Origin of the sequence: Thauera sp. (genome assembly GCF_035444905.1) — a bacterium.
In the GTDB taxonomy this organism is placed as follows: Bacteria; Pseudomonadota; Gammaproteobacteria; order Burkholderiales; family Rhodocyclaceae; genus Thauera.
Window position 1 is genome coordinate 1 of the sequence record NZ_DAOMPS010000030.1, and the last position, 57671, is coordinate 57671.

Consider the following 57671-nt stretch of genomic DNA (forward strand, 5'->3'; position numbering starts at 1 on the left):
CCGCCGGGCTGTCGCCCAAGTACATGGAGCAGATCTTCCAGATCACCCGCGACGTACGCGACGCCGGCGTGTCCATCCTGCTGGTCGAGCAGCACGCCAAGCAGGCGCTGGCCTTCTGCGACCGCGGCTATGTGCTGGCGACCGGCGCCAACCGCCACGAGGGCACGGGCCAGGCCCTGCTTGCCGATCGCGAAGTGGCCGAGATGTTCCTCGGCGGCTGACAGGACGACTTCATGACCCTGCTCGACTTCCTCAACTTCTACCTGGTGCCGGGCATCGTCCTCGGCGCCATCTATGCGATCGGCGCGATCGGCATCACGCTGGTGTTCGGCATCCTGCGCTTCGCCCACTTCGCCCATGGCGACATGGCCACGCTCGGCGCCTTCATCGCCCTCGCTCTCGTCGCCGGCGGCATGGACCCATGGACGGCGCTGCCGCTGGCGATGGCGGCGACCGCGGTGGTGGCCATTGGCGTGGACAAGGCTTTCTACGACTACCTCAAGGCGCGGCCGAAGATCGTCACCGTGATGGCCTCGCTCGGCGTGGCGCTGATGCTGCGCTCGGTGGTGCAGGTGATGTGGGGCGTGGATCCCAAGACCTACGCCACCGGCATCGTACGGCCAGATTCCTACTTCGGCATCCTGCTTCGCCCGCGCGAGCTCTACACCCTGGCCTCGGTGGTGCTGATCGTGGTCGGGCTCGCGCTCTTCCTGCGCCACTCCAAGTGGGGCAAGGCGATGCGGGCGATGTCCGACAACCCCGACCTGGCCCGCCTGTCCGGGGTGGACAACCGCAAGGTGACGATGCTGACCTGGGCCATCGTCGGCGCGCTGTGCGCGGCCTCCGGCTTCATGCTCGGCATCAACACCGAGCTGCACTCGATGATGGGCTGGCAGCTGCTGCTGCCGATGTTCGCCGCCGCCATCGTCGGCGGGGTAGGGCGGGTCGAGGGAGCGGTGCTCGGCGGCCTGGTGGTGGGCATCGCCGAGGAGCTGTCGATCTTCATCCTGCCGGCGCAGTACAAGGCGGCAACCGCCTTCGCGCTGCTCTTGCTCATCCTGCTCGTCCGCCCGCGCGGCCTGCTCAACGGCAAGGTGCTTTGATGGATCTGCTCGGTCTCGCCAACTACGCGGTCTTCATGGCCATCCTGATCGGGATCTATGCCCTGCTCGCGCTCGGGCTCAACATTCAGTGGGGCTTCACCGGCCTGTTCAATGCCGGCATTGCCGGCTTCTTTGCGATCGGCGCCTACACCTCGGCCATCCTCACCAGCCTGCCGGCGGCGCATCGGCTGGGCGGCTTCGAGCTGCCGATGGTACTTGGCTGGGTGGCGGCGATGCTTGTGGCTGCGGCGATCGCCTGGCCGATCGGCAAGATCTGTCTGCGTTTCCGTTCCGACTACCTGGCGATCGCCACCATCGGCATCGCCGAGATCATCCGCCTGGTGATTCGCACCGAGGGTTGGCTCACCGGCGGCGTGCGCGGCATCACCGGAATCCCGCGCCCCTTCGGCGAGCTGCCCTACATGCAGTCGCAGCTCGCCTATCTGGCGATCGTGGTGGTGCTGGTGCTGATCGCCTACATGCTGGTGGAGCGTCAGGTGAATGCGCCCTGGGGCCGCATGATGCGGGCCATCCGTGACAACGAGAACGCCGCCGCGGCGATGGGCAAGCGGGTGGCCGAGCGCCGCCTGCAGGCCTTCGTCTTCGGTTCGGCGCTGATGGGCCTGGCGGGCGCACTGTTCGTGCATTTCAACCGCTCGATCACGCCCGAGGCGATCGACCCGATGATCGCCACCTTCCTGATCTGGATCATGCTGATCCTGGGCGGCTCGGGGAACAACCGCGGCGCCATCCTGGGTGCGGCGGTGATCTGGATCATCTGGTCGGTGTCCGAACTGCTCACCGACCGCCTGCCGACCGAGGTGGCGATCCAGGCCAAGTACGCCCGGGTCTTCATCATCGGCCTGACGCTGCAGCTGGTGCTGCGCTTCCGCCCCGAGGGCATCCTGCCCGAACGCCACGCCGGCGGTGCGCCGCCGTCGCGGTAAGGCGCTGGGTCGAGCGGCCTTGATGTTTTCAACCCAGGAGGTCCGCAGGACCTCCGATTCAGCCAACACGTGCCACGGCACATTCTGGAGGTGACCCTAGTGAACAAGAAGACCCTTGCAACCCTCGTCGGCGCGCTCCTCGGCGCGGCCGCGTTCGCCACCCCCGCCCACGCGCAGAACGTCAAGATCGGGCTGCTTGGTGGCATTTCGGGCCCGATCGCGGCGATGGCGCCGTCCATGCTCGATGCCTCGCGCCTGGCCATCGCTCAGGTCAATGAACAGGGCGGCATCCTCAATGGCGGCAAGCTCGAGTTTGTTGTTGGCGATGACGCCTGCAACCCGCAGAACGCCACCGACGCCGCCACCAAGGCGGTCAACATCGACCGCGTGATCGCCACCGTCGGTCCGCATTGCTCGGGCGCGGTGCTGGCGGCAGCCAACTCGGTCACGGTGCCGGCCGGCGTGCTGATGGTGACGCCGTCCGGAACCTCGCCCGAGATCACCCGGCTCAACGACAAGGACCTGGTGTTCCGCACCGTGCCGTCCGACGACTACCAGGGCCGCGCGCTCGCCCGCACGCTCAAGGCGCGCGGCATCGACAAGGTGGCGGTCGCCTACCTCAACAACGACTACGGCAAGGGCCTGGCCGAGTCCTTCAAGGCCGAGTTCGAAGCCAATGGCGGGACCATCGCCGGCTACTCCGGGCATGAGGACGGCAAAGCCTCCTACCGCTCCGACCTCGCCCAGCTCGCCCGCGGTGGCGCCGACACCCTGGTGATCTTCGACTATGGCGATGGCACCGGCCTCACCATCCTGCGCCAGGCCCTGGAGAACAACTTCTTCAAGACCTTCATCGGCGCCGACGGCATGAAGTCCGAGGCCGTGATCCGCTCGCTTGGCGAGCAGAACCTCGCGAGCTTCTTCGCCTCGGCGCCGGTCGGCGAAGCCTCGGCCTCGCTCGACGCCTTCCGCGCCGCGTTCTCGGCCGCGGGTGGCAACCCCGATGCGATCTTCACCACCACCTCGTACGACGCCGCCTTCCTGGTCGCGCTCGCGATCGAGAAGGCGGGCGGCGACAAGGCCAAGCTGGCCGAGTCGCTGCGCGCGGTGGCCTCGGCGCCGGGCGAGCCGGTCATGGCTGGCGAGTGGGCCAAGGCCAAGCAGCTGATCGCCGAAGGCAAGGACATCGACTACATGGGCGCCGCCGGCAACCATGAGTTCGATGCCGCCGGCGACGTGCCGGGCAACTACGCCTTCTTCAAGGTCAGCGGCAGCACCTACGAGGCGATCGCCGACATGAAGTGAGCATGAGCGGCGGCGACGCCGTGCAGCGCCGACGAGGGCCGGCCGGGGTGACCCGCCCGGCCCTCGCTGGTTTCTTGAGGCTCACGCGGTCCGGCATTTGCAAAGCCTCACGCTTGCTGGATTGCAAAGGCCGCCTGCATGGCGGATGCTTGAGGCGAAATCGATCGCCGGCCTCCGGTCCGGCCCCCCGTCTGGAGCACTGACTGATGAGACGCCTGCTTGCCTGGGTTTGCAGCTTGCTATCGGCCATTGGCATCACCGCCTGCGACTACATCAACGTGCGCGAGCTGCAGCCGGGGGTGTCGACGGCAGTCGAGGTGCGCGAGCGCTTCGGGCCGCCGCACATGGAGTGGCGCAACGAGGATGGCTCGACGACCTGGGAGTACAGCCGCCAGCCCGAGGGCATCGAGTGCTTCATGATCACCATCGGCACCGACAACATCCTGCGCAGCATCGACCAGGTGCTGAACGAAGCGAGCTTTGCGCGCGTCGAACGCGGCATGAACGGCGATCAGGTGCGGCGCCTGCTCGGCAAGCCGGCTTCCAGCCAGTTCTTCCAGCTCAAGCAGGAGACGGTGTGGGAGTGGAAGTTCGACCACGGCAATAGCACCGGCGGCGACCCGATGTTCTTCACCGTGTCCTTCAACACCGAGGGCCGGGTGACCGGTACGGGACGCTACACGCGCTATCGCCGCTGAAGGAGGAGGATGATGAACACGACCGGGCGACTTGTCTGCGCGGCGAGGCCAGGGCGACTGTCGCTGCTGGACGGGCGCTTGCGCAGTCTGCTGTGGCTGGCGCTCGCCATCCTGTCCCTGCAGCTTGCAGGCTGTGCCGTGTTTGAACCGCCGCGCCCCTACACCACTGAGGCCGAGGCGCTCGCCGAGCGCGGTGAGCCGATGCGGCGCTGGACCAACGACGACGGCACGACCGTGCTCGAGTACGCCACCCAGCCCTACGGCCACACCTGCCTGATGGTGGAGGTCGATCAGGGCGGCATCGTGCTGCGCCAGTGGGATGCGCTGGCGGCCGAGAACCTGGCGCGGGTCGAGCCGGGCATGGACGAGGAGCAGGTGGCGCGCCTGCTCGGCACCCACCGCTCGGTGCAGACCTTCCACCTGTCGGGCGAGGTGGTGTGGGACTGGAACATTCGCAACGACGGCCCGGGTATCGCCACGCTGTTCAATGTGCACTTCATCGATGGCAAGGTGGTGCGCACCAGCCAGACCTACGTGTTCCCGCGCGACGGCGGCATGTTCGGCTTCTGGGGCGGCTACTACCGCGGCCCCTGGGTGTGGGGTGGGCGCTGGGGCTACCCGCGCGGCTTCTATGGCTACCCCTATGCTCATCCCTTCGCCTATCCGTGGATCTGGTAAGCGCGTCGTGCGTCGACAGCCTGCGGCGACGGGCTTGGCAGGCGGCCAGGACAGCCGATAGAATCCGCGTCTTGCCGAGGAGCGCTGCGACCCACCGATCCTGTGCGGGCCAGGCTCGGCAACCGATCAACGGCGCTCACAAACCTTCAGCCGGTTTGTGGCGCCGTTCGCTTTTGTGCGTGGCGTTGCCCGGCGACCGTTGAATGACCGAGGACGACCCATGCAAGCCGATCGCAGCACCGAACTCCGCCAGCTTCTCGCCGAGCGCATCCTGATCCTGGATGGCGCGATGGGCACCATGATCCAGCAGGAAAAGCTGGGCGAGGCGGACTACCGCGGCGAGCGCTTCCTCGATCACCCCAAGGACCTCAAGGGCAACAACGACCTGCTGGTGCTCACGCGCCCGCAGGTCATCGTCGGCATCCATCGCGCCTATCTCGAGGCCGGCGCGGACATCATCGAGACCAACACCTTCAACGCCACCCGCGTGTCGCAGGCGGAGTACGGGCTGGAGGCGCTGGCCTACGAGCTCAACGTCGAGGGCGCGCGCCTGGTGCGCGAGCTGTGCGACGAATACACCGCGAAGAATCCTGCCAAGCCGCGCTACTGCGCCGGCGTGCTCGGGCCGACCTCGCGCACGCTATCGATCTCGCCGGACGTGAACGACCCCGGCTACCGCAACATCAGCTTCGATGCGCTCGCCGACGACTACTACGACTCGGCCAAGGCCCTGCTCGAAGGTGGCGCCGACATCCTGCTGATCGAGACCGTGTTCGACACGCTGAACGCCAAGGCCGCGGTGTTCGCGATCGAGAAGCTGTTTGACGACCTCGGCAAGCGCTGGCCGGTGATGATCTCCGGCACCATCACCGACGCCTCCGGCCGCACGCTGTCGGGCCAGACCGCGGAGGCGTTCTGGAACTCGCTCAGCCACGCGCAGCCGATCAGCTTCGGCCTCAACTGCGCGCTCGGTGCCGACCAGTTGCGCCAGTACGTCGACGAGCTGTCCACCGCCTGCGACACCCATGTGTCCGCCCACCCCAACGCCGGCCTGCCCAACCCGCTGTCGCCCACCGGCTACGACGAGACGCCCGAGCACCTCGCCGGCCAGATCCGCGAGTGGGCGCAGAGCGGCCTGGTGAACATCGTCGGCGGCTGCTGCGGCACCACGCCGGCGCACATCGCGGCGATCGCCGAGGCCGTCGCCGGCCTCGCCCCGCGCGTCGTGCCGACGATCGACAAGAAGCTGCGCCTCTCCGGCCTCGAGCCCTTCAACGTCGGCAGCGATGCGCTGTTCGTCAACGTCGGCGAGCGCACCAACGTCACCGGCTCCAAGGCCTTCGCACGCATGATCCTCGAGGGCCGCTTCGACGACGCGCTCGCGGTGGCGCGCCAGCAGGTCGAGAACGGCGCCCAGGTCATCGACATCAACATGGACGAGGCGATGCTGGACTCGGTCGCCGCCATGGAGCGCTTCTGCAAGCTCATCGCCACCGAGCCGGACATCTCGCGCGTGCCGATCATGCTCGACTCGTCGAAGTGGTCGGTGATCGAGACCGGCCTCAAGTGCATCCAGGGCAAGGGGGTGGTCAACTCGATCTCGATGAAGGAGGGCGAGGCCGAGTTCCTGCGCCAGGCGCGCCTCGCACGCCGCTACGGTGCGGCGGTGATCGTGATGGCCTTCGACGAGCAGGGCCAGGCCGACACCTTCCGCCGCAAGACCGAGATCTGCGAGCGCGCCTACACGCTGCTGGTGAAGCCGGTGGCCGAGGGCGGCGCCGGCTTCCCGCCCGAAGACATCATCTTCGACCCCAATATCTTCGCCATCGCCACCGGCATCGAGGAGCACGACAACTACGCGGTCGACTTCATCAATGCCGTGGCCTGGATCAAGGAGAACCTGCCTTGGGCCAAGACCTCGGGCGGGGTGTCGAACGTGAGCTTCAGCTTCCGCGGCAACGACCCGGTGCGCGAGGCGATCCACACCGTGTTCCTGTACCACGCGATCAAGGCCGGCCTGTCGATGGGCATCGTCAACGCCGGCCAGCTCGGCGTTTATGACGAACTCGACCCGGTACTGCGTGACAAGGTCGAGGACGTGGTGATGAACCGCAAGCCCGGAGCGGGCGAAGCGCTGGTCGAGCTGGCGCAGACGGTGAAGGGCCAGGCCAAGGAGTCCACGCAGGACCTCGCCTGGCGCGCCTGGTCGGTGGAAGAACGCCTGTCGCACGCGCTGGTGAAGGGCATCACCGAGTTCGTCGTCGCCGACACCGAGGAGGTCCGCGCCAGGCTCGAGGCCGAAGGCAAGCCGCCGCTGGCGGTCATCGAAGGCCCGCTGATGGCGGGCATGAGCGTGGTAGGCGACCTCTTCGGCGCGGGCAAGATGTTCCTGCCGCAGGTGGTGAAGTCGGCGCGCGTGATGAAGCAGGCGGTCGCCCACCTCATTCCCTACATCGAGGCCGAGAAGCTGCGCACCGGCGCCAGCAGCAAGGGCCGCATCATCATGGCCACGGTCAAGGGCGACGTGCACGACATCGGCAAGAACATCGTCGGCGTGGTGCTCGGCTGCAACGGCTACGAGGTGATCGACCTCGGCGTGATGGTGCCGGCGGCGAAGATCCTCGAGGCGGCGAAGGAGCACGGCGCGCAGGCGATCGGCCTGTCCGGCCTGATCACGCCCTCGCTGGAAGAGATGAGCCACGTCGCCGCCGAGATGAAGCGCCAGGGCTTTTCCGTGCCGCTCCTGATCGGCGGCGCCACCACCAGCCGCAACCACACCGCGATCAAGATCGCGCCGCACTACGACCAGCCGGTGGTGTACGTACCCGACGCCTCGCGCGCGGTGGGCGTGGTCACCGCCCTGCTGTCCGAGGGCCAGAGCGAGGCCTTCAAGGCCGAGGTCGCGGCCGACTACGAGAAGATCCGCGCCCTGCACGCCAACAAGAAGGGCGTGCAGCTGGTGAGCCTGCAGGCGGCGCGGGCGAATGCCTTCCGCGTCGCCGCCGACTATGAGCCGCCGCGCCCCAACATGCTCGGCGTGCAGGCGATCGACGTCGAGCTTGGCGAGCTGGTGAGCTACATCGACTGGGGCCCCTTCTTCCAGACCTGGGATCTCGCCGGCCGCTTCCCCGCCATCCTCGACGACGAAGTCGTGGGCGAAACCGCGCGTAACGTCTTCCATGACGGCAAGGCGATGCTGGACAGGATCGTCGCCGAGGAGTGGCTGCAGGCCAAGGCGGTGTTCGGCCTCTTCCCCGCCAACGCCGTCGGCGACGACATCGAGATCTACACCGGCGAGGACCGCAAGCACCTGGCCATGGTGTGGCACGGCCTGCGCCAGCAGCACGAGCGCCCGGCGGGCAAGCCGCACTGGTGCCTGGCCGATTTCGTCGCGCCCAAGGCCTCGGGCGTGCCCGACTGGGTCGGCGCCTTCGCGGTGACCGCCGGCCTGGGCATCGAGGCCAGGGTCGCCGGGTTCGAGGCCGCGCACGACGACTACCACGCGATCATGCTGAAGAGCCTGGCCGACCGTCTCGCCGAGGCCTGCGCCGAGTGGCTGCACGAGCGCGTACGCCGCGAGTGCTGGGGCTACGCCGCCGACGAGACGCTGGACAACGAGGCGCTGATCGCCGAACAGTACCGCGGCATCCGCCCGGCGCCGGGCTACCCGGCCTGCCCCGACCACACGGTCAAGGGCCCGCTGTTCGAGCTGCTCGGCGCGCGCGAGCGCATCGGCATGGAACTCACCGAGAGCTACGCGATGATGCCGGCCGCGGCGGTGAGCGGTTTCTACTTCGCCCACCCCGACAGCCACTACTTCGCCATCCCCAAGATCGGCCGCGACCAGCTCGAGGACTGGGCGCGTCGCACCGGCATGGAGGTCGAAGAGGCGGCGCGCTGGCTGGCGCCGCTGCTCTGATCGCAGGCCTGCAGGCCCGCTGCGTCGGGCGGGCCTGTACCCCCTTGTGCGGCCTGCGCGCGGCGCGTGCGCGACGAGATCACGCCGGGGCCCCACTTCCGGGCGTGTATCATCGGCAGTCGCTCATTCAAACAGGGGCTGACATGGCAACCGTCGAACTCACCGGCGACAACTTCAACGATACGGTTTCGCAGAACCCGATCGTCTTTCTCGATTTCTGGGCCGCCTGGTGCGGTCCCTGCCGCAACTTTGCGCCGACCTACGAGGCGGCCTCCGAGGCCAACCCCGACATCGTGTTCGGCAAGATCGACACCGAGGCCCAGCAGGACCTCGCCGCCGCCTTCCAGATCCGCTCCATCCCCACGATCGCGGTGATCCGCGAGGGCGTGATGGTGTTCCGCGAGTCCGGCGCGCTGCCGGCGAACGCGCTGAACCAGGTGATCGAGGGCGTGCGCGGTCTCGACATGGACCAGGTGCGCGCCGAGATCAGCGCTCAGCAGGCCGCACAGCAGCAAAGCTGAGCGATTCGCTGCTGCCGGCAGCCTGATGGTGGATGGCCTGCATGGCCGGATGCGACAGCCGGCGCTCGGTGGTGATCGCGTACACCTGGCTGCGGACCTCGGCGATCTCGCCCAGCGCCTCCACGTCGTACTGCCGGCAGACATGGTCGGCGATCGAGCTTGGTGCGACGAATGCGCCTGCACCGCTCTGGCCGAAGGCCTTCATCAGGGCGCTGTCATCGAATTCGGCGACGATGGAGGGGCGCACGCGCTGCGTGTCGAACCATTGCAGCAGCGCAGCGCGGTGCACGACGTCCTCACCCGGCAGCAGGAAGGGGGCGCCGTCGAGGCTGGCGGGAAAGCCGTCCCGCAGGCGCGCCGCCAGCGCAGCCGCGGCGAACACCGTCAGCGAACTCTCACTGAGCAGGGTGCTGTGGCCGCGCACGCTGACATTGGGCGGGATCGGTCGGTCGGCGATCACGAGATCGAGCCGATGCACCGCGAGCTCGGCGAGCAGTTCCGCGAGCGGTGCCTCGCGGCATACCAGGCGGCCCGGGCGCTCAACGTGCAGGGCCGGCTCGATCAGGCGATGGACGACCGACTTGGGCATCGAGTCGGGGAAACCGATGCGAAAGGGCAGGCTGCGCCGCAGGCTGTCGTCGCGCAGCACGTCCGCGATCTGGTCGCCAAGCGCAAAAATCTGCTCCGCATGGCCGAGGATGCGTTCGCCCGCCTCGGTCAGCGCCAGCCGGCGGCCGACCCGGCGAAAGAGGCTGACGCCGAGCGCCGCCTCGAAGGTGGCGAGCTGGGCGCTGATCGAATGGGGCGCCAGGTTCAACACCCGGCCCGCCTCGGCAATCGTGCCCACCCGCGCCACCGTCCAGAAGTAGCGCAAGTGCTTGTAGTTGAGTTCAGTCATCATCGCGCTGGCCTCGTTCCGTCGAAAAAAGCGATTCAATGACTAACACTAATCGACTTTTTATGAGAACTGTTCTCCTTTAGTCTGCAGCTGTCTGCAGCGCCGTCGGGGTCTCCCAACCCGGCTGACCCGGGCCTTGCAGCCATCCCGACACAAGAAGGAGACAGCATCATGCGCCACTACGACACCGACAGCACCCCTGCCGCCGCCCGCATCCTTGCCCTCACCGTGCTGGCCGACGGTGGCCTCGACCACACCGAGCTCGACACCCTGATGCACACCGACCTTGCCCGCCGGCTGGGTATCGGCAGCGTGGAGTTCGAGCGCATCCTGCGCGAGTACTGCGACGACCTGCTGCTCGGTGCCCACTACATGGACGGCATGCGCCTGAAGCTTGCCGACGAGGTGCTGGACCAGATCCTCGAGGATATCGCCGAGCCCGCGCTGCAGCAGGCGCTGCTGCGCGCCATGCAGGACATCGTAAGCGCCGACGGGGTGGAAACGGCCGCCGAGGTCGAGGTGCTGGCGCGTGCGCTGGAAAAGTGGAGCATGCGCGGCGCACCCGCCAGGCTGAACTGAATGGACGGGTCCGGGACGCCGCACGGCGCGGCGGCCCGGACCCTCCGGCAATGCCAGGGCCCGGGAGGCCGACATGGATAGGGCGAAGAGCACACATTCTGCGGATCACGACAATCATCTCGGCGAGCGCGTCGACGACCCCCTGATCGATCGCCTGCACTGGGTCATCCGCCAGGCGATCCGCGTGCTTGCCGTGCTGATGGTGGCGGTGATTCTGTGGACGGTCGCCGACGTCGTGCTGGTGCTGTACGAGAAGCTGTCGACCCCGCCCTTCCTGCTGCTCGACCTCAACGACATCTTCGTCGTGTTCGCCGCCTTTCTGGCGGTGCTGATCGCGATCGAGATCTTCGTCAACATCACCCTCTACCTGCGTGACGACGTCATCCACGTCAAGCTCGTCATCGCGACCGCGCTGATGGCGATCGCGCGCAAGGTGATCGTGCTCGACCTGAGTACGCTCGAGCCGATGTACCTCTTCGCGATCGGCGTCATCGTGCTGGCGCTGGGCGTGACCTACTGGATGGTATCGCTGCGCCCGGGCAACTGAAGAGCCGGGCGCGCGTCATCACTCGAACAGCGCGCCCACGCTCTGACCGCTGTGGATGCGCTCGATGGCGGCGGCAAACAGCGGCGCCACGTTGAGCACGGTCAGCTTGTCGAGGCGCCTTTCGGCCGGCACGCTCACCGTGTTGGTGACGACGATGGAGTCGATCGCCGCCGCACCCAGGCGTTCGATCGCCGGCCCGCACAGCACGCCGTGGGTCGCCGCTGCATGCACGCTCTTGGCGCCGGCCGCGCGCAGCGTGTCCACCGAGGACACGAGGGTGCCGCCGGTGGCGATCTCGTCCTCGAAGATGACCACGTCGCGCCCAGCGACCTCACCCACCACATGGCCCTGCTTGACCGCGGTGTCCGACACCCGGCGCTTGTCGATGATGGCCATCGGGATGCCGAGCTTCTCCGAGAAGCGCCCGGTGCGCTTGGCGCCGCCCGCGTCGGTGGCGACCGCGACCATGTTCGACAGGTCGTAGTGGTTGCGGAAGTGCTCGGCGATCAGCGACACGGCGGTCAGATGGTCGACCGGCACGCTGAAGAAGCCATGGACCTGGTCGGCGTGCAGGTCCATCGTCAGCACGCGGTCGGCGCCGGCGGTGCGCAGCAAGTCGGCGATCAGCCTGCCGGTGATCGAGATCCGTGGCGCGTCCTTCTTGTCCGAGCGGGCATAGGAGTAATAGGGAATCACCGCGGTGATGCGCTGCGCCGAGGCACTGCGCAGCGCATCGAGGGTGATCAGCAGCTCCATGATGTGCTCGCTCACCGGCTGGGTGAAGGACTGCAGCACGAAGACGTCGCGCTCGCGCACGTTCTCCTGCACCTGCACGCGCAGGTTGTCGTTGGAGAAGCGCGAGATGTCGAGCTGCCCCGGACGCATGCCCAGGCGCTGGCTGATGTCGCAGGCCAGCTCGCGGCTGGCGTTACAGGCGAAGATCTGGAGGCCGTGCTTGATCATCGATCGAATTCTCCGTCGTGGCGGGGCGCGCAGGCCTGCGCGGCGTGGGGTGGAAGGCGGACGCGGCGGTCGGCCCGACGCGCGGTCGCCGTAATGCTACGGGAAGATGGCACCCGAGGCGTGGCCGCGCTTGCGTCGGCCGCGCTTTTGCCACATCTTTGCGACACAACACGGCGGGGGAGACAGCACCCTCAGAATCGGCCAAACCCGCCCGGCCGAATGTCCAGCACGGGAGTGTCGATGGACGAGCGGCCCTATTCGCTTGCGCGCCTGCGGGGGGATTCTTTCGGCGGCCTGACCGCCGGCGTCGTCGCCCTGCCTCTGGCGCTCGCCTTCGGCGTGGCCTCCGGTGCGGGCGCGGCGGCCGGGCTGTACGGTGCCATCGTGCTCGGCCTGGCGGCGGCGCTGCTGGGCGGCACCCGGATGCAGATCTCGGGGCCGACCGGGCCGATGACCGTGGTGTTTGCCGCGGCGCTGATCGCCGTCGGCGGCGACCTCGGCCTGGCCATGGGGGCGGTCGTCATTGGCGGGCTGGTGCAGATCGGCCTCGGCCTGCTGCGCGCGGGCGGCCTGGTACGCTTCATTCCCTATCCGGTGGTGTCGGGCTTCATGAGTGGCATCGGCATCATCATCATCGCCCTGCAGTGCGCGCCGCTGCTGGGCGCGCCGCCGGCGTCCTCGCCGCTGGCGGCGATCATCGCGCTGCCCGCTGCGCTGCGCGCGATCAACGGCGAGGCGGTCCTGCTCGGCTTCCTGACCCTGGTGATCGTGTTCCGCACGCCGATGAGCATCAGCCGCGTCGTGCCGGCACCGCTCGTCGCCCTGCTGGCGATGACCGCGCTGTCGGCGCTGGCCGGCTTCGAAGTGCCGGTGATCGGCCAGATCCCGAGCGGACTGCCCGAGCTGACGCTGCCGAGCGTTTCGCTGGAGATGTGGACCACGCTGCTGGTGCTCGGCATCACCCTGGGCATGCTCGGCAGCATCGACAGCCTGCTGACCTCGCTGGTGGCCGACTCGGTGACGCGCACCCGCCACGACTCCAATCGCGAGCTGATCGGCCAGGGCATCGGCAACATGCTGTGCGCCTTCGTCGGCGGCCTGCCCGGGGCGGGCGCGACCATGCGCACCGTGGTCAACATCAAATCGGGCGGGCGGGGGCGGCCGTCGGGCGTGGTCCATGCGCTGTTCCTGCTCGCGCTGCTGCTCGGCGCCGGGCCGATGGCGAGTCAGATCCCGCTCGCGGTGCTGGCCGGCATCCTGATCAAGGTCGGCGTCGATATCCTCGACTACCGCCTGCTCAAGCTGGTCCGTGGCGCGCCGCGCGCCGACGTCGCGGTGATGGCGGCGGTGTTCCTGCTCACCGTGCTGGTCGACCTGATCGTCGCGGTCGGGGCGGGGGTGATGCTGTCGATGGGGCTGATCATCCATCGGCTCGTCGGCCAGGCACGCTTTCGCGTGTGGCCGCTGCCGCGTGCGGCGGCCGGCGAGGCAGGCGCGGCGGGCGGCGTGAGCCAGAGCGAGGCGGACATGGACAGCGGGGTACGCGTGATCGAGGTCGGCGGCCCCTTCTTCTTCGGCTCGACCAGCCAGCTGCTCGACCGCGTCGATCAGGTGATCGGCACGCGGGTGGCGGTGTTCGACTGCAGCCGCGTGCCTTTCATGGACCTGTCGGCGCAGTTCGCCCTCGAGGAGATGGTCGAGCGCCTGAAGGCGCAGTCGATCGCGGTCTTCATCGTCGTGCCGCCGGCGATCCAGGCCGAGCTGATGCGCCTGCGCGCCCCGCACCTGCCGGCGGCGCTGCTGCGCAGCGACCTCGATGCGGCGCTGGGCGAGGCGCGCGCCCTGGTGGCCTGAACGCCGCAGGCGGGGCTTGGCGCCCGGTGGCCGCGGGTGCATGCTGCATGCCGGGTGAGGGGCGTGTCGGAGGGCAGCGGTGTCAGGGATCTTCATCAGCCACAGCAGTCGCGACCGCCTGGCGGCAGAGGCGATGGCTGCGCGGCTGCGCGAGCAGGGCTACCAGTCACTGTTTCTCGATTTCGATCCCGCGGACGGCATTCCCGCCGGCCGCGACTGGGAGCGCGAGATCTATGCCCGGCTGCGCACCTGCAGCGGCGTGGTGGTGCTGTGCAGCACGCACTCGATGGCGTCGGACTGGTGCTTCGCCGAGATCACCCATGCGCGTGCGCTCGGCAAGCGGCTGTTCCCGGTGGTGATCGACGAGTGCAGCCTGCGCCCGCTGCTGCTCGACACCCAGGTGGTCGATCTGCGCGCCGACGCCGAGGAAGGCTACGCGCGCCTGTGGCGCGGCATGCGCAGCGCCGGCCTGGACCCGGCCGACAGCTTCGCGTGGGAGAGTGGGCGCGCGCCCTATCCCGGCCTCGCACCCTTCCAGGCGGCCGACGCCGCGGTGTATTTCGGCCGCGATCAGGAGCAGCGCCGCTGCCTCGACACCCTGGCGCAGATGCGCCGCTACGGCGGTGAGCGCCTGCTGGTGGTGGTGGGCGCTTCGGGCAGCGGCAAGTCCTCGCTGGTGCGCGCGGGCGTGTTGCCGCGCATCGCGCGCATGGCGGAGTGGCGCGTGCTCGGACCGATGCGACCGCTGCGCCGGCCCGATGAGGAGCTCGCCCGCCTGCTGCCGCAGGAGCGGCCCGCGCCCGCCAGTGCCCCGGCCGCGCTCGGGGAGGCGCTGGCGTCAGCCTTCGCCGCCGAGCCGGAGCGGCCGGCGGTGTTGCTGGTGCTCGACCAGCTCGAGGAGCTCCTCACCACCAGCGAGCCCGAGGCCGCGGCGCGCTTCGTGCAGGCCCTGCGCGTGGCGCTCGCGCCCGAGAGCGGCGAGCTCTACTGCCTCGCGACCCTGCGTGCGGACTACCTGGCTGCCTTGCAGGCCCTGCCGCTATGGGGGGCGCTGCCCTTCCGCCAGCAGCCGCTGGCGCCGATGGACGCCAGCCATTTCGCCGAGATCATCAGCGGTCCGGCGCGCGTTGCCGGGCTCGAACTGGAGGAGGGGCTGGTCGAGGCGCTGGCGCACGACACCGGCCGCCCCGACGCGCTACCGCTGCTCGCGTTCACGCTGAACCGGCTGTGGCGCGATTTCGGCGATGACCGCCGCATCACGCTCGACGAGTACCGTGAGCGCTTCGGCGGCCTGGAGGGCGCGATCCGCCACGAAGCCGAGGCGGTGCTCGGTGCCCTCGCGCCTGGCGACGAGGCGCTCGGTGCGCTGCGCCGTGCCTTTCGCCAGCTGGTGCGGGTCGAACCCGAGGGCGGCTACACGCGCCGCGCGGCGCGCTGGCAGGATCTGCCCGCCGCCGCGCACCCGCTGCTCGAGGCCCTCGTCGCCGCCCGCCTGCTGGTGGCTGGCCGGGACGAGGGTGGGGCACGCATGCTGGAGGTGGCCCACGAGGCCTTGTTCCGCGCCTGGGATCTGCTGCGCCGCTGGCTCGACGAGGACCGTGTGTTCCTGCTCTGGCGCCAGCACGCGCTGCCGGCAGCCGAGGCCTGGCAGCGTGCGGCCGACGACGCCGGCCTGCTGCTGCGTGGCGGACCGCTCGTCGAGGCGCAGCGCTGGCGGGCCGAGCGCGCCGACGAGCTGGGCGAGACCCTGCACCGTTACATCGACGCAAGTGCCGCCGCGGTGCGACGGCTACGCCGGCGCCAGGTGGGCGCGCGCGCCGGGCTGGCGGTGCTGCTGCTGGCCTCGGCCGCGCTCGGCGCCGGATTCTGGCAGCAGCAGCGCGAGGCCGCGCGTCAACGCATCGACAGCTACTGGAGCGGGGCGCTGTCGGCACGCGACGCCGGCGACGACGCCTTGCGTGCGGCCCACTACCTCGCGCGCGCGGCCGACCTCGGCGGCGCGGGGGTGGCGCGCGACAACGCCCTCATTGCAATCGGTCAGCTCGCCGGCGGCGTCGAGCTGACGGGCGAGATAGCCCTGCCGGCTGCGCCGGATGGCGTGCGAGTGGGGACAGCCGGCCGCGCTGGTGCGGGCGAGCGCGAGGGAGCCGACGCGCAAGGGGCAGCTTCCCGCGCGCGCGTGGTGTTGGCCTGGCGCGGCCGCGAGGCCTGGCTGCACGGGCTCGCCGACGGCCGCCTGCGGGCTCGCCACGACCACCCGGATGTGGTGGTGGAGAGCCTTGTGCTGGGCGGGGGCGAAGTGCTGACCCGCGACGCGGCGGGCGGTGTGTGGCTGTGGGGCGGCGAGGCGCCGGCGCGCGCGCTCGCCCAGGGCGGGGTGGCGCGCATGGCCGTCGACCGCGAGGGCGGGCAGCTTGCGGGCTGGGGCGGTGACGGCGTGCGCCTGTGGACCCTGCCCGCTGGCACGCCCGCGCGCCATGCGCTTGGGGGCCGCGCCATCGCTGGCGCCGCCTTTGTCGATGGCGGTGGTCTGCTGGCGTGGACGGCGGCCGGACAGTTCTGGCGCGTGGACGCCGCGGGGGTGGCGGCCGAGTGGCAGGGCGGGTGTGCGCCGCGCGGGGTGGAGCTCGCCGCCGACGGCCGCAGCGCGATCAGTTTCTGCGACACCAGCCTGCTGCGCCACGACCTCGCCGAGGGCAGGGTGAGTGCGCGCTGGAGCTCGCCCGAGCTGATCGACGGCGTGCGCTTCGATGCCGATGCGGGTCTGGTGGTGTCGTGGAGTGCCGGTCGCGGGCGTGTGCGCGTGTGGCAGGCGGTCGATGGCATGCCGCGCTTCGAGCATCCGCTCGATCGCGAGGGCAGCCTGTCGCGCGTGCTGCTGCTGCCGGGGGCGGGCAGGCTGCTGACCGCGGGCGCCGATGGCTGGCTCGAGGTGTGGGACCTGGCGCTGGGCGAGCTGGCCGCGCGCGGCCGCCATCATCGCGACGAGGCGCCGGTGCTGGCCGTGGCCAATGCCGATGGCACCCGGGTGCTGGCCTGGAGCCGGGTGGCGGGGGCACGGTTGTGGGACGCCGGCACGCTGACACCGCTGAGCCTGCCGCTGCAGCACGTCGGTCGCGTCATCGGCGCCGTGTTCGAGGATGCTTTCGATCGCACATTCGACGATGGACTCGATGATGGAAGCGGTGTTGCGCGCGGCGACAGCGGCGGCGCGATCCTGAGCTGGGCGGACGACGGCAGCGTGCGCCTGTGGCGGCGGCAGCCGGCGCTAGAAGCCACTGCGCCCGCGGCGCCGGGCGGGGCAGCAGCCCTGCCGCGGCCGCAGGCGCCCGATGCGGCGCTAAAGGCGCGGCTCGATGCGCTCGGCCTGCACGGCTACCAGTTACTGCACGCGCAGGGCGAGCAGTGGCTGCTTGCAGCGGGCCCGCTGGTGCGCCGCCTCGGCCCCGGTGACCGCCTGTCGCCGCCGCTCGCGCTCGACGAGGGCGCGCGCGGCGGTGCGCTCCTTGGCGACGGTCGCGTCGTGCTGTGGGGCAACAGCAGCGTGCGGCTGTGGGATGCGGATGGCGGCCGCCCGCTCAGCGCCGTGCTGCGCTCGGACGTGCTGTTTCCCGAGCATGGCGCGGTCGATGGTGGGCTGCTTGCCGCGGACGAATTGCAGGCGCGGCGCTGGCGCTGGCCGCTGGCCGACATCGGCAGCGCCGGCGTGGCGCAGTGGCTTGCGCTCGGGAATGCGACGACGATGGATGAACAGGGCGCGATTCGCACCCTGGCGGGTGCGGATTGGTGTGAACGCATGCGCAGGGCGCAACGCGCGGCAAGCGCCGCCTGCAGCCCATGACGGAGCGCTTGCGGCCATGCCCCTGCGGCGGCGCGGCCGTGGCGGGGGCCCGTCCAGCGCGCTTCACTGCACCAGCACGACCGACTCCGACCAGGCGCCGACCCAGTCGCCGCCCTCGTCCCACACCCGCACCTGCAACTGGTGGCGGCCCGCAGAGGGCTGCGCGCGCTCGTCACGGCCGTCCCAGCGCTGCGCCGGCAGGCTCTCGACGCGGCTGTCGCGCTGCACCGGGCCGATGCGCTCGCCCTTGACGTAGCGCTTGCGCACACCGTCCGGGCTTTGTGACACCTGCATGAACTCGACCGCGGCGTGGTCGAAATCGGAGCGCGAATGGAAGGCGTAGCGGGCGGTGTCGCCGCGTGCCGGGCGCATCAGGCCGGGGTCGAACTCGAGCCGGTCGACCGCCACCGAACCCACCGCGCGCGGGCCGATGCCCAGGCCATGGACGTTGAAGCCGTCGATCGTCTGCTGCCCGGTTTCGAGGTCGGCAGCGGTGAGCGCGATCACCGCCGGCCTGAGGCTGTCGCCGAGGAAGGGTGGCAGCTCGAAGCGCAGCACATGACGGCCGAGACCGAACTGGTCGAGGCGGTAGCTGACGGTCTCGGCGCCCGGGATCGCGATGCGCAGCAGCACCCGCCCGGGGCGCTGCTGGGCGTAATCGACCACCACCGGCCAGCCGCCGCGCACCAGCCCGCGCACACCGAAGGCGCTGGCGTTGAACTGGGGGGCGAGCTGCGGGCCGTCGCGCAGCAGCTCGCGCGTGCCGGCGGACTCGTCGCGCGTCTCGGTCTTTTCCTGCGCCAGGGTCTTGCCGATCGCAAACAGCGCTGCCGCACCGACGACGATCGCCGGGATCAGCCAGTTTCGGCTGCCGCCCGCCGGGCGACGGTCATCGCCGCCGTAGTCGCCGCCATCGCCGCCGCCGTAATTGCCGCCGCCCGCGTCGTCATAGGACTGGTTGGGTGGAGCATCGCGGGTCTGCGCGAGAAGCGTGGGGGCGGCTGTGATGGCCGGCGGGGTGCCGAGCCGCCCGGGCACCGGGTCGAGGTCTTGCGCCCTTGTCATGGGCGGCAGCGTGGCCAGCGCGAGGCCGAGGGCCAGGCACAGACTGCGGTACGCGCGGGCGGGCTTCATCTGGCGTCTCCCCGTGGGGCGGTCGAGGGTTCAGGCGGACTGGCCGCTGAAGTCGAAGGCGTCGCTGCCCGGCGTGCGGCAGGCGGTGCCCTCCATGACCTCGCGCCGGCCATCCACATAGACGACCTGGTCGAAGCGGCGGCACTCCTTGCCGGCGTCGGCGTAAAAGTCCGAGGTCGGCGTCACCGCGAAGTCTCGCCCGCTGTCCTCGTTGTGCCAGCTCACCGTCTGTCCGCGCGGCGCGGTCTGGATCGTCTCGGCGAGCCGCTTGCGGTCGGCATCGTCCATGTACTGGCCGATCATGCGCCCCACCGCGCCGCCGATCAGGGCGCCGATCACGGCGCCGCCGGTGCTGTCATTGCCGAGTTTGTAGCCGATGAGGCCGCCGAAGATGCCGCCGATCGCGGTTCCCACGTCGCGCTTCTGCATGTTCTCGCAGCCGCTTGCCGACAGCATTAACAAGGCGGCGAGGGCGGCGGCCAGGGGGCGTGCGGCAGGCAGGCGGCGCATGTCGATCTCCTCGGGCGGGAGGCGAAGGCGGGAAGTGGAACAGGGCGGGCAGCCAGCTGCTACGGGTCTCGAGACGGTCGCGACAGGGGCTGGCACATCCATTCTAGTTCACGCTGCGGCGTGCGCTTGCCTGCGCTCAGGCGCAGGCCGCGCCCGCCCCGCGGCGCCGCGCAGGCGCGCGCTTCAGCCCGGGTAGCGCAGGAAGGGGCGGCGGGCCTCGACCCAGGCCGCTTCGTCCGGACAGGCGAGCACGTCGAGGTCTGCCGGGCTCGCGGCCGGGTCGTCCACCCACTCGCGCAGCAGCGGCGAGCCGTTGATGAGGTCGATCGCGCGGCGCTCGAACTCGTACTCGTAGCCGAAGTCGCGCCACAGCGGGTAGTCGGGCTGCAGGCGGCGAAGGGCCTTGAAGGCGAGGGCCTGCAGGCGCCACGGGCGAAAGGCGGCGTGGTCGTAGTGGGTCGGGTCCTCGACGTGGATCTGCACGCCGCTGCACAGCCGGCCGGCATGCTTGTGGAAGGTTGGCTCGAACCAGCACTCGCGCAGCGCGCAGCCGCGCAGCCAGTCGGGGGCCAGCGCGTGCATCTCGGCGATCAGGGCGCGCGCGTCGAGCCCGGGGGCGCCGAACAGCTCCAGCGGGCGGGTGGTGCCGCGGCCTTCGGACAGGGTCGTGCCCTCGAGCATCACGGTGCCGGCATAGCAGCGCGCCATCGACAGGTTGGGCGCGTTGGGGCTGGGGTTGATCCAGCTGCGCACGCCCAGCGGCCAGCCGTGGCCCGGCGCGGCATCGGGCTGCCAGCCCTGCATGGTGACGACCTGGCAGTCGACGTCGAGCTTGAGGGTGGCGATGAACCAGGCGGCGAGCTCGCCCATCGTCAGGCCATGGCGCATCGGCAGCGGGCCGGCGCCGACGAAGCTCTCCCAGCCGGGGCGCAGCGTCGTGCCCTCGACCGGCCGGCCGGCCGGATTGGGGCGGTCGAGCACCCACACCGCCTTGCCGTGGCGGGCGGCTTCCTCGAGCACGTAGCGCAGCGTGGTGATGAAGGTGTAGATGCGACAGCCGAGGTCCTGCAGGTCGACCAGCAGCACATCGAATGTCTCCATCATCGCCGCAGTCGGCCGGCGCACCTCGCCGTACAGGCTGAACACCGGAATGCGGTGCAGCGGGTCGATGTAATCGGCCGACTCGACCATGTTGTCCTGCTTGTCGCCGCGCAGGCCGTGCTGCGGCCCGAAGGCGGCCGACAGGCGGAGGTCGGGCAGGGCGGCGAGGGCGTCGAGCGAGTGCGTCAGCGTACGCGTCACCGAGGCGGGGTGGGCGAGCAGGGCGCTGCGGCGCCCGACGAGCGGGCGGCGCAGCGTGGCGTCGGCGAGCAGGCGGTCGAGGCCGAACTGGATGGCGTCAGGCATGGCGGCAGAGGCAGGCTCAGGCGACTGCGCGGGGCGCAGTGGTGAGGGCGAGCACGAAGGTCTCGCGGGCGTGGAAATCGGGCTGGGCGGCGACATGGCGCAGCGCCCAGTATTCGTGCCGGCCATCCTTGCGCTCGATGACGGCGGCGAGGTTGACCTGCAGGTCGGTGCCCGGCGGCACCACCGGCAGCAGGGCCGCCGGCACGTAGGCCTCGAGCAGCAGCCCGTCCCGGGTCGGCTCGACGCGCAGCTCGGGCGAGGCCGCGGGCACGAAGTCCGCGACGCGCTCGCGCCAGGCGCGAAAGGCATACACCGCCCACTGCCCGCTGGGGGAGAAGTTGTACTCGCGGTACTGGGATTCGCCGGGCACGCCGAGGAAGACCTCGAAGCAGGTGTGCTTCCACAACTCATCGGCGGGTCCGGGCGTGCGCGCGGCGGGAATCGCCAGGCGGCCGGGGCGGCTGTCCTCGAGGCGGAACTCGAACACCGCGCCACCTTCCGGCGGGGCATACATCGTCGCCAGCAGGCGTCCGACCGGGCCACTGGCGGGCGCGCCGGCGTCCGGGCTGCTCGGGTGGGGGCGCAGGCCCACGGTGATGAGGGGGACGCGGGGACGTTCGGGCTGGCTGGGAGGCACGATGCAGGCTACTGGCGGGTGGTGAGGCAGGCGCAATCTTAGCCGCTGGCGCGGGGGGCGGATATGGCCGCGGGCAGTCATCGGCACACTTTTTGTTCCGCCAGGCAAAATTCGCAATCGCTCATGTTGCATTGCACAAAACCCGCGTGTATGATCTGTTCCGTCTCCTCCACTCTCCTCGTGATGTGGATTTAAGCCCGGTCTCGCAAGCGACCGGGCTTTTTTTCGGGCGCAGCCGCTCGCGCCCGCGGCGGGCGAGGGATGACCCTGCTTGAGCGCGGCGGCGCTTGCATCGCACACTGCATGCCCATGCGCGCCTCGCCCCTCGCCCACATCGTCCTCGCCCAGCTCTTCGGTACCTCGCTGTGGTTCTCCGCCAACAGCGCTGGCGCCGACCTGATGCTCGCCTGGGGCTTGAGCGCGGCCGACATCGGCCGCCTCACCAATGCCGTGCAGCTCGGCTTCATCCTCGGCACGCTCGGCTTCGCCCTCAGCGGGCTGGCGGACCGCTTCGCCGCGAGCCGCATCTTCGCCTGCTGCGCGCTGCTCGGCGCGCTGGCCAATGCCGGTTTCGCGCTATTCGCGCGCGATCTGGCCGATGGCCTGGCGTGGCGCTTCGTCGTCGGCCTGGCGCTCGCCGGCGTCTATCCGCTCGGCATGAAGCTGGTGGTGAGCTGGGTGCCGGAGCAGGCCGGCGCGGCGCTCGCCTGGCTGGTCGGCATGCTCACCCTCGGCACTGCCCTGCCGCACGGAGTGCGTGCGCTCGACGCGGGCCTTGGCTGGCAGGCCACGATCCTGGTGTCGTCCGCCCTTGCCTTGATTGCAGCCGGCATGATCCTGCGCCTCGGTGACGGGCCGCAGCTGAAGCGACGACCTGATGCACCGCGGCTCAGGCTCGGCGCGGTGCTGATGGCGCTGCGTGAGCCGCGCTTTCGCGCTGCCGCGGGCGGCTACTTCGGCCACATGTGGGAGCTGTATGCGATGTGGACGCTGGTGCCGCTGCTCGTGCTCGCGGCCGCGCCCGCCGGCGGCGTGTCGGGGCCGGCCTTCGCGGTGATCGCGGTCGGCGCCGCAGGCTGCGTGCTGGGTGGGGCGCTGAGCCGGCGCTTCGGCAGCGCGCGGGTGGCGGCCGTGGCGCTGGTGGTGTCGGCGCTGTGCTGCGCGCTCTATCCGCTTGCCGTCAGCTTGCCGCCGCTGTGGCTGGCGCTCCTGATGCTGGTGTGGGGCGCCAGCGTGGTGGCGGATTCGCCGCACTTTTCGGCGCTGTCGGCGCGCGCCTGCGCACCCGAGATCGTGGGCAGCGCACTTGCCTTCCAGAATGCCATCGGCTTTGCCATCAGCATGGTGTCGATTGAGCTCGCGACCCGGCTGTGGCCCCTGATCGGCGAGCGCGTGGCCTGGCTGCTGCTGCCCGGTCCGCTGCTCGGCCTGCTGGCGCTGCGCCCGCTGTGGCGCGCTGCCACGCGCCCGTCCTGAGCCGGCGCCGGGGGACTGCTTCGGCGCATCCGCGTGTCGGAGTTGGCAGTCGCGGCCATCCAGACTGCCCATATTGGGGCCAACGCGATTATGCTGGCAGCCTCTTTGGCCTCCCAATCGACCGCGTCCGCGCTTCTCCCGATGGCCGCAACTGCTTCGACCTCGCTCAGCTTCAGGCTGTGGGCCGTGATCGTGATTGCGGTCCTGCCGGTGCTCGCCTTGACCGTTCTCGATTACCTTGGCCAACGCAGCCAGGCGATCAGCGACGCAGAGCATGACAGTGTGCGGATGCTGGTGGCGGCCCAGCAGGAGGAAGACCGAACGCTGCACAGCGTCGCCAACGTGCTCAGCGTAATGGCGAGGTCCGACAACCTGCGCAGCCTGGACTCGGACGACTGCGATGGCCTTGTTCAGCGCCTGTTGTCCACCTTCACCGATTTCCACAATCTTGGCGCCGTCCTGCCTGATGGTCGGCTTTTCTGCAGCGGCTTACCCGGGCGAGCCGGTATCAGTGTCGCCGACCGCGAATGGTTCAAGGCGGCTCTGGGCGGTACCGGGGTCACGGCGGGCAACTACCTCGTCGGCCGTCTCAGTGGCAAGGCCTCGATCACCTTCGGCTATCCCTTGCGCGATGAGCATGGCGAACTGCGCGCGGTGCTGTTTGCCGCGCTGTCGCTCGATTGGTTCGACCGCCTTGCCGCCAGTTACCGCCTGCCCGAAGGTTGGGAGGCGACGCTGCTGAGCACCTCCGCACAGGTGCTGGCGCGCCATCCGGCCGTCGGCAACGGTGCGGGGCAGCCCCTGGCCGCGTCGCAGATGGAGGCTTTCCGCCGCATCCTGGCACTGCCCAGGCCGGTCGCCGAGGCGAAGGATCTGGATGGGCGCGGCCGCCTGTACGGCGTGAGGGCGGTCAGCCTGGCGAGTGAGGAGCTGCTGGTGGCGATCGGCGCGCCGCTGTGGAGGACGCTGGCCGAAATCGATCGCGCTTTCTGGGCGCACGTCCTCGTTCTGGTGTCGGTCTGCCTGTTTTCGGCGGTGGTGGCCCATTATTGCATCCGCAGTTTCATCGAGCGCTGGGCGCTCGGGATGCAGGGGGTGCTGGCGCGCATCGCCCGTGGCGAGCCGGGGGCGCGGGTGGGCAGGCCGACCTCGGTGCGCGAGCTGCGCGCGGTGGAGGAGGGCGTCGATCGCATGGCCGCCGATCTCGAGCGGCGCAATGCCGAGCTCATCCGCCGCGACGAGGAGCTGAGTCGGCTGTCGATGGCGATCGAGCAAAGCCCGGAGAGCGTCGTCATCACCGACACCGACGGGCGCATCGAGTATGTCAACGACGCCTTCGTGCGCAACACCGGCTATGCGCGCGAGGAGCTCATCGGCGGCAATCCGCACATCCTCAACACTGGCCGCACGCCGCGCGCGACCTACGAGCAGCTGTGGGCGACGCTCGCACGCGGCGAGGTGTGGCGGGGCGAATTCACCAACACGCGCAGGGACGGCAGCCACTACACGGAATCTGCAACCATCGCGCCGATCAAGGGTGCGGACGGGCGCGTCACCCACTATGTGGCGGTCAAGGAAGACATCACGCTGCGCCGCGAGTCGGAAGCAATGCTGCATCGGCTCGCCTACTACGACCCCCTGACCGAGCTGCCCAACCGCGCCCTGTTGCGCGATCGTCTGCAGCAGGCATTGCTGTCGAGCGCCGAGACCGGTGAGTGCGCCATGTTGCTGCTGCTCGACGTCGACCGCTTCAAGCAGCTCAACGACACCCAGGGACATGGCGCGGGGGATCGCCTGCTGCGGGCCGTCGCCCGCCGTCTGCGCCATCAGCTGCGCGAAGAGGACACGCTCGCCCGCCAGGGCGACGACGATTTCGCCGTCATCGTCGAGCGTCTCGGCAGCAACCAGGCCGAGGCGCTGGTGCGTGCCGAAGCGGTCGCGCGCCAGATCCATGCTGCGCTGTCGACCCCCTACGAAGATCTGGACGACAGCGGCCGCCCGCACTACATGACCTTCAGCATCGGCATCACCCTGTTCCAGGGCCGCCAATGGTCGCTGGAGAACCTCCTCAAGCAGGTCGAGGTCGCGCTCTACATGGCGAAGGAAGAAGGGCGCGACACGATCCGCTTCTTCAGTCCGCAGATGCAGGCCCAGGTCCAGGCCCATGCGGCGATGGAGGCCGGCTTGCGCGATGCGCTGGCGGCAGAGGCGCTCCAGCTTCATTTCCAGCCTCAGGTCGATGAGCAGGGTGAGGTGGTCGGGGCCGAAGCCCTGGTGCGCTGGCCGCTGGCCGAGGGCGGCATGGTGTCGCCGGCGCAGTTCATCCCGGTGGCGGAGGACACCGGCCTCATCGTGCCGCTGGGCAACTGGGTGCTCGACACGGCTTCGCGTCAGCTGGCGGCCTGGCAGGCCGAGCCGGCCACCCGCGGCCTGAGCGTGGCGGTCAATGTCAGCGCGCGCCAGTTCCTTCAACCCGATTTCGTCGCCCAGGTGCTGGGCTGCGTGGAGCGTCACGCGCTCGATCCGGCCGGGCTCAAGCTCGAACTGACCGAGAGCGTCATCCTCGGCGACATCGACGAGACCATCTACCGCATGGCGCAGCTGCGCGCGCTGGGCGTGCGCTTCGCGCTGGACGACTTCGGCACCGGCTATTCCTCGCTGTCCTACCTGCGCCGCCTGCCGCTCGACCAGCTCAAGATCGACCAATCCTTCGTGCGCGATATGCTCAGCGATGCCGGCAGCGAGACCATCGTGCTCGCCATCCTCGGCATGAGCCGTTCGCTCGGCCTGGAGGTGATCGCCGAGGGCGTCGAGACGGCCGAGCAGCGCGCCTTCCTGCACGCCCACGGCTGCCGGCGCTTTCAGGGCTATCTGTTCGGCAAGCCCCTGCCCCTGGCGCAATGGCAGCCGCAGTGGCTGGCAGGAAGCGCCGGAGTGCGCGAAGATCGCGCCTGAAGCCGCAAACGGTGTTCACTTACCACGAGGCAAGCAAGAATGAGGTTGAATCGGGGCATCGCAGGGGCCTGCCTGCTGTTGGTCGTCGCGGCCGCGCCGGTGTCTGCGCAGGTCGAGCAGCTGCGGGGCGGCAGCCTGAGCCTGCGTTGTGGCGGCATCGGTCTCGAAGCCTCGCAGCGCATGCGCGCCGAAGTGGCGATGCATGCGCTGACCCTGCTGTTTTCCAGCGAGGACGGCGCCTATCTGACCGATGTGCAGACCCGCGTCGACAATCCGCTGGGCAACCAAAGCGTTGAAGTCTCCTGCGGCCCAATTGCTCAGATCGATGTGTCCGAGGCGGGCAACTACCGCATCACCGCCACCTACGAAGGCGTGCGTCAGGAACACTGGGTCGAGCTGGTGCCGGGCGGCGGTGCGAGTCTGTCGCTGCGCTGGCGAGAGTGAACGGGGCGGGCACGGGCGGCCGCGGCGCCCGCAGATGCGTCACTCCACCCCCCCGCCCTATGCAAGCGGCGCCGAGCCGTTAAACTCGCGCTCTTTGTCCAGTTTCAGCCGGAGCGAGTCATGACTGTGCAGCGCGTCCTCACCGGGATCACCACCTCGGGCACCCCCCACCTCGGCAACTACGCTGGCGCGATCCGCCCGGCGGTGGCCGCCAGCCGCCATCCGGGCGTGGAGAGCTTCTACTTCCTGGCCGACTACCATGCGCTGATCAAGACCACCGATCCGCTGCGCGTGCAGCGCTCGACGCTGGAAATCGCCGCCACCTGGCTTGCCGCCGGGCTGGACACCGATCGCGTGTGGTTCTACCGCCAGTCCGACATCCCCGAGATCCCCGAGCTCACCTGGCTGCTCACCTGCATCGCCGGCAAGGGGCTGCTCAACCGCGCCCACGCCTACAAGGCGGCGGTGGACAAGAACACCGCCGACGGCGTCGATGCCGATGCCGGCGTCAACATGGGCCTGTACATGTATCCGGTGCTGATGGCGGCCGATATCCTGATGTTCAAGGCGCATTCGGTGCCGGTCGGGCGCGACCAGATCCAGCACATCGAGATGGCACGCGACATCGCCGGCAGCTTCAACCACCTCCACGGCGAGCACTTCGTCCTGCCCGAGGCCGCGATCGACGCCTCGGTGGCGACCCTGCCGGGGCTGGACGGGCGCAAGATGAGCAAGAGCTACGACAACACCATCCCGCTGTTCGCCCCCAGCGCCGAGCTGAAGAAGCTGGTGTTTTCCATCGTCACCGACTCGAAGGCGCCAGGCGAGCCCAAGGATGCCGACGGCTCGGCGCTGTTCGAGCTCTTCCAGGCCTTCTCCAGCGCCGAGGAGGCGCGCGCGATGCGCACCGCCTTCGAGGAGGGCATCGCCTGGGGCGAGGCCAAGCAGGCCTTGTTCGAGCACATCGAGCGCGCCGTCGCACCGATGCGCGAGCGCTACGAGGCCCTGATCGCCGAGCCGGCGCAGATTGAGAAGCACCTGCTCGAAGGCGCGGCCAAGGCGCGCGCGATCGCCACCCCCTTCATGAGCGAGCTGCGCCACGCGGTGGGCCTGCGCAGGCTCACCGACGTCGCCCGGCCGGCGAGGGCGGACAAGCCCAGGGCCGCGGCCCAGCCGCAGTTCAAGCAGTATCGCGAGGCCGACGGCCGTTTCCACTTCAAGCTCGTCCACGCCGAGGGGCATGCGCTGCTGGTGAGCGCGGGCTTCGCCACGCCGCGTGAGGCGGGTGCGCTGGTCGCCTTCCTGAAGCAGGGCGGCGAGTTCGAGGTGGCCGGCAATGGCGTGTTCGTGGCCGGCGAACGCGTCGCGGAACTGGCCGCCGACGTGGTCGCGATCGAGGTGCGGGCGGCCCTCGCGGCGCTCGCCGCGTGATGGGGCGAGCGCCGCGAGGCCGATGAGCGGCCGCGGCGCAGGGGCAGCGCCGAGAGCCTTGTCGCGGGCTGCCCTCAATGGCGGGTGATGACCGCCTCCAGGTATTCGCCGGGCACCACCAGCGAGCCCGCACCAGCGATGTTGAGCGAATCGAGCAAGGCCAGCAGGTCGGCCTGCAGGCGGGCCTGGCCGGCTTCGTCGAGCGCGGCGAAGGCCTTGTGCGTGGGGCCGTAGTAGTTGCGGAAGACGTCGATCCAGTGCGCGGCCGAGCGGTAACGGAAGTTGAAGGTGCGGCGACTGCACTGGATGTCGCGGGCATGAGCGCCGAAGAGCTCCACCAGGTAGGGCTCGTCACCCCATTTCACCGGCGAGGTCAGCCCCGCCGGCGGCGGCACATGGCCAGAGAGGGTGCGGAACAGGCGGCCGATGAAGCCCTCCGGGGTCCATGCAGCGAGGCCGATGCGCCCACCCGGGCGCACGACCCGCAGCAATTCGCTGGCGGTGCGCCGGTGATCGGGCGCGAACATCGCACCGAAGGTCGACAGCACGGCGTCGAACTGGCCGTCGGCGAAGGGCAGCGCCTCGACGTCGGCGACCTGGAACTGCACCGCCAGGCCTTCGGCGCGTGCGCGGCCAGCGGCCTTGTCGAGCAGGGCGCCGACGTAGTCGGTCGAGGTGACGGCGGCAAAACGGCGCGCCGCGGCGAGGGTCGCGTTGCCGTTGCCGGCGGCGACGTCGAGCACGCGTTCGCCTGCGCGCACGTCTGCCGCTTCGGCGAGGTTCTCGCCGACGATCTGCAGGGTGGTGCCGATGACCGCGTAGTCGCCGCTGGCCCAGGTGGCCTGCTGGCGTTGCTTGATGGCGGCGAGATCCGGGGTGGCAGCGGTGGCGGCGGTGGCCGCGCGCAGTTCGGTAGGGGCGTTCATGATGGGTTTCCTTGCTCCGGGGTTGGGGGATGGGCCTCTGCGGGCCCGTGCCGGCGCTGACTGCATCCGACGTCGTCATTCTTTCGCCGGCGCGGATTCGGTGCTTCACTGGAAATCCGGCAGCCTTGCTCGTGCGTCCGCCATTGCGCCGCCAGGCACTGCCGCGATTTGCGGAGGTCCCGGCTCATGGGCCGCGATACGCTTTCCGATCTGCTCGGCACCGTGCGCTTGCGTGCGGCGGTCTTCTTCTATGTGAGCTGCTGGCGCAACTGGGCAACCGAGGCCCCGCCGGCCGGCGAGATTGCGGCTGCGGTGATGCCTGGTGCGGAGCATGTCATGGCCTTCCACATGCTGGCCCGCGGCAGCGGCTGGGCCGCGATCAGCGGCGAGGTGCCGCTGCGCCTGGCGACCGGCGACATCGTCGTGCTGCCGCATGGCGATGCCCATGTGATGTCGAGTGCACCGGGCCTGGCGGGGGATCGCCTGGAGCCGGAATGGATGTTCGCCAACCGCAACGCGCCACGCCCGATCCCGTTCACTTACCGCGACGGGGTCGCCGCGCCGGGGCCGGCCGAGCCCGGCGAGGACGCCGATGCGCTGCTCGTGTGCGGCTTTCTCGGCTGCGATCTGCGCCCCTTCAACCCGCTGGTGAGCGCCTTGCCGCGCCTGCTGCACCTGCCGGCGGCGCGCGCCGGGGGCTGGATGGCACACGTCATCGACCAGGCCGCGTGCGAATCCGCCGAGCGCCGCGCTGGCGCCGATGCGGTGCTCGAGCGCCTGGCGGAGATGATGTTCGTCGATACCGTGCGCCGCTACCTCGACGATCTCCCTGCCGAGGCCAGAGGCTGGCTGGCCGGACTGCGCGACCGCCAGGTCGGTCGTGCGCTGGCGCTGCTGCATGCCGACCCTGCCCGTGGATGGACGATCGACGAGCTCGGGCGCCAGGTCGGGCTGTCGCGCTCGGCGCTGCACGAGCGCTTCGTGCAGTTTCTCGGCCAGCCGCCGATGCACTACCTGGCGAGCTGGCGCATTCAGCTCGGCTCGCGCCTGCTGCGCGAGACCCGCCTGACGGTGGCGGCGGTGGCGCTGGAGGTCGGCTACGAGTCCGAGGCGGCGTTCTCGCGCAGCTTCAAGCGCCTGGTCGGCATGCCGCCGGCCGCCTGGCGGCGGCAGATCTCGGCGGCGGTGGCGCCCAGCGGGACCGCGATCGCCGAGCTGGCCGCCTCCGCCGCGCGCGGCTCGATCACCCCCTAGTCGGACGGGCGCGGGCGCCCGCGGGTGGGTGTGTCGCCCTTGCAACAATGTCATTTTTGCGCGCCAGAATGCGGATAATCAGCGTCATGAGATTTCGCCCCGCCCGTCCGTGACGACCGACCTTCCGCATCCCGAGCCGGGGCCCCCGCAGCCGCCTGCGCGCCGCCCGTTCCGCTTCTGGCGCCTGCTCGCGGCCCTCACCCTGGTCCTGTTGCTGGTGGCGCTCGTCGCCGGCGGATTGCTGATCTCGCATGAACTCAAGAGCTCCCGGCTGCAGGCGCGCGAGATCGCGCGCTATGCCGCCCGGCTCGATTTCGAACGGGTCGCCGGGCCGAGCGCGGCCGTCGTGTACCCCACCCACGGCCCCTTCGATCAGCGCCTGGGCTACACCGAACTGCCGCGCTTCATCGAGCGCCTCGGCGCGCGCGGCTTCGAGCTGACGATGCAGACCCGCTTCAACGATGCCCTGCTCGATTACGTCGGTCATGGCCTGTTTCCGCCCTATCGCGAGAAGGCGCGTGCCGGCCTGGATGTGCTCGATTGCCGCAGCGACACGCTGTACGACTTCCGCTACCCCTACCGCGGCTATGCCGACTTCGAGTCGGTGCCGCCGGTGGTGGCCGAGGCGTTGCTGTTCATCGAGAACCGTGGCCTGCTGGACGAATCGCGCCCGCTGCTGAATCCGGCGGTGGACTGGGTGCGCTTTGCCCGTGCCGCCCTCGGCCAGCTCGGCCGCATGGTCAATGAAGACCTCGACGCCCCCGGCGGCAGCACGCTGGCGACCCAGATCGAGAAGTACCGCCACTCGCCCGACGGCATCACCCACGATGCGCGCGAGAAGCTGCGCCAGATGGTTTCGGCCAGCGTGCGCGCCTATCGCGACGGTGAGGAGACCCTGCCGGTGCGCCGCCAGCTGGTGCTCGACTACCTGAATACGGTGCCGCTGTCGGCCGCGCCCGGCCACGGCGAGGTCAATGGTGTCGGCGACGGGCTGTGGGTGTGGTTCGCGAGCGATTTCGAGCGGGTCAATGCGCTGCTGTCCGCGCCCGAGGCCCTTGACGACCGCGACACGCTGCAGGCCCAGGGTATGGCGCTGCGCCAGGTGGTGGCGTTGATGATCGCCCACCGCCGCCCGTCCTGGTACCTGGCGCGCGGCCGTGAAGTGCTCACCCGCACCACCGATGCCTATCTGCGCCTGCTCGCCGAGAGCGGCATCATCAGCCCGGCGCTGCGCGACGCTGCGCTGGCGCAGCCGCTGGTGTACCGCGACCTGAAGGCCAACCCGCCACTGCGTCCGGCCAATCCGGGCAAGGGCACGACCGCGGTGCGCGCGCGCCTGGCCGGCATGCTCGGCACTTCGCTGTACAGCCTGGACCGGCTCGATGCCGAGGTCGACACCACGCTGCACGCCGGCCTGCAGCAGGCGGTGAGCGACTACCTCGGGCGTCTTGCCGATCCCGCTTTCGCGCGCAGCCAGGGCCTGGTCGCCGACCGCATGCTCAACCCCGCCACGCTCGGCGCCGTGCGCTACAGCTTCACCCTGGTCGAACGCACGCCCGGCGGCAACCGCGTGCGCGTGCAGACCGACACCACCGACCAGCCGCTCGACATCAACGAGGGCAGCAAGCTCGAGCTCGGCTCCACCGCCAAGCTGCGCGTGCTCACCACCTACCTGGAGATCGTCGCCGAGCTGCACGGCCGTCTGGCAGCGCTGGACGTGCCGGCGCTGCGCCGCGTCGAGGTCGACCGCCAGGACAACCTCACGCGCTGGGCGATCGACCATCTCGCCACCGCCACCGACCGCAGCCTGCCGGCGATGCTCGAGGCCGCGCTCGAGCGTCGCTTCTCGGCCAATCCGGGCGAGGGCTTCTTCACCGGCGGCGGGCGCCACACCTTCGGCAACTTCAACAGCAGCGACAACCTGCGCGAGCCCACGCTGCGCGAGGCCTTGCAGGCCTCGATCAACCTGCCCTTCGTGCGCCTGATGCGCGAGATCGTGCGCCACACCATGTACCAGGTGCCGGGCAGCACCGCGCGCCTGCTCGAGGACAACGAGGACCCGCGCCGCGTCGAATACCTTGCCCGCTTCGCCGACCGCGAGGGCCAGACCTTCCTGCGCCGCTTCTGGCGCAAGTACCAGGGACGCGCGCCCGAGGAGATTCGCTCGATGCTGCTCGACGGCCTGCGCCCGAGCGCCGAGCGCCTGGCCGCGGTGTTCCGCTACCTCGAGCCGGAGGCGCCGCCGGATGCGCTCGCGACCTTCCTCGGCCGCCGCCTCGGCGACGCCCGCCTGTCCGAGAGCCGCATCGCGCAGCTCTATGAGCGCCATGGTCCCGAGGCCTGGGATCTGCCCGACCGCGGCTATGTCGCGCGCGTGCATCCGCTCGAGCTGTGGCTGGTCGCCTACCGCCTGCAGAACCCCGAGGGCAGCTTCGCTGACGCCGTCGCCACCAGCGCCGAGCAGCGCCAGGAGGTGTATCGCTGGCTGTTCCGCACGCGCTCGCGCAGCGCCCAGGACGTGCGCATCTTCACCATGCTGGAGGTCGAGGCCTTCCTCGACATCCACCGCCGCTGGGCGCGGCTGGGCTACCCCTTCAGCCATCTGGTGCCTTCGCTGGCGACCGCGCTCGGCAGCTCGGGCGACCGGCCGGCGGCGCTCGCCGAGCTGATGGGCATCATCGTCAACGACGGCGTGCGCCTGCCCACCCGGCGCATCGACCGCGTGCGCTTCGCCACCGACACGCCCTACGAGACCGCGTTCGCGGTACGCCCCTCGGCGGGCGAGCAGGTGATGCCGCCCGAGGTCGCCGCCGCCCTGCGCGGCGCGCTGTCCGACGTGGTCGAGAGCGGCACCGCGCGCCGGCTGGCCGACAGCTTCCGCCTCGCCGACGGCACCGAGCTCACCGTCGGCGGCAAGACCGGCACCGGCGACAACCGCATCGTCATCGGCGGCCGTGCCGGGCTGGCGCTCAACCGCACCGCGACCTTCGTCTTCTACCTCGGCCCGCGCCACTTCGGCTCGCTCACCGCCTATGTCATCGGCCCCAATGCCGCGGCCTACCGCTTCACCTCGGCCCTGCCGGTGCAGATCCTGAAGTCGATGGGGCCGGTGCTGCTGCCGCATCTGGAGGCCGACTCGGCGCTGGCCTGCCGGCCCTTCGACGACCTGCCGCTGCCGGCGGCGCCGGCGCTCGAACCCGCGCCGGCCGAGGCGGACCGGCTGCCCGATGACGAAGCGGCCGCGGGCGGCCTGGCGGGCGGCGAGGCGGGTCGCCCGGATGAGGAAGCAGGCGCTGCAGGCGACGAGACCCCGCCGCCGGTGGAGATCGACGAGCCCGAGGCGCCCGAACCGGACCCGCCGCTGGTCGCGCCGCCGGCGGGCGAGGCCCAGCGCAAGCCGCCGGCGGGCGAGCCGACGGCTGCCGAGCCCGCCTCCGCGCGCCTGCGCGTCGGCCGCATCGAGGGCCCGGGCGTCAGCGCCGTGCCGCCGACAGACGCGCCTGCGCCGTTCGGTTCAGTTCCGGCGCCCGTGTCTGCAGGAAGCCCAGGAAGGCCGCCGCAAGGGGGCTGAGGCGCTTGCCGCCGGGGTAGACCACCTGCCATTGCGAGTACACCGGCGTATCGACCACCGATAGCACGGCGATGCCCTCGTCGGCGGCATGCGCCAGCGCGTGCGCCGACAGCACCGACAAGCCCAGGCCACCGGCCACCGCCTGCCTGACCGCCTCGTTGCTGCCCAGCTCAAGCCGCGGCCGCAGCGTCAGTCCGTGTTCGGCAAAGAAGTGCTCGGTGGCCTGGCGCGTGCCCGAGCCGGGTTCGCGCAGCACGAACTCCTCCTCGGCCAGCGCCGCCACCGGCAGCGCGCTGCGCCCGGCGAGGGCGTGGTCGGCCGGCGCGATCACCACCAGCGGGTTGTTGAGGAAGGGCGTGGCGACGACCACGGGGGCTTCCGGCGGCCGGCTCATGATGTAGAGATCGTCCAGGTTGTCGGCCAGGCGGCGGATCACGGCGTCGCGGTTGAGCACCACCAGTGACACCTCGACCGCCGGCCGCTCGCGCCGGAAGTCGCCCAGCAGGCGGGGGATGAAGGTCTCGGCGGTGCTCACCACCGCCAGCCGCAGGCGACCGGCGAGGTCGCCGCGCAGACCGGCGAGGGTCTCGTCCAGGGCCTCGAGTTCGTGCTCGACCCTTTGCGCGCTGGCGACGACCGCCTCGCCGGCCGCGGTCAGGTGCAGGCGGCGGCCGACACGCTCGAACAGCGCCAGCCCGACCTGCTCGGACAACTGGCGCAACTGCGCCGAGAGCGTGGGCTGGGTCAGGTGCAGGCGCTGGGCGGCGCGCGTCACGCCGCCCTCGCGCGACACGGCGAGCAGCAGGCGGAGCTGGTGAAGGGTGAGGCGCATGGGTTAAACCATAGATTAAAGTCTATGAAAAAACTAAAAAGATATGATTTTTATCCATGTGTGCGCTGCGGCAAAATCGGCTCGCCTCTCCACTCACCGGAAAACAACAAATGGTCGATGCCGTTCCCTTCTTCTTCGCCCTCGGCGCCGTCGCCTCGCTGGTGCGCAGCGGGCTGCGCCTGCCCTCGGCGGTGTTCGAGACCCTGTCCATCTACCTGCTGCTGGCCATCGGCCTCAAGGGCGGCATGGAGATCGCGCGCTCGGAGAGCGCCACGCTGTGGCTCGATGCGCTGCTCGCGATCGGCCTTGGCGCGGTGATCCCGCTGTTCGTCTTCCCGCTCTTTCGCCTGCGCTTCGGCCGCGCGGACTCGGCCTCGCTGGCGGCGCACTACGGCTCGGTCAGCATCGTCACCTTCGCCGTCGGCGCCTCCATCCTCGGCGCCCGTGGCATCGAGGTCGAAGGCCATCTGGCCCTGCTCGCCGCGCTGATGGAGGCGCCGGCGCTGATCGTCGCCACGCTGATGGCCCGCCTCGGTCAGCCGGGCGCGGACGGGCGCTCCACCACCAGCGCGCTGGTGCATGAGGTGTTCGCCAACAAGAGCGTGGTGCTGCTCGGCGGCGGCATCCTGATCGGCTGGATGGCGGGTCCGCAGGGGCTGGAGCCGATGTCGCCGCTGTTCGTCGATCTGTTCAAGGGCGCGCTGTGCCTGTTCCTGCTCGAGATGGGCCTGATCGCCGCCGACCGCCTGCCCGACCTGAAGAAGGCCGGCCTCTTCCTGGTCGGCTGCGGCCTGGCACTGCCGCCGGTGCTGGCCCTGGGGGGCTGGGCGGTGGCGCAACTGATGGGGCTGGGCGTGGGCGGCACGGTGCTGATGATGACGCTCGCCGGCAGCGCCTCCTACATCGCCGCGCCGACCGCAATGCGCATCGCGGTGCCCGAAGCCAACCCGGCCCTGGGCGTGGCGGCGGCGCTGGCGGTCACCTTCCCCTTCAACCTGCTGGTCGGGATTCCGCTGTACCTGTGGTGGGCGCAGAAGATGGCTGCGTGAGCGGCGGCGCGGGGCTGAGTTCCTGCTCGGCACCGAGGTCGATCGCGGAGGGCGGGGACGGTGGGGGCGCCGGCTGCGGCGGGCGCGGCGGAGCGGGTTCGGGCGGCGGCAGGGCGGATTCGCGCGGCGGCGGGGCGGATTCGCGCGGCGGCGGGGCGTCCGCCTCGGCCGCCGGCTCTTCGGCGGGGTGCGCCGCGACGGCGCCGGGCTCCTCGGGAGCCATCATCTCGAGCACGGTGGAGGAGGTGCGCATCATCGCGGTGAACTGGGCAGGCTCATCGACGATCTCGTCCTGGGTGCGGCGGTACTGCACGAAGGCAAAGATCGCCAGCGGGACGAAGGCCAGGCCCAGGTGCAGCGGCAGGGCGATGGCTCCGAACACGCCCATCAGCGCACCGGCGATGGCTGGGCCGGCGGCCGCGCCGACACCGTGAAGAAAGAGCACGCCGGTGTTGCCGGCGAGAATCTCGTCCTGGTGCAGGTGGTCGACCAGGTGCGCGACCACGATCGGATAGACGGCGAAGGCCGCACCGCCGAACAGGAACAGCCCGGCCAGTGGCACGTAGTCGATGTGGCCGAGCAGGGCCACTGCCACTCCGGCCACGGTGGCGCCGATGGCCGCCACGGCGAGCGCCAGGCGACGGTCGCCGGCGTCCGAGAAGCGTCCCATCGGCCATTGCAGCAGCGCGCCGCCCACGATCGCGGTGGTCATCAGCAGGCCGACGCCGGCCGCATCGAGGCCGATGCGTTCGCCGTAGACCGGGGTGAGGCTCCAGAACGCCCCCATCGACAGCCCGGATGACAGCGCACCGACGTAGGCCGCGGGCGCCGCGCGCCAGATCATGCGCAGGTTCAGCCGCCGCCGGGCGCCGATCTGCGGCTGCGGAAAGCGCGTCATGGTCACCGGCAGCAAGGACAGGCAGACGAAGATCGCCGCCACCGCGAACAGGGTGAAGGCGGCCGGGGTGTCCAGGCGCAGCATCTGTTGGGCGGCTGCCAGCGCGGCAAGGTTGACCACCATGTAGATGGCGAAGACCTGGCCGCGGCGCTCGGGGGCGGTCTGGTCGTTGAGCCAGCTCTCGATGACGGCATAGAAGCCCACCAGGCCCATGCCGGTGAGCACGCGCAGCGCCATCCACACCCAGGCATCGACGATGAGGGCATGGAGCAGGATGCAGCTTGCCACCGTGGCGCCGAAGAAGGCGAAGGCGCGGATGTGGCCCATGCGCCGGATCAGCTGCGGGGCGACGAAGGTGCCGAGGAAGAAGCCGAGGAAGTAGGTCGAGCCGATCAGGCCGAGGGTGTTGGTCGAGAAGCCTTCCAGGCTGCCGCGCAGCGGGATGACCGTGTTGACCAGACCGGAGCCGAGCAGCAACAGGGCGATGCCGCAGAGCAGGGCGCCGATGGGGAGGAGGGTGGGGAGCATGGGCAGGGCCGCTGCGGCTGTCCGCGTCGGGTCGACGCAGTCGCCGTGACGGGCGGTTTACTTGTGGTCGCGGCAGTGTACCAGCCCCTTGCGGGGCCTGCCCGGTGCGCCCGTGGCGCGGGCCGCCGCCAGGGGGCTTCAGACGAAGACGGGCTCGGGCTCGAGCTGCACCGCGAAACGTTGCTCGACGTCGGCGGCGATGGCCTGCGCGATGCGTTCGACGTCGGCGCCGCGCGCGCCGCCGAGATTGACCAGCACCAGAGCCTGCTTGGCGTAGCAGCCCACCGGGCCGAGCGCGCGCCCCTTCCAGCCCGCCTGTTCGATCAGCCAGCCGGCGGCGAGCTTCTCGCGCCCGTCGGCCTGGGGGTAGTGCGGCATCGCCGGGTGCGCGGCGAGCAGGGCGGCACAGCGTTCGCGATCGACCACGGGATTCTTGAAGAAGCTGCCGGCATTGCCCAGTTGTGCGGGGTCGGGCAGCTTGCGGCGACGGATGGCGATCACCGCATCGGAGACGTCGAGCGCGCTCGGAGTTTCGATGCCGGCGGCGGCGAGGGCCTGCGCCACGTCCGCATAACGGGTGACCGCCTGCCAGGGACGGGGCAGGCGAAAGCGCACCGCGGTCACCAGCCAGCGCCCGGCCTCGCGCTTGAACACGCTGTCGCGGTAGCCGAAGCCACAGTCCGCCGGCCCGAACTCGCGCACCGCGCCGGTGGCGAGGTCCACCGCGTCCAGCGCGGCGAAACGCTCGGCGAGTTCCAGGCCGTAGGCGCCGATGTTCTGGATCGGTGCGGCGCCCACCGTGCCCGGGATCAGGGACAGGTTCTCCAGCCCCGGCCAGCCGTGCTCCAGGGTCCAGCGCACGAAGTCGTGCCAGCCCTCGCCTGCGCCGGCCTCGACGATCCAGGCATCGGCCGTGCTTTGCAGCAGGCGGCGGCCAGCGAGCTCGACCTTGATCACGGTGCCGGGGACGTCGCCGCGCAGCACCAGGTTGCTGCCGCCGCCAATCACCAGGCGCGGCGTTCGTGTCCAGCCGTCTTCCGCCATCAGCGCACGCAGCTGCTCGAGGCTGCGCAGGCGCACCAGGCGCGCGGCGTGCGCCGGCAGGCCGAAGGTGTTGAAGGCGGTCAGCGCCGCGACGCGCAGGTCGAGCGCGGCCTCCACGTCAGCGCTCGGCGGGCAGGGCGGCACGCACCGGCTCCGCGGCCCCGCAGTCGCGGGCACCGGCCGGCTGGATGGGGAAGAGGCGGTCGTAGCCGAGGTTGAACAGCAGGGCATAGACCGTGTAGGTGACGGCGAGCCCGATGTCGGCGATCAGCGCCTCCAGCCAGCCCATCCCGGTCCACCACATGATCACCGGCAGGGTCAGCAGCAGCAGCCCGCCCTCGAAGCCGAGCGCATGCAGGCAGCGCAGGCGGAAGGGGCGGCGGTCGGCGCTGCGGCCGGTGAGGCGGCCCTCGAACCAGTCGAAGCAGGTGTTGTAGCTGCCGTTCCAGATCGCCGCGATGAGCGCGAGCAGGGCGAGCAGGCCGATCGATTCGGTGAGCGGCACGCCGCTGAGCCAGGCGAAGGGTGGGGTGATGAGCACCAGGCCACCGACCTCGAACAGGGCGATCTGGCGCAGGCGATCCGGAAAGGAGCGAAGCTTGGGTTTGGCTGACACGGTCGAATCCTGCGGCCCGGCGAGCGGACACCGGACCAGACGAGCGGGTCGTCCCGCAGTTCGCCGACGTCGCCGCGCGGGCGCGCAGCGGGCGGAGTCGTCCCCGCGTCGGAAGGCTAACGGCCGTAATTAGACCCGACGCCACGCCGATTGGCAAGCACCGCGGCTTGCGCCCATGGGTGGCCGCAATCGGCCCTGCGTCGCGGACTGACGGGCGGGCTGGATTAGAATCCCGCCACGATCCACGCCCCCCAGGAGCCCCCATGTCCGACGCCGACGCCAGCCAGCCTCCCGTTCTCCTCGCGCTACGTGAGGCCTTTGGCGCCGACGCGGTGCTGGCCGGCGACGCCAGCCCCCGCCACCTGCAGGACTGGAGCGGCGTCGCCGGCGGCGTGCCGCTCGCCATCCTGCGCCCGCGCAGCAGCGACGAGCTGTCGCGCATGCTCGCCATCTGCCACGCCCACGAGCAGGCGGTGGTGCCGCAGGGCGGGCTGTCGGGGCTGTGCGGCGGCGCGGTGCCGGGGGCGGGCGAGGTGGTGGTGTCGCTCGAGCGCATGAACCGTATCGAGTGCATCGATATCGACTCCGGCACGGTGACCGTCGAGGCCGGCGCCATCCTGCAGAACGTGCAGGAGGCCTGCCGCGCGGCCGGCGCGCTGCTGGCGGTGGATCTGGGCGCGCGCGGCTCCTGCCAGGTCGGCGGCAACGTCGCCACCAACGCCGGCGGCAACCGCGTGATCCGCTACGGCAACACGCGCGACCTGGTGCTGGGCCTGGAGGTGGTGCTGGCCGACGGCACCGTGCTGAGCATGATGAACCAGATGGTGAAGAACAACGCCGGCATGGACCTCAAGCACCTGTTCATCGGCAGCGAGGGCCTGCTCGGGGTGGTGACGCGCATCGTCTTCAAGCTGCAGCCGCTGCCGCGCGGGGTCAGCACCGCCATCGTCGCGCTCGAGGACTATGCCGCCGCGCTGCGCTTCCTGCGCCACGCGCAGCAGAGCCTGTCGGGCCAGGTCAGCGCCTTCGAGATCATGTGGCGCGACTACCTGCAGACCGCGGTCGAGGCCGGGCGCCTGCGCGCGCCGCTGGCGGGCGACTACCCGGTGTATGTGCTGATCGATATGCACTGCGGTCAGCCCGACACCGATGCCCAGCGCTTCGAGGCCATGCTCGAGCAGGCGATCGAGGCCGGCTGGATCCTGGACGCCGCCGTCGCCCAGTCGGTGGCCGATGCCGAGGCCTTCTGGGCGATCCGCGACGGCGTTGCCGAGGTGCTGCGCGACTACGCGCCCACGCTCAACTTCGACGTCTCAGTGCCGGTCGCCCACATCGGCGACTGCGCCCGGCGGGTGCGCGCAAACCTCGAGCGTGACTGGCCGCAGTTGAAGGCCTTGTTCTTCGGCCATGTCGGCGACGGCAACCTGCACGTGGTCGTGTGCAAGGTACCGCAGGACCACAGCAGCCTCGAGCGCATCGAGGAGGCGGTGTATGGGGTGGTACGCGACTACGGCGGCTCGATCTCGGCCGAGCACGGCATCGGCCTATTGAAGAGGCCGTGGCTGGCGTATTCGCGCAGCGCGGCCGAGATCGCGCTGATGCACAGCCTCAAGCAGGCGCTTGACCCCAAGGGCCTGCTCAACCCCGGCAAGATGCTCTGAGGGGGCGCGGCGCGCGCGCTCAGGCCACCTTGTCGGGCGGCGTGCGGCCGTCGAAGAAGGCGATGAGGTTGTCCACCACGCGCATCCCCATGGCCACCCGCGTCTCGCCCGTCGCGCTGCCCAGGTGCGGCAGCAGCACGACGTTCTCCAGCGCCAGCAGGCCGGGGTGGACCTGCGGCTCGGCCTCGTAGACGTCGAGACCGGCGCCCGCGAGGCGGCCGGCCTGCAGCGCCTCAACCAGGGCCTGCTCGTCCACCACGTCGCCGCGGGCGGTGTTGATCAGGAAGGCGTGCGGCTGCATCGCCGCCAGCCGCGAGGCGTCGATCAGGTGGCGGTTGGCACCGCCGCCCGGACAGTGCAGCGACACGAAGTCGGCCTGCGCGAGCACGTCCTCGACGCGCTCGAGCTGCGTCGCCTGCAGCGTGCCGAGCTGCGCGGGGCCGAGCCGGCTGCGATTCTGGAACACCACCTTCATGCCGAAGCCGTGCTGCGCGCGCATCGCCACCGCCTGGCCGATGCGGCCCATGCCGATGATGCCCAGCGTCTTGCCACTGAGGCGGGAGCCGACGAGGTGGGTCGGCCGCCAGCCGCGCCAGCGCCCGGCGCGCAGCTCGCGCTCGCCTTCGCCGGCGCGGCGCGCCACCATCAGCATCAGGGTGAGGGCGAGATCGGCGGTGCAGTCGGTGAGCACGCCGGGCGTGTTGGTGACGGTGAGGCCGGCCGCGCGCGCGGCGTCGACGTCGATGTGGCTGTAGCCCACGCCGTAGTTCGCCAGGATGCGCGCGCGCGGCGACGCCACCGCCAGCACGCGGGCGTCGAGGCGGTCCGAGACGGTGGGCAGCACGGCGTCGTGCTCGCGCAGCGCCTGCTGCAGCTCGGCGGCCGACAGCGGATGGTCGTCGAGGTTGAGCGTGGTGTCGAAGCGCGCCGACAGCGCGCGCTCGACCTCGTCGGGCCAGCGGCGGGTGAGCAGGATGCGGGGGCGGGTCATGGCGGCCTTACAGGACGTGGCGGGGCTGCTCGATGATGGTCTGGTAGACGAAGCTCCTGATCATCAGGCGGTCGTTGGGCTGCAGATTGCGGAAGTCGAGGCCGTAGTGGTAGTCGGCCGCCCCGCCGTCCGGGTCGTCTTCGCGCTCGACGTTGCGGATGTCGGCGGCAACGGTGAGTTCGGCGTCGACGTCGTGCAGCTTGAAGCGGAAGCGCAGGCGCACCGTGCCGCCCTTGTCGCCGACGGAGGTACGCGTGTGCAGCAGCACCCCGGTGGCGCTGAGATTGAGCAGGGTGCCCGGGTGCATCGCCGGGTCGTCGGCGTCGGGGCCGACCTCGGCGGCAAGCCGGGTGCGCACCCGGGTGGCCTTGCGGATCACGCTGCCCTGGATCAGCGTCGGGAAGCTCAGGTGCACGTAGTCGAAGGGCAGTCGGCACACGCGCATCACCGAGGTGCGAAAGGCGAAGGCGCTCTGGCGCGAGAACACGCGCACGATGACCGGATCGTTGTCGACCAGTTCGATCCGCCGTCCCCTCGCCTGTGGGGTGGTGACGATCAGGCTGAGGTTCTCCACGTAGCCGACCACGCGCACGACGCTGCGGCTCACGCCCCTGGCGGCCGGGCACTCGACCTGCAGGCGATCGCCGACCGCCAGGCGCATGTCCTCGAAGCTGAAGCCCTTGTGCCCGGCGTCGTCGCTTGCGCTCTCGGCGGCCTGGCTGTCGAATTCCTGCTGCTCGATTGTGGTCTCGCTCATCGTGATCCTTGTGCCCATTCGCATGCGGCTACCGACTCGGCGCACCGTGCGCCGGGCGTCGCGCGGGGAAAAACGCCAAGCCGATTGTAGTCAGTGCCGCTGGGCCCCAATGTGGAATTTGGCGCGTTTCGTGATCGGATGCACCGGCGTGGCGCGATGTGTCGGGCACTGCATGCACGGCCGTGGTGCGGTGACCGTCCTGCACTGCATCAAAAGCGGGCCCCGCGCTCGCCCTCGCGGCCTGCCGTGCATCATGACGATGCGATCCGTTCCAGGCTGGTGCAGGCGTGCAAGCGCGCGGCACTCAAGGCGGCGACGGCCGCAATCGCGTCCACCAAGCCCCCTTTCGATCACATGGCACAGCAATTGCTCTCGGGCTAGTGACAACGAGCTTCGTTGTGCTGTGCTACTTCAAACTCAAAGGGGTCCGTCCATGAATCGTCGCAATTTCGTCAAGGCGCTCACGCTGTCCGCTTCCATCGCCGCCATCGGCCTGCCGGCCGGCGCCCAGGCTGCCGACACCATCAAGGTCGGCGTGCTGCATTCGCTGTCGGGCACGATGGCGATCTCGGAGACCGCGTTGAAGAACGTGGCGCTGATGACCATCGAGGAGATCAACGCCGCCGGTGGCGTGCTCGGCAAGCAGCTCGAGCCGGTGGTGGTCGACCCGGCTTCGAACTGGCCGCTGTTCGCCGAGCGCGCGCGCCAGCTGCTGGCGCAGGACAAGGTGGCGGCGGTGTTCGGCTGCTGGACCTCGGTGTCGCGCAAGTCGGTGCTGCCGGTGTTCAAGGAGCTGAACGGCCTGCTCTTCTATCCGGTGCAGTACGAGGGCGAGGAGCTCGAGAAGAACGTCTTCTACACCGGCGCCGCACCCAACCAGCAGGCGATCCCGGCGGTCGAGTACCTGATGAGCGACGAAGGTGGCGGCGCCAAGCGCTTCGTGCTGCTCGGCACCGACTACGTGTATCCGCGCACGACCAACAAGATCCTGCGCGCCTTTCTCAAGAGCAAGGGCGTGAGCGATGCGGACATCATGGAGGACTACACCCCCTTCGGCCATGCGGACTATCAGACCATCATCGCGCGCATCAAGCAGTTCGCCGCCGAGGGCAAGAAGACGGCCGTGGTGTCGACCATCAACGGCGACTCCAACGTGCCCTTCTACAAGGAACTGGGCAATGCCGGCCTGAAGGCGACCGACGTGCCGGTGGTGGCGTTCTCGGTCGGCGAGGAAGAACTGCGCGGCGTCGACACCAAGCCGCTGGTCGGCCACCTGGCGGCGTGGAACTACTTCATGTCGGTCGACAACGCCGAGAACAAGGCCTTCATCGAGAAATACCGCGCGTGGGCGAAGAAGAACGGCGTGCCCAACGCCGACACCGTGGTCACCAACGACCCGATGGAGGCCACCTACGTCGGCCTCCACATGTGGAAGCAGGCGGTCGAGAAAGCCGGCACCACCGACGTGGACGCGGTGATCGCGGCCATGGGCGGCCAGAGCTTCAAGGCACCGTCGGGCTTCACCCTCAAGATGGACGAGACCAACCACCACCTGCACAAGCCGGTGCTGATCGGCGAGGTGCGCGACGACGGCCAGTTCGACGTCGTGTGGCAGACCCAGGAACCCATCCGCGCCCAGCCGTGGAGCCCCTTCATCGAAGGCAACGAAGGCAAGCAGGGCCTCTGAGCTCCTCGCAACGCGCACGCCGGATCGATGCGGACGGATCGGCATCGGTCCGGCGTGCGGTAACGACAAGGGGGTGTGTGCCCCCTGATCCATGGAGTGGATGATGTCGGCAATGACGAGACGATACCTGCTGCTGGCCAGCATGCTGTGGGCCCTGCTCGCCCTGGCGCCGGCGCGGGCGGCGCTGGAGCCGGCGCTGGTGCAGGGCCTGGCGGGCGATTTTCAGGCCCGTATCGCCGCCATCGAGGCGCTTGGCGTGAGCGGCGCCGGCGAGGCCGGCCCGCTGCTCGACGCGCTCGAGGCTGGCCGGCTGGCCGTGCTCGATGGGCGGGCGGTGCTGGTGGAGGACGGGCGCCTGCGCGACCTGGTCGACGATGCGGTGCTCGATGCCGAGGTCGCCAGCGCGACCCGCATCACCGTGAACAATCGCGTCCGGCGCGCGATCGCCACCGCGCGCGCGGCCCTGGCGCTGGCCTCGCCGGATCGTGCGCAACGCCTGGCCGCGGCGAACACGCTGCGCGAGAACGCCGGCGAGACCCTGCTGCCGGTGATCGAGCGTGCGCTCGAGCGCGAGGACGATGATGCGGTGCGCGAGGCGCTGCTGTATGCCTCGGCCAAGCTCAACCTCGCCTCGCCCGATCCGGCCCTGCGCCTGAAGGCGGCGCAGGCGCTGGCGGCCTCATCGGATGGCGCGGTGAAGAACATGCTCGCCGCGCTGCTGGAAAAGCGCGGCGAGGGCGCGGCCGCGACCTGGGTCGAGCCCGACGCCGAGGTGCGCGCGGCCGCCGAGGAATCGATCCGCGCCATCGACCGCCGCATCGCCACCGCACAGATGGTGGCGACGGTGTTCTCGGGCCTGTCCCTGGGGTCCATCCTGCTGCTTGCCGCCCTCGGCCTGGCGATCACCTATGGCGTCATGGGCATCATCAACATGGCGCATGGCGAACTGCTGATGATCGGCGCCTACGCCACCTTCGTCGTGCAGGGCGTGTTCCGCAGTCACTTCCCGCACTACCTCGATTTCTACGTGCTGGCCGCGATCCCGGCCGCCTTCTTCGCGGCGGCGATCGTCGGCATCGTCATGGAGCGCCTGGTGCTGCGCCACCTCTACGGCCGTCCGCTGGAGAGCCTGCTCGCCACCTGGGGGTTGTCGCTGGTGTTGATCCAGGCCGCGCGCGTGAGCTTCGGTCCGCAGAACCTGGAGCTGGCCAACCCGTCCTGGATGTCGGGCGGCATCGAGCTGGCCGGTGGCGGTGTGCTGCCCTACAACCGCATCGTCATCCTCGGCTTTGCCGCCTTCGTGCTCGTGCTGATCTGGCTGATGATGCAGAAGACGCGGCTGGGCATGTTCGTGCGCGCCGTCACCCAGAATCGGCCAATGGCGGGCTGCGTCGGCGTGCCGACCGCGCGCGTCGACACCCTGGCCTTCGCCATCGGCTCGGGGGTCGCCGGCCTGGGCGGACTGGCGCTGTCGCAGATTGCCAACGTCGGTCCGGCGATGGGGCAGGGCTACATCGTCGATGCCTTCATGGTGGTCGTGCTCGGCGGCGTCGGCCAGCTCGCCGGTGCGGTGTGGGCGGCGCTCGGGCTGGGCATCGTCGCCAAGTTCCTCGAGGGCTGGGCGGGCGCGGTGATCGCCAAGATCCTGGTGCTGGTCTTCATCATCGCCTTCATCCAGAAGCGTCCGCAGGGCATCTTCGCCCTCAAGGGCCGCTTCGCAGACAGCTGAGGACGGCATGCGCACGCCATTCACGATCAGACTCATCCAGAGCATGCCGCGCGCGGGCTGGATCGCGCTGGCGATCTTCGCCGCCATCACCTGGATCGGCATCCCGTTCGCGCACCTCGCGCTGCCGGAAGCCCATCCGCTGCATGTGTCCGCCTATACCGTCAGCCTGCTCGGCAAGATCCTGTGCTACATGGTCGTCGCCGTGGCGATGGACCTCATCTGGGGCTATGCCGGCATCCTGTCGCTCGGCCACGGGCTGTTCTTCGCCCTCGGCGGCTACGCCTTCGGCATGTACCTGATGCGCCAGATCGGGCGCGACGGCAGCTATGGCGCCGACATCCCCGACTTCATGGTCTTCCTCGACTGGAAGGAGCTGCCCTGGTACTGGGCGGGTTCGGATTCCTTCGCCTGGGCGCTGTTCCTCGCCGTCGCGGCACCGGGGCTGGTCGCCTTCGTGTTCGGCTGGTTCGCCTTCCGCTCGCGCATCAAGGGGGTATATTTTTCCATCATCACCCAGGCGCTGACCTACGCGGCGATGCTGCTGTTCTTCCGCAACGAGACCGGCTTCGGCGGCAACAACGGCTTCACCGACTTCAAGCGCATCCTCGGCTACAGCATCACCTCGCCGGAGATGCGGGTCACGCTGTTCGCGCTGTCGGCCGCGCTGCTGATCGCCTGCCTGATCCTCGGCCGCTACCTCGTCACCTCGCGCTTCGGCCGCGTGCTGGCGGCGATCCGCGACGCCGAGAGCCGGGTCATGTTCATCGGCTACAACCCGCTGCACTACAAGCTCTTCATGTGGACGCTGTCGGCCATGCTGTGCGGGCTGGCGGGCGCGCTGTACGTGCCCCAGGTCGGCATCATCAACCCGTCGGAGATGAGCCCGGCGAACTCGATCGAGATCGCGGTGTGGGTGGCGGTCGGCGGGCGCGGCACTTTGGTGGGTGCGGTGCTCGGTGCGGGCATCGTCAATCTGGCCAAGAGCTATTTCACCGTGACGATGCCCGAATACTGGCCCTTCTTCCTCGGCTTCCTGTTCATTGCGGTGACGCTGTACCTGCCCAATGGCGTGGTCGGCCTGTGGCGCTCGCTGCGCGCGCGCCGGAGCACCGCCGTGCTGGACGACGCTCAGGCCGCGCCGCCGGCCTCGCCGCCGACCGCCGCGAGCATGGACGCTGCGAGCTCGATCCCTACCCCGGTTACCGGGACCACCGCCAAGGGAGCACGCGCATGATCCCCACCCTCGAGATCGAAAGCGAGGCCGCCCGTCTTGGCGCCGAGCGCGAGAACCAGCGCGAGCACTGGGAGGGCGAGGCCACCACCGGCCACCTCGTGCGCCCGGGCGAGCTCGACCTGTCGCACAACGTCATCCTCTACCTCGATGACATCACGGTGAGCTTCGACGGCTTTCGCGCGCTGAACAAGCTCAGCCTCGCCATCGATGCCGGCGAGCTGCGCTGCATCATCGGCCCCAATGGCGCCGGCAAGACGACGATGATGGACGTCATCACCGGCAAGACCCGGCCCGACTCGGGCAAGGCCTTCTTCGGCCAGACGATCGACCTCACCCGCCTGACCGAGCCCGAGATCGCCCACGCCGGCATCGGCCGCAAGTTCCAGAAGCCGACCATCTTCGAGCAGCACAGCGCGTTCGAGAACCTCGAACTGGCGATGAAGGCGGACAAGCGCGTGCGCCGCACGCTGTTCGCCAGCCTCATCGACGACGAGCGCGACCGCATCGCCGGGGTGCTGCGCCAGATCCGCCTCGACAAGTCCGCCGACCGCCCCGCCGGGATGCTGTCGCACGGCCAGAAGCAGTGGCTGGAGATCGGCATGCTGCTGATGCAGGAGCCGCGCCTGCTGCTGCTCGACGAGCCGGTCGCCGGCATGACCGACGACGAGACCGAGCGCACCGCCGAGCTGTTCGTGAGCCTGGCCGGCAAGCACTCGCTGGTGGTGGTCGAGCACGACATGGCCTTCGTCGAGGCGCTCGGCGGCAAGGTCACGGTGCTGTGCGAGGGCTCGGTGCTGGCAGAGGGGGATCTGGCGACGGTGCAGGCGGATCCGCGGGTGATCGAGGTCTATCTGGGGCGTTAGCGCGAGCAAGCGACCACGCCAAGCCGGATGTGCGGGGCGTTCCTGGAGAAGGCGAGGACTGTCTGAGCCCGAAGGGCGAGTTCCGCAGCCTTAGGAAGAAATGCCCCGTGCAGCCGGCGCTTAGTACCCCAATGTGACCAGCAGGAGAAAATCAGATGCTGAAAGTGGATCAGCTCAACCAGTACTACGGCGGCAGCCACATCCTGCGCGGCCTGTCCTTCGACGTGCCTGTCGGCAAGGTCACGACGCTGCTCGGGCGCAATGGCGTGGGCAAGACCACGCTGCTGAAGACGCTGATGGGCCTGGTACCCGCCGCCAGCGGCAGCATCGCCTTCGACGGCCAGGACATCACCCGCGCGCCGTCCTACAAGCGCGTCGCCGCCGGCATCGGCTTCGTGCCGCAGGGGCGCGAGATCTTCCCCCGCCTCACCGTCGAGGAGAACCTGCTGATGGGCCTGGCGACCCGGCCGCGCGGCAGCGCGATTCCGCCGCGGATCTTCGACATGTTCCCGGTGCTCAGGCAGATGATGGGCCGGCGTGGTGGCGACCTCTCGGGCGGCCAGCAACAGCAGCTCGCCATCGGTCGTGCGCTCGCCTTCGGCCCCAAGCTCCTGATCTTGGACGAGCCCACCGAAGGCATCCAGCCCTCGATCATCAAGGACATCGAGCGCGCCATCCGCAGCCTGGCCGAAACCGGCGAGATGGCGATCCTGCTCGTCGAGCAGTACTACGACTTCGCGCGCGCGCTCGCCGACCAGTACCTGGTCATGGAGCGCGGCGAAATCGTCATGCGCGGTGCGGGAGATGACATGGACCGCGACGGCGTGCGCGAGGCGCTGGCGGTGTGAGCGAGGCAGGCCCCGAGCCTCACGCCTCTGTCAGCGTCATCAGGATGTCGGCGTACCAGGCGCAGTTCAGGCCCAGGGCCTCGTCCAGCTTGAGGTCGCGCGTACCGACGTCGAGTCGGGCCGAATGCACGCCGAGCAACAGCCAGGGCAGGTCGCCGTGGCGCGGGTCCGCACTGGGGCTGCGCATCACCACCGGCGCCCCGCTGGTGCCGCGGTGGGTGCGGGCGTCGGTGAGGAAGTAGCCCATGCCCTGAAAGCGCAGGCCGAAGGACGAGGCGATCGCCGCCTGGCGCACCACCGGCATGTGGTGCAGGGTGTCGTGAAAGCCGAGCGGGAAACCCACCACCAGTAGCGAGCTGCCGACCTCGACCTGATCGAAGTGCCCGAGCAGGTGGGCCGGCGTGAACGCGCGGTAGGCCGCGCTGGCCGGCAGGGCCGTGCGCTCCAGTTCGATCACGGCGACGTCGATCTCGCCGGCAGAGTCCGTGCCCTGGCGCCAGATGCTGCGTCCGTCGCGGTAGAGCGGGATCGAGAAGCCGGTCGAGTGCGCCAGATTGTCGGCGTCGTCGTGGAGCTCGATCTCGATGTGGTCCGGGAAGTGCTTGCTGGCCTCGTCGTGCAGCACATGGCGGCTGGTGACCAGAAACAGCCGGTCCTCACGCGCGAAGAAGAAGCCGCTGGCATTGGTCAGCGCACGCTGACCGTCGAAGGTGCACACGCGGGCAGCGGTGAGCAGGATCGATTCGATCGTCGGCTGCCTTGCGACCTGACCCGCGGCAGCCTTGCCGTCACCGCTCATTCAGCCGCCGCGCATCTTGCGTCGCGCCTCGTGGATCTCCTGCGCCTCGACGCTGAGCGTGGCCGTGGGCCGTGCGAGCAGGCGGGCGATGCCGATCGGCTCGCCACTGTCCTCGCACCAGCCGTAGCTGCCGTTGTCGATCCGCGCCAGCGCCTCGTCGATCTTGTGCAGCATCTTGCGCTCGCGGTCGCGCACGCGCAGCTCCAGCGTGTGGTCCTCTTCCAGCGAGGCACGGTCGGACGGATCCGGCGTGCTTTCGAATTCCTGCAGGTGCAGCGTGGTGCGATGGGCCGAGTCGAGCAGGGCGTCGCGCTCACGGATGAGCTTGTCGCGGAAGAACGCCAGCTGTCGGGCGCACATGTAGTCGTCGGCCGGGGCAGCCAGCATTTCGGCTTCGGTTGGCAGTCCTGCGGTGGCCGTGATGGTGTCGCTCATGGTGTTTCTCCTCCAGACGAGGCAATGCCCCGGTGCAGCCCGTGCGGCAGGCCCTTCACCATACACGGCAATCGCCGCAGCGGGGTGCGGATTGCGCCACGGTGCGATGCTTATCGCGCTTCCCTGATGCGCACTATAAGAGACGTCGCAGAACTGCCGGTGGGCCGCCCGATACATTGACGCGCAGAACGGTGCACAAGTGCCGTCGCCATCACCAGGGACCCATCCGGAGACAGAAAGTGACAAGACCCGATCAACACCTGAAGGCGCTCACCGCGACCTGCCTGCTTGCCGCCCTGCCGGCGGTCGGCCACGCCGCGACCTGGAGCGATACCTACGTCGGCTACCGCTACGGGACCGAGTTCCGCGAGCCCACCAATAGCCGGGACGTCGAGAAGCACGTATTGCAGTTCACCCACGCCAGCGGCTACTCAGTCGGTCAGAACTTCGTGAACCTGGACGTGCTGCAGTCCGACAAGACCGATCCGGCCAGTGGCGGCGGCAGCGGCGCCACCGAGTTCTACCTCACCTACCGTCATCAGCTGCATCTGGGCAAGGTCTTCGACAGGTCGTTCGCCTTCGGCCCGGTGAAGGAGCTGGCCGTCACCGCCGGCTTCGACCTCAATACCAAGAACACGGCCTTTTCGCCGCGCAAGCGCCTGCTCGTGCTCGGTCCGACGTTGAAGTTCGATGTGCCCGGCTTCCTCGACCTCAGCCTGCTGGTCGGCAAGGAGTGGAACCGCTGCGGGCTGGAGCCGGCCACGCCGGGTGGCTTCGACCCCTGCCCGAAGACCGAGGTCAGCTTCGATCCGCAGTGGATCCTCAGCGCGGCCTGGGGCATTCCGTTCAGCGCCGGATCCGTGCCGCTGAAGTTCCAGGGCTTCATCAACATCAATGGCGAGAAGGGCAGGGACTACGCCGGCGTGAAGACCCGCACCGAGACCCTGATGCGCGCCTCGCTGATGGTGGATGTGGGTCAGATGGCCTGGGGAAAGAAGAACACCTTCCTGATGGGGGTCGGTTACGAGTACTGGCGCAACAAGTTCGGCAACCACGCCTACGCCAATGGCGTCGAGAAAGCGGGCATCGACACCAATGCGCCGACCTTCCAGATGGAGTGGCATTTCTGAGCGCAGGCCTGGCGCGCGGCTGACGGAAAGCGAAGCGGGCGGGTGCGCATCTTGCGCAGCCGCCCGCTTCGTCTATCAGTGCGGCCTCAGGCTCACACGTTCATCACCGTCACCGCGCGGGTGTTGAGGTAGGCGTCGAGCGCCTCCGGGCCGCCTTCGGTGCCATAGCCCGAATCCTTGACCCCGCCGAAGGGCATCTCGGCGCTCGGCGTGGCGGGCTGGTTCACGTACAACATGCCGACCTGCAGCTCGTGGGCGAGCAGGTGCGCATGCTTGAGCGAGCGCGTGAAGGCGTAGCCGGCCAGCCCGAAGGACAGGCGGTTGGCCTCGGCGATCGCCTCGTCCATGGTGTTGAAGCCGCGGATCGCCGCCACCGGGCCGAAGGGTTCCTCGTTGAACACCCTCGCGTCCAGCGGCACGTCGGCGAGCACGGTGGGGGCGAAGAAGTTGCCGGTGCTGCCGATGCGCTCGCCGCCGGCGGCCACGGTGGCGCCGCGCGCGACCGCATCCTGCATGAAGTCCGCCATCGCCGCCGTACGACGCGGATTGGCGAGCGGCCCCATCTGCGTGCCTTCGGCCAGGCCGTCGCCGACCTTCAGCCCCTCGGCATACTTCGTCATCGCCGCCACGAAGTCGGCGCGCACGCTGTCATGGACCAGGAAGCGGGTGGGCGAGATGCAGACCTGGCCGGCGTTGCGGAACTTGGCGGCGGCCGAGGCCTTCACCGCCAGTTCGACGTCGGCGTCCTCGCACACGATCACCGGGGCGTGGCCGCCGAGCTCCATCGTCACCCGCTTCATGTGCTGGCCGGCGAGCGCGGCGAGCTGTTTGCCGACCGGAGTGGAGCCGGTGAAGGTGATCTTGCGGATCACCGGGTGGGCGATCAGGTAGTTCGAGATCTCCGCCGGCGTGCCATACACCAGGCCGATGACGCCCGCCGGCACGCCCGCATCGACGAAGGCGCGCACCAGGGCGGCGGGTGCGGCCGGGGTCTCCTCGGCCGCCTTGACCAGGATCGAGCAGCCGGTGGCCAGCGCGGCGGCCGCCTTGCGCACCACCTGGTTGATCGGGAAGTTCCACGGCGTGAACGCGGCCACCGGGCCGACCGGGTCCTTCAGCACCATCTGCGTCGCGGCGAGGTTGCGCGCCGGCACGATGCGGCCGTAGACGCGCAGGCCTTCGTCGGCGAACCACTCGATGATGTCGGCCGCGGCCAGGGTCTCGATCTTTGCCTCGGGTAGCGGCTTGCCCTGCTCCTGGGTAAGCAGGCGGGCGATGTCGGCCGCGCGCTCGCGCATCAGGCCGGCCGCGCGGCGCATGATCCTGGCGCGCTCGATGGCGGGGGTCTTGCGCCAGGTCTCGAAACCGCGCTGCGCGGCCGCGAGCGCGAGGTCGAGATCGGCAATGCCGGCGTGGGCGACGCGGCCGATTTCGACGTCGGTAGCGGGGTTGAAGACGGGCAGGCTGCGGCCGTCGAGCGCATCGCGCCACTGGCCGTCGATCAGCAGTTGGGTGTTGGGGTAGGTCATGTAAGGCCCTCTGGTGGGGGAACTCAGGTGGGGAAAAGTGCAGGCGCGATTCTTGGCCATCGGGGTGGCCGCTGTCCACCGCCGTGTCCGCGCCCGGCGCCCGGCGCCTGGCCAGGGTCGGGTCCGTCGTGGGCATCGTGCGCCCGACTGCGTACAATGCCCGCATGAGTCCGCAAGCTCCCGGCTCGGCATCGCCTGCCTGCCCGGTCTGCCTCGACGCCGCGCCGCGCATCTTGATGCATGTGGATGGGCGGGACTATCTGCGCTGTGACGTTTGCGAAGCGACCTTCCTGTCGCCCGCGCAACGGCCCACGGCGGCTGCCGAGCGCGCGGAATACCTGCTCCACCGCAACGACCCCGCCGACCCCGGCTACCGCTGCTTCCTGCAACGTCTGGCGGGCCCGCTGCTGGCGAGGGTGGCGCCGGCGAGCGAGGGCCTGGACTTCGGCTGTGGCCCCGGCCCGGCGCTCGCTGCGCTGTTGCGCGCCGCCGGTCATGCGGTGAGCCTGTACGACCCCTTCTTTGCGCCCGATGCCGCCGCCCTCGCGCGCCGCTACGACTTCATCACGTGCACCGAGGTGGTCGAGCATTTTCATGCGCCGGCCACCGAGTTTGCCCGCCTCGACGCGCTGCTTCGTCCCGGCGGCTGGCTGGGCATCATGACCTGCTTCCAGACCGCTGACGCGCGCTTCGCCGCCTGGCATTACCGGCGCGACCCTACCCACGTCGTTTTCTATCGCGAGGCGACTTTCCATCACCTCGCACGTCGCTTCGGCTGGCAGTGCGAGGTGCCGGGCAAGGACGTGGTGCTGATGCGCAAGTCCGACCCTCCTCCAACCACAACAAGGGCCCACTCCACACCATGAGCTACGAAACCCTCCTCTACGACCTCTCCGACGGCATCGCCGAGATCCGTCTCAACCGTCCGCAGCGGCTCAACGCCGTCACCCAGCAACTCTACGACGAACTCAACGACGCGCTGACCCGCGCCGAAGCCGACCGCGACGCCCGCGTCGTGCTGATCACCGGCGAGGGCCGCGCCTTCTGCGTCGGCGCCGACCTCAAGGCGCACAAGGTCGGGCGCACCGCCTTCGACCGCCGCCAGTACCTGAAGGGCGAGCAGGACGCCTGCCACCGCCTGCTGCACATGAAGACGCCGGTGATCGCCGCGGTCAATGGCTACGCGCTCGGCGCCGGCGCCGAGATCGCGATCGCGTCCGACTTCATGCTGATGGCCGAGAGCGCGCAGATCGGGCTGCCCGAGATCTCGATCGGCAACTTCCTCGGTGGCGGCGTCACCTGGCTGCTGCCGCGCCTGGTCGGGCTGGCCAAGGCGCGCGAGCTGGTCTTCCTCGGCGAGCGCATCAAGGGCGAGGAGGCGGTGCGCATCGGCCTGGCCAACCGCGTCTTCCCCGACGAGGGCTTCCTCGCTGCGGCGCGCGAGTTCGCGCTCAAGGTGGCGAGCAAGGCGCCGTTCTCGATGCAGCTCGCCAAGGAGCAGCTCAACCTGTCGGCCGAGCGCACGCTGGACGCCTGCCTCACCGCCGAGCTCGAGGGCATGATGTTCGTCGGCACGACGAAGGACTGGCAGGAAGGCGTGGACGCCTTCGCCGAGAAACGCGCACCCGTCTTCAAGGGGGAATGACACGATGACCGAGATTGCGACCCAGGCACCGACCCTGTCCGCCTCCACGCCCACCCACAAGAGCCCGCTGCACGACTTCCTCGCCCCCGACTCGATCGCCATCGTCGGCGCCTCGGCCGACCCCACCAAGCGCGGCTACAAGGCCATGGTCGGCCTCATCAAGGGCAACTACCGCGGCAGGATCTACCCGCTCAACCCCAAGGTGCCCGAGATCCTCGGCGTGCCGACCTATGCCAGCCTGGACGACATCCCCGGCGCGGTGGACCTGGCGCTGATCTGCACCCCGGCCGCAACGATTCCCGGACTGATGGCGGAATGCGGGCGCAAGGGCGTCAAGGGCGCGGTGATCCTCGCCAGCGGCTTCCGCGAGACCGGACCCGAAGGCGCGAAGCTCGAGCAGCAGGTGCTCGATGCCGCGCGCGCCGGCGGCGTACGCATCATCGGCCCCAACACCTCGGGCATGTTCAACCTGCACAAGAAGGTCAACCTGCTCGACCTGCGCAACGTCAAGCCGGGCGACATCGGCTTCATCTCGCAGTCGGGCAACATGCTGCTCGCGCTGGTGCTGGAGGCCGAGCACAACGCCCACGTCGGCTTCTCGACCTACGTCGGCCCCGGCAACCAGACCGACATCGGCTTCAACGACTACCTGCGCTACCTCGGCGAGGATGAGCACACCCGCGTCGCCACGTTGTATGTCGAAGGCTTCCGCGACGGCCAGCGCTTCCTGCAGGCGGCGCGCGAGATCACGCCGGTGAAGCCGGTGGTGGTCTATAAGTCGGGCGCCACCGAGCTCGGCAAGAAGGCCGCCAGCTCGCACACCGGCGCGCTCGCCGGCAGCTACGAGATGACGGTGGACCTGTTGAAGCAGGTGGGGGTGAGCGTGGTGCGCCATTCCGACCAGATCCTGCCGGTGGCCGAAGGCCTGGCGCTGATGCAGCAGGCGCGTGGACGCCGGGTGGCGGTGATCGCCGACGGCGGCGGCCAGGCCACGATCACCTCGGACCGCCTGTCCGACGCCGGGCTGGAGCTGGCCGAGCTGTCGGCGGCCACCCGCAAGCGCCTGGCCGACATCCTGTTCCCGCAGGCTTCGCTCGCCAACCCGATCGACGTCGCCGGCACGTCCGATGCCGACCCCGAGGTGCTCGCGCGCTGCATGGAGATCGTCGCCGACGACGACAACGTCGATGCGGTCTTCCTGGTCGGCATGTTCGGCGGCTACCACACCCGCTTCGCCGAGTCCTTGCTCGGCGGCGAGATGCGCGCGGCCGAGGCCATGATCGAGCTCGCCCGCCGCAGCGGCAAGCCGCTGGTCATCTACAGCCTGTATGCGCCGGTCAAGCCGCCAGCGCTGCGCCGCCTGCATGAGGGTGGATTGCCGGTCTACGCGTCCATCGAGCATGCGGTGAAGGTACTGCAGGCCCTGGCCGAGCGCGGCATCTACCTGCAGCACCAGCACGGCCAGCCGCTGCAGGCGAGCGTCACCCCGCTCGAGGGCATGCAGGCCATGTTCGCGCGCGCGCAGAACGAGGGCCGCGACCTCTACGAGTTCGAGGCCAAGACGCTGCTGCGCGAGCACGGCATCGCGGTGGCCGAGGAAGTCGTCGCCCACAACGCCGACGAGCTCGCCGCGGCGGCGGCGAAATTCGGCGACCAGCCGCTGGCGATGAAGGTGGTGTCGAAGGACATCCTGCACAAGTCGGACGCGGGGGGCGTCAAGCTCAACCTGGTGGGCGAGGCGGCGCTGCGTAGCGCCTACGACCAGATCATGAGCAGCTGCCGCGCCTACGACGCCAACGCCGACATCCGCGGCGTGCTGGTGACGCCGATGGCGAAAAAGGGCACCGAGGTCATCGTCGGCGTGGTGCGCGACCCGATCTTCGGCCCGGTGCTGATGTTCGGCCTGGGCGGCATCTTCGTCGAGATCCTGGAGGACGTCGCCTTCCGTGCCATCCCGCTGTCGCGCCACGACGCCGAGGCCATGGTCGAGCAATTGAAGGGCCGCAAGATCCTCGCCGGCGTGCGCGGCGAGCCGCCGGTGGACAAGGCGGCGCTGGTCGACCTGCTGCTCAAGGTGTCGAGCATCGTCAGTGCCTATCCGCAGCTCTCGGAGCTGGACCTCAACCCGGTGATCGCCTACCCGGACGGCTACGCCGTGGTCGATGCGCGCATCATCACGAACCGCTCGGTGGTCAGCAGCTGAGCGCACCGGCCCCGCAGCGTCGCTTGCGGGGCCGTCTGCCGTGTCTCAGGCGCGCGTGGCCTGCGTTGCCGCCAAGGCTGCCGCATGTCCGGGCGGTGGCGTTGCGATGCGGGCGTGGGGGGCGAGCCGGTTGCGGCCGAGGCGCTTGGCCTCGTACATGGCGCGGTCGGCATGGTGGATGAGCGCGGTCGGCGTCCGCCCGTCCCTGGGCCAGAGGGCGACGCCGATGCTGGCCGAGATGTGGGCGGCCTGGCCGTCGAGCTCGAAGGGCTGCTGTAGCCGGGCCAGCACCTTGTGGGCGATACGGTCGATGATGGCGAGCTCCTTCAGGTCCGGCAGGATGATTGCAAACTCGTCACCGCCCAGCCGGGCCACGGTGTCGGTCTCGCGCACACACTCGCGCAGCCGGCCGGCAACCTGTTGCAGCAGGGTGTCGCCGGCATGGTGGCCGAGGCGGTCATTGACCGCCTTGAAGCCGTCGAGGTCGATGTACATCAGCGCCAGCGGCTGCCCGGAGCGGCCGGCGCGCTGCAGTTCGTGCTCGAGCTGGTCCTGGAAGCGATGGCGGTTGGCGAGCCCGGTCAGCAGGTCGAAGTTGGCGTGCTGCCATTCGAAGTGCTTGTCGTCGTGCGCCGCGCCGGCCAGCAGCGCGGTGGCGGCGCTCATCGCCAGCACCAGCTGCAGGTCGAGCACGGCCTCGACGGGCAGGCCCAGCAGCCGGCCGGCGCCGATCTGGATCGCGCACACCAGCGCCGCCACCAGGTAGCCCATCGGTACGCCGCGCATGAGGCCGGTCAGCAGCACCGGAAATAGCACCAGGATGCCGAGCTTGGCCGCGGTCTGGGTGAGCTGCGGCAGCAGCAGGGACAGCAGCGACACGCCGAGGGCGAGGCCGACCAGACCGGTGGTGGAGCGGACGCCATGAAGCGGCGCCGTGGGGGCATCGCCGCGCCGACCGCCGGCGGCGGTGCGACGGTGGAGCAGGTTCCAGCCAAGCACGATCGCCGGCAGGCCGAGCAGCAGGCCGGCGAAATCCCCACCCCAGAAGGACAGGAATACCGCGCCGAGCTCGCTGCTGGGCAAGCGGTCGAAAGGCGGGATGAACAGGGTCGCGGCGGCGGACACGCTGGTCGCGGCGAAGGCGAACAGCACGAAGTGCAGGGCGTCTGCCAGCGTCAGGCGCGCCGGCATGGCCAGCCAGCGCCGGCGCAGCAGCAGGCCCGTGCCGCCATAGACCAGCACCTGGCGCAGGGCGCCGCCCCAGTCCATGCCTTCGAGCAGCGGCCCGGGCATGTCGAGCTGGCGCACCACGCAGATGGCCAGGAAGGCGGCCGGCAGGTAGCGCCAGCCGCCGATCATGCCAACCGCTGTGCTCAGCCCGGCGGACAGGTAAAGGGCGCTGACATGGGGCTGCACCTCGAACAGGGCCGCAGTTCGCCATGCCAGCCAGTAGCACAGGAACAGGGCAGCGGTCTTGGCGAGCGCGCTGCGTGGCAACAGGCTGTGCGGCCTGTCCGGACTCATTTCAGGGGCCTGGCGGAGGGGGCGATGGCAAGGTGGCGGCCTGCGGCCGGCAGGGGGTCGAAAAACCGGTA

The 57671-nt window shown here is 70.0% G+C and carries 45 protein-coding genes, 1 pseudogene and 1 riboswitch; of the genes and pseudogenes, 29 read left to right on the top strand and 17 right to left on the bottom strand.

The window, feature by feature from the left end:
• The 8 genes and pseudogenes from PLC66_RS13660 to trxA all read left to right on the top strand — a co-directional run.
• Positions 1 to 221, top strand: a pseudogene (locus PLC66_RS13660) (ABC transporter ATP-binding protein); the annotation flags it as partial.
• Between the two features lie 12 nt (positions 222 to 233).
• Positions 234 to 1103 carry a branched-chain amino acid ABC transporter permease gene (locus tag PLC66_RS13665; protein ID WP_324541317.1) on the top strand — a complete coding sequence of 290 codons (870 nt, stop codon included), beginning with the start codon at positions 234 to 236 and terminating at the stop codon, positions 1101 to 1103.
• Positions 1103 to 2050: a branched-chain amino acid ABC transporter permease gene (locus PLC66_RS13670; protein ID WP_324541319.1), complete on the top strand. Its 948-nt coding sequence runs from the start codon at positions 1103 to 1105 to the stop codon at positions 2048 to 2050. Before PLC66_RS13665 ends, PLC66_RS13670 begins: the two co-directional genes overlap by 1 nt.
• Before the next feature lie 99 nt (positions 2051 to 2149).
• Positions 2150 to 3355, top strand: a complete 1206-nt coding sequence (locus tag PLC66_RS13675; protein WP_324541321.1) for an ABC transporter substrate-binding protein — start codon at positions 2150 to 2152, stop codon at positions 3353 to 3355.
• A gap of 206 nt (positions 3356 to 3561) precedes the next feature.
• Complete coding sequence (locus PLC66_RS13680) at positions 3562 to 4053, top strand: outer membrane protein assembly factor BamE domain-containing protein (protein ID WP_324541323.1); 492 nt, start codon at positions 3562 to 3564, stop codon at positions 4051 to 4053.
• 12 nt (positions 4054 to 4065) lie between these two features.
• Positions 4066 to 4731, top strand: a complete 666-nt coding sequence (locus tag PLC66_RS13685) for a hypothetical protein (RefSeq protein WP_324541325.1) — start codon at positions 4066 to 4068, stop codon at positions 4729 to 4731.
• Between the two features lie 70 nt (positions 4732 to 4801).
• Positions 4802 to 4876, top strand: a riboswitch (S-adenosyl-L-homocysteine riboswitch).
• 75 nt (positions 4877 to 4951) lie between these two features.
• Entirely contained in the window at positions 4952 to 8650 is a 3699-nt protein-coding gene (gene metH, locus PLC66_RS13690; RefSeq protein WP_324541327.1) for a methionine synthase, read from the top strand.
• 143 nt (positions 8651 to 8793) lie between these two features.
• A complete protein-coding gene (trxA, locus tag PLC66_RS13695) occupies positions 8794 to 9171 on the top strand; it encodes a thioredoxin (RefSeq protein WP_324541329.1) in 378 nt (125 codons plus the stop codon).
• Here trxA and PLC66_RS13700 read toward each other — a convergent pair.
• Positions 9137 to 10069 (bottom strand): LysR family transcriptional regulator, encoded by a 933-nt coding sequence (locus PLC66_RS13700; protein ID WP_503012213.1) that lies wholly within the window; start codon positions 10067 to 10069, stop codon positions 9137 to 9139. The two genes, trxA and PLC66_RS13700, sit on opposite strands and share 35 nt — an antisense overlap.
• A 171-nt stretch (positions 10070 to 10240) precedes the next feature.
• Here PLC66_RS13700 and PLC66_RS13705 point away from each other — a divergent pair, with 171 nt between their 5' ends.
• Positions 10241 to 10648, top strand: coding sequence for a TerB family tellurite resistance protein (locus PLC66_RS13705; RefSeq protein ID WP_324541333.1), 408 nt, complete (start codon positions 10241 to 10243; stop codon positions 10646 to 10648).
• A gap of 73 nt (positions 10649 to 10721) precedes the next feature.
• Positions 10722 to 11195 carry a phosphate-starvation-inducible PsiE family protein gene (locus PLC66_RS13710; protein ID WP_324541335.1) on the top strand — a complete coding sequence of 158 codons (474 nt, stop codon included), beginning with the start codon at positions 10722 to 10724 and terminating at the stop codon, positions 11193 to 11195.
• An 18-nt stretch (positions 11196 to 11213) separates the two neighbouring features.
• Here the strand turns inward: PLC66_RS13710 and PLC66_RS13715 are convergent, their stop codons facing one another.
• A complete protein-coding gene (locus PLC66_RS13715; RefSeq protein WP_324541336.1) occupies positions 11214 to 12158 on the bottom strand; it encodes a ribose-phosphate diphosphokinase in 945 nt (314 codons plus the stop codon).
• 219 nt (positions 12159 to 12377) lie between these two features.
• On the opposite strand from PLC66_RS13715, the gene PLC66_RS13720 reads away from it, so the two are divergent.
• Positions 12378 to 14012: a SulP family inorganic anion transporter gene (locus PLC66_RS13720; RefSeq protein ID WP_324541338.1), complete on the top strand. Its 1635-nt coding sequence runs from the start codon at positions 12378 to 12380 to the stop codon at positions 14010 to 14012.
• Between the two features lie 79 nt (positions 14013 to 14091).
• Entirely contained in the window at positions 14092 to 17853 is a 3762-nt protein-coding gene (locus PLC66_RS13725) for an nSTAND1 domain-containing NTPase (protein ID WP_324541340.1), read from the top strand.
• Positions 17854 to 17916: 63 nt separating this feature from the next.
• Here the strand turns inward: PLC66_RS13725 and PLC66_RS13730 are convergent, their stop codons facing one another.
• From PLC66_RS13730 to PLC66_RS13745, 4 genes are all read right to left on the bottom strand, one after another.
• Positions 17917 to 18987: a hypothetical protein gene (locus PLC66_RS13730; protein ID WP_324541342.1), complete on the bottom strand. Its 1071-nt coding sequence runs from the start codon at positions 18985 to 18987 to the stop codon at positions 17917 to 17919.
• A gap of 30 nt (positions 18988 to 19017) precedes the next feature.
• Complete coding sequence (locus PLC66_RS13735; RefSeq protein ID WP_324541344.1) at positions 19018 to 19497, bottom strand: RT0821/Lpp0805 family surface protein; 480 nt, start codon at positions 19495 to 19497, stop codon at positions 19018 to 19020.
• 183 nt (positions 19498 to 19680) lie between these two features.
• Entirely contained in the window at positions 19681 to 20904 is a 1224-nt protein-coding gene (locus tag PLC66_RS13740) for an exo-beta-N-acetylmuramidase NamZ family protein (protein WP_324541346.1), read from the bottom strand.
• A 16-nt stretch (positions 20905 to 20920) separates the two neighbouring features.
• Positions 20921 to 21541 (bottom strand): DOMON-like domain-containing protein, encoded by a 621-nt coding sequence (locus PLC66_RS13745; RefSeq protein WP_324541348.1) that lies wholly within the window; start codon positions 21539 to 21541, stop codon positions 20921 to 20923.
• Between the two features lie 309 nt (positions 21542 to 21850).
• On the opposite strand from PLC66_RS13745, the gene PLC66_RS13750 reads away from it, so the two are divergent.
• The 4 genes from PLC66_RS13750 to PLC66_RS13765 all read left to right on the top strand — a co-directional run bounded on the left by PLC66_RS13750 (position 21851) and on the right by PLC66_RS13765 (position 27847).
• Positions 21851 to 23017 (top strand): MFS transporter, encoded by a 1167-nt coding sequence (locus tag PLC66_RS13750; RefSeq protein ID WP_324541350.1) that lies wholly within the window; start codon positions 21851 to 21853, stop codon positions 23015 to 23017.
• A gap of 141 nt (positions 23018 to 23158) precedes the next feature.
• On the top strand, positions 23159 to 25972 hold the full coding sequence (locus PLC66_RS13755) for a bifunctional diguanylate cyclase/phosphodiesterase (protein ID WP_324541352.1): 2814 nt from the start codon (positions 23159 to 23161) through the stop codon (positions 25970 to 25972).
• Positions 25973 to 26011: 39 nt separating this feature from the next.
• On the top strand, positions 26012 to 26416 hold the full coding sequence (locus PLC66_RS13760) for a hypothetical protein (RefSeq protein WP_324541354.1): 405 nt from the start codon (positions 26012 to 26014) through the stop codon (positions 26414 to 26416).
• 120 nt (positions 26417 to 26536) lie between these two features.
• Complete coding sequence (locus PLC66_RS13765; protein ID WP_324541356.1) at positions 26537 to 27847, top strand: tryptophan--tRNA ligase; 1311 nt, start codon at positions 26537 to 26539, stop codon at positions 27845 to 27847.
• A 74-nt stretch (positions 27848 to 27921) separates the two neighbouring features.
• Here PLC66_RS13765 and PLC66_RS13770 read toward each other — a convergent pair whose 3' ends face one another.
• Positions 27922 to 28773, bottom strand: coding sequence for a class I SAM-dependent methyltransferase (locus PLC66_RS13770; RefSeq protein WP_324541358.1), 852 nt, complete (start codon positions 28771 to 28773; stop codon positions 27922 to 27924).
• 186 nt (positions 28774 to 28959) lie between these two features.
• Between PLC66_RS13770 and PLC66_RS13775 the strand changes: the two genes are divergently transcribed.
• Positions 28960 to 30027: an AraC family transcriptional regulator gene (locus tag PLC66_RS13775; RefSeq protein ID WP_324541359.1), complete on the top strand. Its 1068-nt coding sequence runs from the start codon at positions 28960 to 28962 to the stop codon at positions 30025 to 30027.
• Between the two features lie 109 nt (positions 30028 to 30136).
• A complete protein-coding gene (locus tag PLC66_RS13780) occupies positions 30137 to 33598 on the top strand; it encodes a transglycosylase domain-containing protein (RefSeq protein WP_503012209.1) in 3462 nt (1153 codons plus the stop codon).
• On the opposite strand, the gene PLC66_RS13785 is transcribed toward PLC66_RS13780, so the two are convergent.
• A complete protein-coding gene (locus PLC66_RS13785; RefSeq protein ID WP_324541361.1) occupies positions 33501 to 34430 on the bottom strand; it encodes a LysR family transcriptional regulator in 930 nt (309 codons plus the stop codon). The two genes, PLC66_RS13780 and PLC66_RS13785, sit on opposite strands and share 98 nt — an antisense overlap.
• A gap of 110 nt (positions 34431 to 34540) precedes the next feature.
• Between PLC66_RS13785 and PLC66_RS13790 the strand changes: the two genes are divergently transcribed.
• Complete coding sequence (locus PLC66_RS13790; protein WP_324541363.1) at positions 34541 to 35479, top strand: sodium-dependent bicarbonate transport family permease; 939 nt, start codon at positions 34541 to 34543, stop codon at positions 35477 to 35479.
• Here the strand turns inward: PLC66_RS13790 and PLC66_RS13795 are convergent.
• From PLC66_RS13795 to PLC66_RS13805, 3 genes are all read right to left on the bottom strand, one after another.
• Positions 35421 to 36905, bottom strand: a complete 1485-nt coding sequence (locus PLC66_RS13795; protein ID WP_324541365.1) for an MFS transporter — start codon at positions 36903 to 36905, stop codon at positions 35421 to 35423. The genes PLC66_RS13790 and PLC66_RS13795 overlap by 59 nt on opposite strands.
• 138 nt (positions 36906 to 37043) lie before the next feature.
• The gene (murB, locus tag PLC66_RS13800; protein ID WP_503012210.1) at positions 37044 to 38093 is read right to left on the bottom strand and encodes a UDP-N-acetylmuramate dehydrogenase; all 1050 of its coding nucleotides are present in this window, start codon (positions 38091 to 38093) and stop codon (positions 37044 to 37046) included.
• Entirely contained in the window at positions 38068 to 38565 is a 498-nt protein-coding gene (locus PLC66_RS13805; RefSeq protein ID WP_324541366.1) for a PACE efflux transporter, read from the bottom strand. The genes murB and PLC66_RS13805 overlap by 26 nt, the downstream gene beginning before the upstream one ends.
• A gap of 263 nt (positions 38566 to 38828) precedes the next feature.
• On the opposite strand from PLC66_RS13805, the gene PLC66_RS13810 reads away from it, so the two are divergent.
• On the top strand, positions 38829 to 40226 hold the full coding sequence (locus tag PLC66_RS13810; RefSeq protein WP_324541368.1) for an FAD-binding oxidoreductase: 1398 nt from the start codon (positions 38829 to 38831) through the stop codon (positions 40224 to 40226).
• A gap of 19 nt (positions 40227 to 40245) precedes the next feature.
• Here the strand turns inward: PLC66_RS13810 and PLC66_RS13815 are convergent, their stop codons facing one another.
• Positions 40246 to 41217 carry a 2-hydroxyacid dehydrogenase gene (locus PLC66_RS13815; protein WP_324541370.1) on the bottom strand — a complete coding sequence of 324 codons (972 nt, stop codon included), beginning with the start codon at positions 41215 to 41217 and terminating at the stop codon, positions 40246 to 40248.
• Positions 41218 to 41224: 7 nt separating this feature from the next.
• Entirely contained in the window at positions 41225 to 41974 is a 750-nt protein-coding gene (locus PLC66_RS13820; RefSeq protein WP_324541372.1) for a flagellar brake protein, read from the bottom strand.
• A 433-nt stretch (positions 41975 to 42407) separates the two neighbouring features.
• On the opposite strand from PLC66_RS13820, the gene urtA reads away from it, so the two are divergent.
• The 5 genes from urtA to urtE all read left to right on the top strand — a co-directional run bounded on the left by urtA (position 42408) and on the right by urtE (position 48335).
• The gene (gene urtA, locus PLC66_RS13825; protein WP_324541374.1) at positions 42408 to 43661 is read left to right on the top strand and encodes an urea ABC transporter substrate-binding protein; all 1254 of its coding nucleotides are present in this window, start codon (positions 42408 to 42410) and stop codon (positions 43659 to 43661) included.
• A 103-nt stretch (positions 43662 to 43764) separates the two neighbouring features.
• Positions 43765 to 45390, top strand: coding sequence for an urea ABC transporter permease subunit UrtB (gene urtB / locus PLC66_RS13830; protein WP_503012211.1), 1626 nt, complete (start codon positions 43765 to 43767; stop codon positions 45388 to 45390).
• 7 nt (positions 45391 to 45397) lie between these two features.
• Positions 45398 to 46624 carry an urea ABC transporter permease subunit UrtC gene (gene urtC, locus PLC66_RS13835; protein ID WP_324541378.1) on the top strand — a complete coding sequence of 409 codons (1227 nt, stop codon included), beginning with the start codon at positions 45398 to 45400 and terminating at the stop codon, positions 46622 to 46624.
• Positions 46621 to 47487, top strand: a complete 867-nt coding sequence (gene urtD / locus PLC66_RS13840) for an urea ABC transporter ATP-binding protein UrtD (protein ID WP_324541379.1) — start codon at positions 46621 to 46623, stop codon at positions 47485 to 47487. The genes urtC and urtD overlap by 4 nt, the downstream gene beginning before the upstream one ends.
• 155 nt (positions 47488 to 47642) lie before the next feature.
• Positions 47643 to 48335 carry an urea ABC transporter ATP-binding subunit UrtE gene (urtE, locus tag PLC66_RS13845; RefSeq protein WP_324541381.1) on the top strand — a complete coding sequence of 231 codons (693 nt, stop codon included), beginning with the start codon at positions 47643 to 47645 and terminating at the stop codon, positions 48333 to 48335.
• Positions 48336 to 48354: 19 nt separating this feature from the next.
• Here urtE and PLC66_RS13850 read toward each other — a convergent pair whose 3' ends face one another.
• Positions 48355 to 49134, bottom strand: coding sequence for a S1 family peptidase (locus PLC66_RS13850; protein WP_324541383.1), 780 nt, complete (start codon positions 49132 to 49134; stop codon positions 48355 to 48357).
• Positions 49135 to 49569, bottom strand: a complete 435-nt coding sequence (dksA, locus tag PLC66_RS13855) for an RNA polymerase-binding protein DksA (protein WP_324541385.1) — start codon at positions 49567 to 49569, stop codon at positions 49135 to 49137.
• A gap of 239 nt (positions 49570 to 49808) precedes the next feature.
• On the opposite strand from dksA, the gene PLC66_RS13860 reads away from it, so the two are divergent.
• Positions 49809 to 50699 (top strand): hypothetical protein, encoded by an 891-nt coding sequence (locus PLC66_RS13860; protein ID WP_503012212.1) that lies wholly within the window; start codon positions 49809 to 49811, stop codon positions 50697 to 50699.
• Between the two features lie 92 nt (positions 50700 to 50791).
• On the opposite strand, the gene PLC66_RS13865 is transcribed toward PLC66_RS13860, so the two are convergent.
• Entirely contained in the window at positions 50792 to 52228 is a 1437-nt protein-coding gene (locus PLC66_RS13865; protein ID WP_324541387.1) for an NAD-dependent succinate-semialdehyde dehydrogenase, read from the bottom strand.
• 164 nt (positions 52229 to 52392) lie between these two features.
• Between PLC66_RS13865 and PLC66_RS13870 the strand changes: the two genes are divergently transcribed.
• Genes PLC66_RS13870 through PLC66_RS13880 form a run of 3 tightly spaced genes read left to right on the top strand, consistent with a single transcriptional unit; the run spans position 52393 to position 56076 of the window.
• Complete coding sequence (locus tag PLC66_RS13870) at positions 52393 to 53094, top strand: class I SAM-dependent methyltransferase (RefSeq protein WP_324541389.1); 702 nt, start codon at positions 52393 to 52395, stop codon at positions 53092 to 53094.
• Positions 53091 to 53873, top strand: a complete 783-nt coding sequence (locus PLC66_RS13875) for an enoyl-CoA hydratase/isomerase family protein (RefSeq protein WP_324541391.1) — start codon at positions 53091 to 53093, stop codon at positions 53871 to 53873. Before PLC66_RS13870 ends, PLC66_RS13875 begins: the two co-directional genes overlap by 4 nt.
• A gap of 4 nt (positions 53874 to 53877) precedes the next feature.
• Positions 53878 to 56076: an acetate--CoA ligase family protein gene (locus PLC66_RS13880; RefSeq protein WP_324541392.1), complete on the top strand. Its 2199-nt coding sequence runs from the start codon at positions 53878 to 53880 to the stop codon at positions 56074 to 56076.
• Between the two features lie 45 nt (positions 56077 to 56121).
• Here PLC66_RS13880 and PLC66_RS13885 read toward each other — a convergent pair whose 3' ends face one another.
• Positions 56122 to 57600: a diguanylate cyclase domain-containing protein gene (locus tag PLC66_RS13885; RefSeq protein ID WP_324541393.1), complete on the bottom strand. Its 1479-nt coding sequence runs from the start codon at positions 57598 to 57600 to the stop codon at positions 56122 to 56124.
• Positions 57601 to 57671: the final 71 nt, after the last annotated feature.

Coding starts and splice junctions, on each gene's coding strand:
- PLC66_RS13770 (WP_324541358.1), bottom strand. CDS start 28,773: ATGAACGCCCCTACCGAACTGCGCGCGGCCACCGCCGCCACCGCTGCC.
- PLC66_RS13720 (WP_324541338.1), top strand. CDS start 12,378: ATGTCCAGCACGGGAGTGTCGATGGACGAGCGGCCCTATTCGCTTGCG.
- trxA (WP_324541329.1), top strand. CDS start 8,794: ATGGCAACCGTCGAACTCACCGGCGACAACTTCAACGATACGGTTTCG.
- PLC66_RS13870 (WP_324541389.1), top strand. CDS start 52,393: ATGAGTCCGCAAGCTCCCGGCTCGGCATCGCCTGCCTGCCCGGTCTGC.
- PLC66_RS13790 (WP_324541363.1), top strand. CDS start 34,541: ATGGTCGATGCCGTTCCCTTCTTCTTCGCCCTCGGCGCCGTCGCCTCG.
- PLC66_RS13795 (WP_324541365.1), bottom strand. CDS start 36,905: ATGCTCCCCACCCTCCTCCCCATCGGCGCCCTGCTCTGCGGCATCGCC.
- PLC66_RS13765 (WP_324541356.1), top strand. CDS start 26,537: ATGACTGTGCAGCGCGTCCTCACCGGGATCACCACCTCGGGCACCCCC.
- PLC66_RS13700 (WP_503012213.1), bottom strand. CDS start 10,069: ATGACTGAACTCAACTACAAGCACTTGCGCTACTTCTGGACGGTGGCG.
- PLC66_RS13685 (WP_324541325.1), top strand. CDS start 4,066: ATGAACACGACCGGGCGACTTGTCTGCGCGGCGAGGCCAGGGCGACTG.
- PLC66_RS13875 (WP_324541391.1), top strand. CDS start 53,091: ATGAGCTACGAAACCCTCCTCTACGACCTCTCCGACGGCATCGCCGAG.
- urtE (WP_324541381.1), top strand. CDS start 47,643: ATGCTGAAAGTGGATCAGCTCAACCAGTACTACGGCGGCAGCCACATC.
- PLC66_RS13865 (WP_324541387.1), bottom strand. CDS start 52,228: ATGACCTACCCCAACACCCAACTGCTGATCGACGGCCAGTGGCGCGAT.
- urtA (WP_324541374.1), top strand. CDS start 42,408: ATGAATCGTCGCAATTTCGTCAAGGCGCTCACGCTGTCCGCTTCCATC.
- PLC66_RS13760 (WP_324541354.1), top strand. CDS start 26,012: ATGAGGTTGAATCGGGGCATCGCAGGGGCCTGCCTGCTGTTGGTCGTC.
- PLC66_RS13815 (WP_324541370.1), bottom strand. CDS start 41,217: ATGACCCGCCCCCGCATCCTGCTCACCCGCCGCTGGCCCGACGAGGTC.
- PLC66_RS13680 (WP_324541323.1), top strand. CDS start 3,562: ATGAGACGCCTGCTTGCCTGGGTTTGCAGCTTGCTATCGGCCATTGGC.
- PLC66_RS13750 (WP_324541350.1), top strand. CDS start 21,851: ATGCGCGCCTCGCCCCTCGCCCACATCGTCCTCGCCCAGCTCTTCGGT.
- urtD (WP_324541379.1), top strand. CDS start 46,621: ATGATCCCCACCCTCGAGATCGAAAGCGAGGCCGCCCGTCTTGGCGCC.
- PLC66_RS13785 (WP_324541361.1), bottom strand. CDS start 34,430: ATGCGCCTCACCCTTCACCAGCTCCGCCTGCTGCTCGCCGTGTCGCGC.
- urtB (WP_503012211.1), top strand. CDS start 43,765: ATGTCGGCAATGACGAGACGATACCTGCTGCTGGCCAGCATGCTGTGG.
- PLC66_RS13735 (WP_324541344.1), bottom strand. CDS start 19,497: ATGCGCCGCCTGCCTGCCGCACGCCCCCTGGCCGCCGCCCTCGCCGCC.
- PLC66_RS13775 (WP_324541359.1), top strand. CDS start 28,960: ATGGGCCGCGATACGCTTTCCGATCTGCTCGGCACCGTGCGCTTGCGT.
- PLC66_RS13670 (WP_324541319.1), top strand. CDS start 1,103: ATGGATCTGCTCGGTCTCGCCAACTACGCGGTCTTCATGGCCATCCTG.
- PLC66_RS13740 (WP_324541346.1), bottom strand. CDS start 20,904: ATGCCTGACGCCATCCAGTTCGGCCTCGACCGCCTGCTCGCCGACGCC.
- PLC66_RS13850 (WP_324541383.1), bottom strand. CDS start 49,134: ATGAGCGGTGACGGCAAGGCTGCCGCGGGTCAGGTCGCAAGGCAGCCG.
- PLC66_RS13730 (WP_324541342.1), bottom strand. CDS start 18,987: ATGAAGCCCGCCCGCGCGTACCGCAGTCTGTGCCTGGCCCTCGGCCTC.
- PLC66_RS13715 (WP_324541336.1), bottom strand. CDS start 12,158: ATGATCAAGCACGGCCTCCAGATCTTCGCCTGTAACGCCAGCCGCGAG.
- metH (WP_324541327.1), top strand. CDS start 4,952: ATGCAAGCCGATCGCAGCACCGAACTCCGCCAGCTTCTCGCCGAGCGC.
- PLC66_RS13810 (WP_324541368.1), top strand. CDS start 38,829: ATGTCCGACGCCGACGCCAGCCAGCCTCCCGTTCTCCTCGCGCTACGT.
- PLC66_RS13880 (WP_324541392.1), top strand. CDS start 53,878: ATGACCGAGATTGCGACCCAGGCACCGACCCTGTCCGCCTCCACGCCC.
- PLC66_RS13820 (WP_324541372.1), bottom strand. CDS start 41,974: ATGAGCGAGACCACAATCGAGCAGCAGGAATTCGACAGCCAGGCCGCC.
- PLC66_RS13710 (WP_324541335.1), top strand. CDS start 10,722: ATGGATAGGGCGAAGAGCACACATTCTGCGGATCACGACAATCATCTC.
- dksA (WP_324541385.1), bottom strand. CDS start 49,569: ATGAGCGACACCATCACGGCCACCGCAGGACTGCCAACCGAAGCCGAA.
- PLC66_RS13665 (WP_324541317.1), top strand. CDS start 234: ATGACCCTGCTCGACTTCCTCAACTTCTACCTGGTGCCGGGCATCGTC.
- PLC66_RS13885 (WP_324541393.1), bottom strand. CDS start 57,600: ATGAGTCCGGACAGGCCGCACAGCCTGTTGCCACGCAGCGCGCTCGCC.
- PLC66_RS13705 (WP_324541333.1), top strand. CDS start 10,241: ATGCGCCACTACGACACCGACAGCACCCCTGCCGCCGCCCGCATCCTT.
- urtC (WP_324541378.1), top strand. CDS start 45,398: ATGCGCACGCCATTCACGATCAGACTCATCCAGAGCATGCCGCGCGCG.
- PLC66_RS13755 (WP_324541352.1), top strand. CDS start 23,159: ATGGCCGCAACTGCTTCGACCTCGCTCAGCTTCAGGCTGTGGGCCGTG.